The following is a 57,056-nucleotide window of genomic DNA, read 5'->3' on the forward strand; positions in this document are numbered from 1 at the left end:
CACCATGTGGGTACCAACCCCGGGACCAGCCACTTCGCCGGCTCGTAACGAGCTTCGCAGTGGTGTCTGTTCCTCCCGGTCGGGCTGACGTCCAGAACATTACGTCGACATGAACGCCCACGGCAAATCTGCCTCCCGTGACGGCGGTCACGGGGACCCCGGAGCGCTACGGCGTCAGCTTGTGCGCGTCCCAGGCCGCCTGCGCAACGAGGTCGGCGGCCGCACCCGGGTCGCGGAACGCGAGCTCGAGGGTGTGCCGGTCCGACCACCTCCCGGCCGCCTGCGCGCAACCGCGAGCCGCCGACCGGAGCACCTGCGTGCCGGACGCGGCGAGCACGCGCCCGTCGGGTCCCACCCACCACGACACCTCGACGCCATCGGCGAGCAGCCGCTCGTGCTCCGTCCACGACGCGGGCAGGCCGGCCACTGCCGACCGCAGGTCGACAGGGAGGTCGTGCACCCGCCCCTGCGCGGGCTCGGCCACGAGGACGGCGTCGGCGGCGTGCACCACGTCAAGATCGAGGACCTCGGCCACCGCGTCGGCGGCCTCCTCGCTCGGTGTAGGGACCACCGCACGCACCTGTGCCCAGGCCGGCTCGGCTGTCACCTGCACGGACGTGCCGGTGCCGACGTCGACCACCGTGGCGCTCCCCCCGTGCAGCGCGACCACCCGGGCGGGCAGCGGATCGACGTCCAGTCCTGCGAGACACGCGCTGCTCAGCCCTGCCCACACGGCCCGGGCCACCGGGATCGGGACCGTCGTGCCCACGCTCGGGAGTCCGGCGAGGAACGTCTCCCAGACCCCAGCATCGGGGACGCCCAGGACGGACTGCAGCTCCGCCGCGGTCGCCACGCCGCCCACCGCGCCGATGACCTGCGGGTCTGTCAGGTGCTCCACCTCCCGCGGAGCGCGGCGAAGAGCGACGTCGAGCCCGGCGCCAGCGCCTGCTGGCGCGAGGAAGGGTGCGCCCAGGACATCCCGCAAGTACCAGGCGGCGTAGCCGACAGCTCCCGGGCCGCCCCCTGGAGCCCCCGCCCGCTCCGCGGCCGTCCCGGGAGACTGCGACGACGGAGCTCTCACGGGTGCGAGGAGCGCCCGGCGTCCGGCCACGTCCGTCGCCAGCAGGTCGACGACCGCGCCCCACGAGTCGTCCAGCACGACGTCGAGGTCCTCGACCACCCCCAGCTCCCCGACGTGCTGTCCGTCGCCCAGCAGAGCTGTGAGGTACGCGTCGTACTCGGGCCAGCCCGGCAGGCCCCACGAGCGACCCTCGGAGGTGTCGGGTTCGCTCCCCGTGACGTGCTCGATGGTGCGCACGACAAGACGGTGGCGCACACCGAGGGCTCGGAGCACCACGGGATGCGGCTGGTCCCACCCGTCGGGGAGGCCGACCGCCGCGAGATCCAGGTGGTCCGCAGCCCAGGAGCCCGGTGCTGCCAGCTCGGCCGCCCGCTCCCACGTGCCGTCCTCGCTGGGAAGGGGGAGCTCCGAGAGCCACGCCGGGTACCGGCCCGTCGGCGCCGCACGCTCGTCGTCGGCCGGGCCGTCCTCCCCGCCGGCTCCGGCGACCTCCGCGACGAGGGCGAGGACCGCACCGACCGCCTCGGGCCACCCCTCTGCCGCCACCACCTCCGCGCCCACCAGGTCGTCCGAGACGCCGAGCACCCGGGCCTCGACGCCGGGAAGAGCGAGCACGGCCGGGTCGTCCGCCCCGATCGCACCCAGTGAGAGCAGGAGGGGGTGGGCTCCTTCCGGGTGGACCACCCGCACCCCCAGAGCCTCGAAGGTGCCCGCGGCGCCACGACCGACGACAAGGCCGCGGGGACCTCGCGTCACGCCACCCCCGGCGAGCGGGACGAGCACCCCCGCGAGCGCCTCGCGCACCGTGGGGTCCTGCGCGTACTCCGCCAGGGCTGCGTAGACACCGGCCCACTGGGCTGGCGCCAGCCCGGCCGGGAGCGAGTCGACGACGTCGCCCAGGCTGCGGACCTCGACGCCGAGCACCCGGGCAGCAGCACGATGCCGGCGCGGGACACCCACCACGCCGAGTCCTGTCGGCGCGAGCGCGTCGACGAGTGCACCGCTGGCCTCGACGTCGAGCATCACGCACTCGTCCGCGCGTCGGCCGCCGACCACCGGGGCATCCCGCAGCGCACGCAGGGCAGCGTCCCGGACCGCCGCGTCAATCCTCCCCGCAGGCAGGCCCGTGGGGACGAGGCTCAACGGTTCGGGCACCATCCGAGCGAGATCTGCGAGCGCCCCACCGGCGGCCTCCGCGACGAGGTCCGCTACCGGGCCGGGGGCGACCCGTCGTCGCGAGGGGTCGAGCGGGAACGAGGCGACGAGCAGGGCGCCGAGGGTGAGCGGCTCGTCGGTGGGGGTGGGCGCGTGCAGCACGTCCACCGGACGGTCGGGCTCGTGCCCAGGCAGCCCGGCAACGGCAGGGGACGCGTCCCCCGTGCGGGGCACGGCCCAGGTGACCGACCAGAGCGACGACCCCCGTTCCTCGACCGGCCGCGTCGCGAGCAGACCGGCAGGGACATGGCCCGACCGGGTGACCGACCACCAGCGGTCGGCGACCCCCCGCACCGTGCGTCCAGCTCCCTCCGGCCCCTCGACGCGGATCTCCTCGAGACCAGGCAGTGCGAGCAGGAGCGCGTCCCCGACGGCGTCGAGCTGTGCGCGGATGCTGTCAGCCGCCTCGGCATCCCGCAGGACGAGCCGCACCGACGTCGTGAAACCTGGGGGTACGGGGAGCGGCTCGACGGCGTACGGCAGGCGCAGCGCCGGGAGCCAGTCGCCGCGCGCCTCGACCTCCGCGGTGAGCTCCGCGGAGGTCGCACGCCCCGCAAGGTCGCGGCGCGTGCCGTCGACGGAGAAACGGACGGCAGCCGGTCCCGACGTGACCGTGACGTCGTCCGAGACCGATCGCACCGCGGCGAAGCCCACACCGAACCGGCCCACGAGCCCGGCCCGCTCGTCCGCCCGCTTGGCCGACGCCCGCATCGCTGCGAGCGACGCGACGCCCTCAGCGTCGAGCGCGGCACCGGTGTTCGACGCCGTCAGGGTGAGCCTGTCGCCCACACCGGCGAGGTGGAGGACCAACCGGCCCCGCACCCCGGACCGGGTCGCGGCGTCCGCGGCGTTCTGCGCGAGCTCGACGACGACGCGATCGCGGTAGTACCCGCGGGCGTGGTCCTCCTCGGTGTTCGCGTCCTCCCGGAAGCGCGCCGGCGACGCCGCCCACGCGGCGAGGACCGCCGCCCGCAGGGCCGCCGTCCCCCAGGGATCAACGTCACTGACGTCGGCGCCGCCCGCGGCGGAGCTCACTGCTCGGGTGCCGGCTCCGGCTCGTGCCCGGCGGGAAGCACGTCGGCCTCGGGCGGCGCCGGGGCGGCGTCCGTGGAGGTCTCCGGGCTCGCCGGAGGCTCCTGCGCCGAGGCTTCTGGGCCCGCCGAGACGTCCTGCGTCGAGCCGTCTGGAGTCGTCCGGGTCACCGCGACGACCTCGAGCTCCATCTCGTCGATCGCCGGGTCCGGCGCCGGCCAGTCCGTCGGGTGTGCCGCGACGTCGGTCTCCGAGTGGGCACCGCAGCCGTGGTCGAGCGAGACGACCTTGCCGTCATCCTCCGACCACGCGTTGGCACACACACCGAACACCTGGCCGAGAGCGCCTTGCAGCGGCACGAGGAAGCCGCACGAACCGCAGCCTGCAGCCGAGTGGATCGCGCCAGGTGCCGTCGGCCCCCGGAGACCGTCGTACCACCGCTGCGCTGCCTCGTCCCGGCCCTCGGGCGAGAGGACACGGGCACGAGCGAGCGCGAGCTCCTCGATCGCGACGCTGTCGACCTCCGGGTCCCCCGTCGGCGTGTAGCCCGGGACCAGCCGTGGGTCGTCGGCGCGGAACGGCAGGACGTCACCCGGCCCGATGTCGCCCGGACGCAACCGCTCGGACCAGGGCAACCACTCGGGCGCGAGGATCGCGTCGTCCCCGGGAAGGAGCTCGACCTCGCACACGGTCACGAGCTTGCTGCGCGGCGCGCGTGCGACCGTGACCGTCCAGTGCCAGCCCCGGTAGCCGCGCATGGTGCACGCGAACCGGTGCGACGCGAGGCGGTCCCCGTCCGTCGAGGCACCGAGGTGGTCCCCGACGTCACCGGCCTGCTCGGCGACCTCCTGTGCTGCGGAGCGGGCAACCTCGACAGCAGCGATGAGCACCGCGTCGGGCTTCGGGCGCGAGACCCGCTGCCGCGGCGCGGGAGATGTGGCTGTTGCTGCTGGTGGCATTGGTCCTCAGGCCTCGATGTCGTCCGCGATCGCGCGCAGCACCGTGGCCACCTTGGCCGCTGCGGCTTTCTCCGGGTAGCGCCCGCGGCGCAGGGAGTTGCCCACGCCGTCGAGCAGCTTGATGACGTCCTCGACGATCACCGCCATGTCGTCGGCAGACTTGCGCTGCGCCTTGACGACGGACGGGAGCGGGTCGAGGAACTTCACGGACAGCGCCTGGGGGCCCTTGCGGCCGTCGGCAACGCCGTACTCGACGCGAGCTCCGGGCTTCGGGGCGGCCGATCCCTCGGGCAGCGACGAGGCGTGCAGGAACACCTGCTCGCCGTCTTCGCTGGCGATGAAACCGAAACCGCGTTCGGCATCGAAGAACTTGACCTTGCCGGTGGGCACCTGGAACCTCGTGGAGCTCGTCGGGATGTGACCGCTCAGGATACCGGGCGCGGACGCGCAAGAGCATCCGGCGGCACGGTAGCGATACCCACCCAGTATCCGCGTTCTGCCTCCCAGCACCTAACGCTGCTCCTCGAGGGTGAACTTCACCTCCGGGCGCGGCAGGTTACGGCGGTCTCACCCCTGGTCCAGCCGCTGGGACGCGGAGCCCGACGTAAAATCGGGCGGATGGCCACGTTCAGCGACTCGATGCGCGCTCGCAGCGACGAGCAGCTCGTCGCCCTGCTCCGGCACCGCCCCGACCTCGCGTCCCCCTCGCCGGCCACGCTCCTGTCGCTCGCTGCCCGCGCCACGAGCCGAGCGAGCCTGCAGCGCGCGACGGGCACCCTCGACGCAGCCCACCTCCAGGTCCTCGAGGCGGTCACCGTCCTCGACGGGCTCGAGGACACGATCACCGAGGATCGCGTCGTGACCGCGGTCGTCGGTCCCGTGGACGATGCGACGGTCGGGCCGTCCGACCAGGCTGACCGCGACGCCGTCTCGTCGATCCTCGCCACGCTCGAGGAGATGGCGCTCGTCTGGGCGCCGGCCCCCGGGGTCCTGCGCTCCGCCCCCGGCCTCGACGAGATGCAGGACCCCCACCCGGCAGGGCTCGGACCGCTCGGGCGGACCCACGACCCGGATCCGGACCTGGGCCTCCTCGACGAGGCGCCACCCGGCGCCCGCAACATCCTCGCCGCCCTCACGTGGGGTCCGCCCGTGGGACGGATGACCGCCGTGGCGGGCGGTCCCGCTGCAGCGGCCACGAAGTGGCTCGTCAGCCACGGGTTCGTCAAGCAGGCCGACTCCCAGCACGTCGTGCTGCCGCGACGCGTCGCGATGGCGCTGCGCGGTGGCCGGACGCACCAGGGACTGCTCCACCCCCCCGAGCCGGGCCCGGAGACCCCGCGCACGTCCCGCACACCGGAGACCGTCGCAGCGGAGTCGTCCCGGGCGGCACAGGAGACGGTGCGGCGCGTCGCCGAGCTCGTCAACGCCTGGCAGGCGGCACCGCCCACGGCGCTGAAGTCGGGGGGCCTGCCCGTCCGTGAGCTGCGCCGGTTGGCAGCCCAGCTCGAGGCGACGGAACCCGACGCGGCCCTCGTCGCCGAGCTTGCTCTCATGACCGGGATCGTCGCCGAGGACGGCGACGATCCCACAGCCTTCGCTCCCACCGTGCACGCCGACGACTGGCTCGAGGCCGATCTCCCCGCCCGGTGGGCCGCACTCGTGGCCGCCTGGTTCGCCAGCGCGCGTGCGCCCTGGCTCGTCGGCGTCCGCGACGAGCGCGGGCTGCTGCACAGCGCCCTCGAGCCAGAGCTCCACCGCGCCTGGGTGCCCCGGCTGCGCGGGGAGATCCTGGACGTCCTGGCCACCGCTCCCCTCACCTCCATGGACGCGCGCGAGGTGCTCGCCGTGCTCCGGTGGCGCAGCCCACGGTCCGTCCCGCCCGTCGAGGCCGTCGCGGCACTGCTGAACGAGGCGCAGACCCTGGGGATCGTCGGAGCCGGTGCGCTCGCACCGCCCGGCGTCGTGCTCACGCGGGTCCCGCGGCAGACCGTCCCTGACGACGCCGCGGTGCTCGAGCTCGCCGAGACGCTCGGCGCCATGCTGCCACCGGCCGTCGACGAGATGCTCCTCCAGGGCGACCTCACGGGCATCGTGCCCGGGCGCCCGTCGCCCGCGCTGGAGGCCCTCCTCGGCGACTGCGCAGAGGTCGAGTCGCGCGGCTCGGCGCTCACCGTGCGCTTCACGGACCGGTCCGTGACCCGCGCGCTCGACACCGGACGCACGGGGTCCGAGCTCCTCGCCGAGCTCACCGCGCACTCCCGCACGCCCGTGCCGCAGCCGCTCGAGTACCTCGTGCGAGACACGGCACGCCGGCACGGGCAAGTGCGGATCGGAGCCGCGGCGAGCTATGTCCGCGTCGAGGATCCCAGCATGCTCGCCGGGATGGTCGACGACCCAGCACTGCGCCCGCTCGGACTGTTCGCCCTCGCACCGACCGTGCTCGCCTCCTCCGCCCCGATCGGCCAGCTGCTCGCCGCGCTCCGTGAACGGGGCACGGCGCCTGCGACAGAGGGCCCGGACGGGCAGGTCGTTCTCGCGGACCGGCGCACACCGCGGATCCGCGCCGCCGGGGGCAGACGCCGTCGTGGTCCCGGACCACGCCCCGCGCTGCCGTCCACCGCCCGCCACAGCACGCACGCCCCGAACGACAGCCCCGACCCGACGGCGCGCCTCGTCGCGCTCGTCGGGCTGCTGCGCGCTCAGACCCCGCCCGCGCAGGAGGTCGCCCCCCAGGTCGCGGACATCGACGACGCGTCGCCCTCCCGGGCGTCCGGGAGCGGGCGACGGACGGCCGCCGACTACCGGCACCGCGACAGCACCCGTCCCTCCACGGCAGCCGGTGGAACAAGTGAACCCGCCGTGGCGTTGGGCACCCTGCGGGAGGCGGTCGCCGACGGCCGTGAGGTGTGGCTCGACATGACCGGCCCGCACGGGGAGCACCAACGCCGCCGGGTCCGACCCACGCGGCTCGACGCCGGGCGGCTGCGTGCCCTCGACGTCGCCCGGGAGTCCGAGCTGACCGTCGCCGTCCACCGCATCATCAGCGTCGAGTACATCACCCCATGAACCCAGCACCGGGCGCAGCGAGCCGCGGGTCCGGCCCGCTCCACCCACCACCTACCGGGGAGCACAGCACCGCATGACAGACGGACCGTTGATCGTCCAGAGCGACAAGTCCCTCCTGCTCGAGGTCGGGCACCCGCGGGCCGACGCCGCACGACGCGCGATCGCGCCGTTCGCCGAGCTCGAGCGCGCGCCGGAGCACATGCACACGTACCGCCTCACCCCGCTGGGCCTGTGGAACGCCCGCGCCGCCGGGCACGACGCCGAGCAGGTCGTCGGCGTGCTGCTCGACTACAGCCGGTACGCCGTCCCGCACGCGCTGCTCGTCGACGTCGCCGAGACGATGTCCCGGTACGGGCGGCTCCAGCTCGCGCAGCACCCCGTGCACGGACTCGTGCTGCAGGCCACCGACCGGGCGGTGCTCGCCGAGGTGATGAAGTCCCGCCGCACGGCCGGGCTCCTCGGAGAGCGGATCGACGACGACACCGTCGTCGTGCACCCCTCGGAGCGGGGGCACCTCAAGCAGGTGCTGCTCAAGCTCGGCTGGCCCGCGGAGGACCTCGCGGGTTACGTCGACGGCGAGAAGCACCCGATCTCCCTCTCGCCCACCGACCCCGCCAAGGGCGACCAGACCTGGGAGATGCGGCCCTACCAGCAGCATGCGATCGACGGGTTCTGGCACGGCGGCAGCGGCGTCGTCGTGCTGCCCTGCGGTGCGGGCAAGACCATCGTCGGTGCCGGCGCCATGGCGCGCTCCGGCACGACGACGCTCATCCTCGTCACCAACACGGTGAGCGCGCGCCAGTGGCGCGACGAGCTGCTGCGCCGCACGACGCTCACCGACGACGAGATCGGCGAGTACTCGGGCGCACGCAAGGAGGTGCGCCCCGTGACGATCGCGACGTACCAGGTGCTCACGACGAAGAGGAAGGGTGTCTACACGCACCTCGAGCTGCTCGACGCCCGCGACTGGGGCCTCGTCGTGTACGACGAGGTGCACCTGCTGCCCGCGCCGATCTTCCGCATGACGGCGGACCTCCAGGCGCGCCGACGCCTGGGCCTGACCGCCACGCTCGTCCGCGAGGACGGCCGGGAGGACGAGGTCTTCTCCCTCATCGGTCCCAAGCGCTACGACGCGCCGTGGAAGGACATCGAGGCGCAGGGCTACATCGCGCCCGCGGACTGCGTCGAGGTGCGCCTGACCCTCCCCGAGCGCGACCGCATGCTCTATGCGACGGCGGAGCCCGAGGACAAGTACCGGCTCGCCGCGTGCGCGCCCGGCAAGAACGACATCGTCGCGCAGCTCGTCGCACGGCACGAGGGCGACCCGACGCTCGTCATCGGGCAGTACCTCGACCAGCTCGAGGAGCTCGGCGAGCACCTGGGCGCGCCGGTCATCACCGGCGCGACGTCGGTCAAGGAGCGCCAGCGCCTGTTCGACGCCTTCCGCACGGGCGAGATCACGAAGCTCGTCGTGAGCAAGGTCGCAAACTTCTCGATCGACCTCCCGGAGGCCTCGGTCGCCATCCAGGTGTCCGGGTCGTTCGGGTCCCGTCAGGAGGAGGCACAGCGGCTCGGGCGGGTCATGCGGCCGAAGGCCGACGGGCGCACCGCGCACTTCTACGCCGTCGTCGCCCGCGACACCGTCGACCAGGAGTTCGCCGCGCACCGTCAACGGTTCCTCGCCGAGCAGGGGTACGCCTACCGGATCATCGACGCCGAGGACCTCGACCAGGCGGCGCAGGAGCTGACCGACTGACGGACCGGATGCCGCGACGCCGGCGCCCGCGGAGGCCGGACCGACGGCGGGCGATACCTCCCGTACCGCACGGTCGTCCAGCGCGGACGAGAGTCGGCGCGTTGCGCCCCCACGCCCCGTGGTCGAAGATCGCAGGGTGGACTCCCGCCCGTACGTCTCGCCGTCGTCGCAGATCAGACGCACCGCTGGGGCGGTGGTGTGCACGCTCGCCCTCCTGCTCGCCGCGGTCTTCCTCCCGTCGACGGCCGCGTACGCGACCGATCCGTTCAACCTCCCGGACGACATCACCGACGAGGCCGGGGTGCTGAGCGACACTGCCGAGATCCAGGCCCACCTCGACCGACTGCGCGACGAGACGGACATGCAGCTCTTCGTCGTGTTCGTCGACGAGTTCACCGGCGCCGACCGGGAGGCGTGGACGGCCCAGACGGCCGAGCTCTCCGGGATGGGCAACGAGGACGCCATCCTCGCCGTCGCCGTCGACCAGAACCAGTACACGCTCGACGTCTCGCCGGACGCACCGGTCAGCGACGAGGTCTACGCATCCGCCGCAGCCGCCACCGAGGACGCGCTGCGCGCCGGGGACTGGGACGGAGCGGCGATCGCCGCAGCGGACGGCCTGCGCGGGGTGACCGCCGGATCCAGCGGGAGCGGGGACGAGGAGGGCACGAGCATCCTCACCGTGCTGCTCGTCGCCGGGCTCGTCGTCATCCTCCTCGTCCTGTTCGTCGCCTGGCGTTCGAGCCGCAGGCGCGGCACGGCCGCGCCGGGCGGCGCCCCCACGGTGCCGACGGCCGAGCTCAACCAGCGCGCGAGCAGCGCTCTCGTCGCCATCGACGACGAGCTCCGCACCGCCGAGCAGGAGCTCGGGTTCGCGCAGGCGCAGTTCGGCAACGAGGCCACGGACGCGTTCGCCGCGACGCTCGCGGAGTCCAAGACCCGCGTCATGCGCGCGTTCATGCTGCGCCAGCAGCTCGACGACACCACGCCCGAGGCCGAGCCGCAGGCACGGCAGATGATGGCCGAGATCATCGACCTGTGCGAGCAGGTGTCCGACGCGCTCGCGGCGGACTCGAAGCAGTTCGACGACCTGCGCAACCTCCAGGCGGGCGTGCCGCAGGCGCTGGCCGAGACCGCGGAGCGCGTCACGGCCCTGCGGTCGCGCATCGAACCGGCGCGCGCCGCACTGAGGACGCTCGCGATCACCTACCCGCAGACCGCGCTCGCGTCGATCGCCGCGAACCCCGACCAGGCAGCGCAGCTGCTCGACGCCGCCGACGACGCGCTCGCCGCCGGACGCGGCAAGGTCGACGAGGGAGACCGGGCAGCCGCCGTCGCGCACTCGCGCGCCGCGACCCAGGCCCTCGCGCAGGCCACGACGCTTCTCGACGCCGTGCGCAGCGCGGGCGACGACCTCGCCCGCGCAGGAGCGACGCTCGACGCCGCCCTCGCATCGATCGAGGCGGACCTCGCCGATGCGGGCCGGCTCGCACCACAGGACCCTGCGGTGAGCGCGGCCGCCACGACCGCGCGTCGCGTCGTCACCGATGCCCGCAGCGCGCGCGACGGCGGAGACCCTCTTGCTGCGATCCGCTCCCTCGCCGACGCGGAGGCCGCCCTCGACGCGGCGCTCGCGCCGTCGCGGCAGGTCGCCGAGCAGCAGGCGCGTGCCGCTGCTCTCCTGCGGCAGTCGCTCGGCCAGGTCGAGTCGCACATCCGCGCCGTCGAGGACTTCGTCGCCACCCGCAAGGGCGCGGTCGGACCGGAGGCACGGACCCGGTTGTCCGAGGCCGGCCGGCTCGCACAGGACGCGCGGGCGACCGAAGGGACGGACCCCGTCGGCGCGCTCGACCTCACGCGCCGGGCCGAGCAGATGGTCGGCTCGGCGCAGCAGCTCGCCCAGGCCGACGTCGAACGCTGGGAGAACCAGCGACGCGGCGGATACGGCGGCGGCCCCGGTTCCGGCGGGTCGTCCGTCGGCGGGATGGTGCTCGGCGGGATACTCATCGACTCCATCCTTCGCAGCGGCGGCGGGTTCGGTGGCGGCGGCTTCAGCGGAGGTGGATTCGGCGGCGGCGGCGGCCGCCGGTCGGGCAGCCGCGGCGGCGGCTTCGGCGGCGGAGGTCGCAGCGGGGGCGGGGGCGGCCGCCGGTCCGGGAGCCGCGGAGGACGGTTCTAGCACCACCACGCGCTGCAGCCGGTTCACATCAGTCATCAACAGAAGGGCACGACTCATGGCACAGAAGCAGTCGATCATCGGACGCGTCGCACAGCTCGCCAAGGCGAACATCAACGCGCTGCTCGACAACGCCGAGGACCCGCAGAAGATGCTGGACCAGCTGGTGCGGGACTACACCAACAACATCGCCGAGGCCGAGGAAGCCGTCGCGCTGACCATCGGCAACCTGCGGATGGCTGAGCAGGACTACAACGAGGACGTCGCTGCCGTGCAGGAGTGGGGCGGCAAGGCCGTGGCCGCGTCGCAGCGTGCCGACCAGTACCGGGCAGCGGGCAACATCAGCGACGCGAACAAGTTCGACAACCTCGCGAAGATCGCGCTCCAGCGCCAGATCGACGCCGAGGCCGAGGTCCGCCAGGCGGAACCGTTCATCACCTCGCAGCGCGAGACGGTCGACAAGCTCAAGACCGGCCTCATGCAGATGAAGGAGAAGCTCGCCCAGCTGAAGTCCCGTCGGGACACCCTCGTCGCGCGGTCGAAGACCGCTCAGGCGCAGCAGCAGGTGCAGGGCGCGCTGAACTCCATCAACGCGCTCGACCCGACGAGCGAGATCTCCCGCTTCGAGGAGAAGGTGCGCCGGGAGGAGGCCCGGGCGCTCGGACAGGCCGAGGTCGCCGCGTCGTCGCTCGACGCCCAGTTCGAAGAGCTCGAGGCGTCCGACGCCCAGATCGAGATCGAGGCGCGTCTCGCTGCGCTCAAGCAAGGCAGCACCGCTGCTGCCCCGCAGATCTCGGCGACGCCGGTGACACCCGCCTGACCACGGAGCGGCACCACCACCCCATGCCCGGGCAGGGTGCGTCCTCCTGGAGGTCGCACCCGCCCGTCGTGCCGGCAGGGTCCGGTCCACTACCCTCAGCGACGAAGGCGGACGCAGCGCTGCTCCGCCCGTGACGATCGTGACAGGGGACCGACGTGCAGACCGTTCGAGCGCTCGCGGCGGTGGCCGCCGCCACCGCCCTGCTCCTCGGAGCGGCTCCGCGCCCGCTGGAGCCGCCCGCACCGGTGTCCAGCACCATCACCGACCCCGCCGGTGCGCTCGGGACGCGGACCGGCGAGGTCCGGGACCGCCTCGCCGAGCTCGAGGACGCCACCGGAGCGAACCTCTACGTCGTGCTCGTCGAGAGCTTCGACGGCGTCGACGGCGAGACGTGGGCGATCCGCACGGCGGAGGAGTCCGACCTGCGCGACGAGGACATCCTGCTCGCCGTCGCCACCGACGACCGCCGCTACGGCGTGTCGGTAGCCGACGACGCCCCGTACTCCGACAGCCAGCTCGCAGCCGTGCGGACCGACAGGATCGAACCGAACCTGCGGGCCGACGACTGGGCAGGCGCGGCGCTCGCAGCCGCGGACGGTTACGAGGACATGATGACCGGATCGGTGTGGTCGAGCCCATGGCTGTGGCTCGCTGCGCTGGTGATCCTCGTCGTCGGTGGCGGTGCCCTCAGGTCCCGTCGCCGCCGGTCGGCGGACGAGCGTCGGCGGCAGGGGGCGCTCGGACCATCCGTCCCGTCCGCCCCACAGCAGCCGACGGAGTCCGACGAGGCGCTGCGTCAGCGGGCCGCGGCGATGCTCGTCGAGCTCGACGACGCGGTGCGGTCCTCCGCACAGGAGCTCGAGTTCGCGCGCGCCGAGTTCGGGCACCAGGCGACGGACCCCTTCGCCCGGACGCTCGAGTCGGCGCGCGCCCAGCTCGACCGCGCCTTCGAGCTGCGCAGCGGCACCACGGCTGTCGCCGGGCAGAGCAGCGACCGGGCGACGAACGCGTCGATCATCGAGCTGTGCGAGGACGTCGACGACCTGCTCGACGCACAGACCGCCGCCTTCACCGACCTGCGAGGGCTCCTGGACCGTGTCCACCTGCTCCTCCCCGAGCTCCTGGAGCGTGCGGAGGAGGTGCGGTCGCGCGTCGGGCCAGCGACCGACATCCTCACCCAGCTGCGCATCCTGCACCCGGCCCCTGCGCTGGAGACCACGGAGCAGAAGATCCCCCAGGCTCTCGCGCTGCTCGACACCGTGGCGCCGACCGTCGCCGTCGGGCAGAGCCTCGTCACCGGGGGCTCACGGCGAGGCGCGGTGGCCCGGTACCGCGTCGCGCAGGAGGCCATCGCCCATGCGTCCCGACTGCTGGACGAGGTGCACGAGGCCGGAGCTGACCTCGCGGCGTCGGCAGAACGCATCGCTGCCGCCCGCCGTTCGCTGGAGAGCGACCTCGCCGACGCCGCGCGGCTCGCGCCGCAGGACGCCGCGGTCACCGAGGCCGCGGACGCCGCCCGTGGCGCGATCGCCGCGTCCGCACTGTCGACCGCAGGTGATCCGCTCGCCACGCTGGACGACCTCGCTGCCCGCGAGGGCGCCCTCGACGAGGCGCTCGCCCCGTTCCGCGCCACGGATGTCGTGCGTCGACGCGCGGCGGAGCTGGCCTCCCAGGCGATCCACCGGGCGACCGAGGCCGTGGGCCGTCTCGACGCCGTGATCCAACGTCACCGGCTCTCGGTCTCCGAGGCACCGCGTGCCCGGCTCGCCGCAGCCCGCGGTGCGCTCACGCTCGCGAACGTCCTGCTGCCCACCGACCCCGAGCGGGCGCTCGGTGCCGCTCGCCAGGCGGAGCAGTCCGTCATCGACGGTCGCAACCTCGTCAACCAGCAGGTCAACCGGCCCGGGCCGGGCCCCGTCCCTGCTCCCCCGGAGCCGGAGACCGGCGGCTCGTTCTTCTCGTGGCTGCTCACCAGCGGCGGCGACGACGGGTCGAGCGGGGGCTGGGGCGGGACCTCGCGCTCGTCGAGCCGACGCTCGTCGTCCAGGAGACGCTCCTCGTCGAGCCGACGGTCGTCAGGTTCGAGGAGCCGTCGCAGCAGCACCCGCTCCTCCAGCCGCCGGGGACGGCGCGGTGGGGGCGGCCGGTTCTGAGCACGGATCGGCTCTACAGTTGACCCATGTCCGGCACCGATCTGCGCCCCGCGCGTCCCACGTACCTGCTCGTCGACGGCGAGAACATCGACGCAACCCTCGGCATGAACGTCCTGGGCCACCGGCCGAACCCGGAGGAGCGTCCCCGCTGGGACCGCATCGCCGAGTTCGCCCAGACCCTGTGGGGTCAGCAGGTCACGCCGCTGTTCTTCCTCAACGCGTCGTCGGGCCAGATGCCGATGCCGTTCGTCCAGGCGCTGCTCGCCATGGGGTACCGACCGATCCCCCTCGCCGGGGCCAGCCACGAGAAGGTCGTGGACATCGGTATCCAGCGGACCCTCGAGGCGATCGCCGACGTCGACGGGGACGTGCTCCTCGCGAGCCACGACGGCGACTTCCTGCCGCAGGTCGAGCAGCTGCTCGACGGCGACCGGAAGGTCGGCCTGCTGTGCTTCCGGGAGTTCGTCAACTCGCGGCTCGGGGAGCTGAGCTCCCGGGGACTGCAGTTCTACGACCTCGAGGAGCGCGTGGGAGCGTTCACGACCCCGTTGCCGCGCGTGCGCATCATCCCCATCGAGGACTTCAACCCGCTGCGCTACATCTGATCGCTGTCGCGGACCGGGCACCGCCCGCCGAGCTCACGCGCCCGGCACGCGGTGGCCGGTCCACAGCCGCCACCCGCGGGCGAAGCCGAAGAACACCAGGAAGAGCACCACAAGGATCGTCGCCTCGACGTCCTGGGCGAAGGACAGCATGTCCGGGCCGGACACGACCTCGACGTCCGTGGCCATCCACCGTCCCGCGAACGTCGTGCGCTCGCCAGGGGCCGTGCGCTCGGCGACAGCCACGGCACCGGACATGTAGCTCACCATCGCGAGCTGGTAGGCGTAGAGGACCACGGCGAACGCGGTCACGCCGCTCATCCAGTGCGGCAGCCGGCGGTCCTGCGCGTTCCGGTACCCGCCGCCGAGCGCGCTCGCCGGCCCGAGGTCGCGGATCGCCGCGGCCATCCCTCCCCGTGCGGACGCGTCGTCGAGCGAGCCGCGCAGGTCCGCGTAGATCGAGCGGCGGTCGCGTCGCCGGAGGTCCTGGACGAACCAGCTGAGGCGCAGGAGGTACACCTCCCTGCGGAGCCGGTCGCTGAGGGAGGTGCTCGTCGCGGTGGTCATGTCGGCTCCTGGTCTGTCGTCATGGGTAGCGGCGTGCGGGACGGACCGGCAGCACCACCACGGTCCGGCTGGGCGGTGCCCACGGTGCCCTCGACGACGTCGACGAGGGCGTGCCACGCAGAGACCGCCCGGGCGAGGTCCGCGCGTCCGGTGTCGCTCGGGAGGTAGTACTTGCGGGCAGGGCCCGACGGCGACGGCTCCAGCCGCGAGACGACTGCGCCCTCCCGCTCGAGGCGGGCCAGCACCGGATACACCGTGCCGGTGACGATGTCCGTCAGTCCTCGGTCCTGGAGGCGGAGGACGAGCTCGTAGCCATAGGACTCCCGCTCCTCGAGCAGCGCGAGGACGAGCATCGGAAGGACACCCTTGAGCAGCTGGGGATCGCGCCGGGGCGCGCCCTCGCCCAGGGGCGCGCCCGGCGGGTCGACGGAAGGACGTGGTCGTCGAGGCATGGACTGAGCCTATACCTGCTATTCGGCCATACACAATAGCGGTGCGCTCGGGCCCGCCGGCGCGCCGCTCGCGTCCCGCCGCTGCACAGGCGGCTCCCAGACACGCGTCGCACACTGGGACCATGACGCAACCCGAAGCCCGCCTGGTGGTGGTCGACGACGAGCCGAACATCCGGGAGCTGCTCGCGACGTCCCTGCGGTTCGCCGGTTTCGAGGTGTTCGCGGCAGAGGACGGGCTGTCTGCGCTCACACTCATCCAGGACACCGAGCCCGACCTCGTCGTGCTCGACGTCATGCTCCCGGACATGGACGGCTTCACCGTGACGCGGCGCATGAGGGAGAAGGGCCAGCACGTCCCGATCCTGTTCCTCACCGCGCGGGACGACACCCAGGACAAGATCACCGGTCTCACCGTCGGCGGTGACGACTACGTGACCAAACCCTTCAGCCTCGAGGAAGTGGTCGCCCGCATCCGCGCGGTGCTCCGGCGCACCCACCCTGTCGAGCTCGACGACTCCGTCCTGCGCTTCGCGGACCTCGAGCTCGACGAGGACTCGCACGAGGTGCGGCGCGCCGGACGCACCATCGACCTCTCCCCCACAGAGTTCAAGCTCCTGCGCTACCTCATGCTCAACCCCGGACGCGTGCTGTCCAAGGCACAGATCCTCGACCACGTGTGGCAGTACGACTGGGGCGGCGACGCGAACATCGTCGAGTCCTACATCTCCTACCTGCGCCGCAAGATCGACAACGTGCCGCTGCCCGACGGGACACAGCCCGACCCCCTCATCGCCACGAAGCGCGGCGTGGGGTACCTGCTGCGGCTGCCGTCGAAGAAACCTGCATGACGGCACCCCCCGTCCCCCCGCCCCCCGCACCGCCAGAGCCGGCGCTCCCCGACCCCTCGTCCGACGAGACCGGAGCAGCACCGCCAGAGCCGGCACTCCCCGACTCCTGGACCGACGAGACCGGGGGGACGCACGTCGGCCCCATCAGGGCGTTCTGGGCGCGCTCGCCACTGCGCATCAGGCTGGTCGCGATCGTCACGTTCGTCCTGCTCGCGGGCCTCGGGAGCTCCGTCGTGCTGACGAACATGCTCCTGTCGCAGTTCCTCGTCCAGGAGGTCGACGACCAGCTCAACAGCACCGCGGTGCAGTTCGCCGACCAGGCGCTGGGGGCGACGCAGGACGACGATCCCTCGGCGCAGACCCTGCCGAGCGACTACTACATCGTGCTGTTCCGCGACGATGACGGCGTTCCCGAGCTGCACTTCCAGAAGCCCACCGCACGCCAGTACGGGATCCCCAAGCTCACCGCGTACACGTTCACCAAGGAGACCCTCCCCTCGGAACCCTTCACGGTGGGTGCCGTGGACCTCTACGGCACGGGAATCGCCCAACGGTCCGAGTGGCGCGTGCTCGCGCTCATCGGCCACAACCGCTCGGAACCGATCGGCATCGTGTACGTCGCGCTGCCCCTCCACGGTGTCCACGAGACGACAGCACAGATCCAACGACTCCTCATCGTCAGCGCTCTCGTCATCACCGCGATCGGCGCGGTCGTCGGGTATGTCGCGGTCCGTCGCTCGCTCCGCTCGCTGGGCGTCATCGAGCGCACCGCGGCCGCCATCGCCGACGGGGACCTCAGCCGCCGCATCCCCCAGGCACCCCTGACGACCGAGGTCGGCAGCCTCGCCCACTCCCTCAACGCCATGCTCTCCCAGATCGAGCAGGCGTTCGCCTCACGGGAGGCGTCCGAGATCCGGATGCGCCGGTTCGTCTCGGACGCGAGCCACGAGCTGCGCACGCCGCTCGCAGCGATCCGCGGCTACGGCGAGCTGTACCGGATGGGTGCGCTCACGACGCCCGAGGCGATCTCGGACACGATGCGCCGCATCGAGGAGTCCGCTACCCGGATGGGCTCGCTCGTCGAGGACCTGCTGCACCTCGCGCGCCTCGACGAGGGCCGGGTCATCGAGCGCGAGCCGGTCGACCTCACGGTCCTCGCGGCGGATGCCATGAGCGACCTGCACGCGCTCGACCCCACACGCACCGTCCGGCTGGTCCCGCTCGCGGAAGACGGGTCCACGGGCGCGGTCGTCGTCGTCGGTGACGACGACCGGATACGCCAGGTCCTCGCCAACCTCGTCGGTAACGCCGCGCGGCACACGCCCCCGGGCTCACCGGTCGAGGTCGCCCTCGGGTACGAGGACGACGACGGCGTGCGCTTCGGCGTCGTCGAGGTGCGCGACCATGGACCGGGGATCCCGCCGGAGCACGCTGAACGCGTCTTCGAACGGTTCTTCCGCGTGGACTCCTCACGCAACAGGACCTCCGGGGGGTCAGGCCTCGGGCTCGCGATCGTCGCCGCGATCACCGGGACCCTCGGCGGGCGGGCGTCGATCCGGGAGACCCCGGGGGGCGGTCTCACCGTCCGGGTAGCGTTGCCCGCAGCGTAGCCAGCCATCCGCGGACGGACGCTCCTGACATCCCGTCCATCGTCGGCGTACAGTCCCCCGTACGCGCGACCGCGAGTCGAGCAGAGGCTCGCAGCCGCCACCCCGATTCGTCGAAGGACCCCTTCCCATGCCCGATAGTGCGGACGCCCCCCAGTGGCTCCTGTCCTCCTGGATCCGCAGCTGCGAAGCGGTCGGCGCGACGGCTGACCCCAGCACGCTCCGCGCAGCCGGCAACGCCCTCCTCGACCGGTGGAGCGAGCCAGGACGCGTGTACCACTCGGTGCGCCACCTCGCGGACGTGCTCAGCCGGGTCGACGAGCTCGCGGAGGAGACGCACCAGCCCGACGTCGTCCGGCTCGCTGCCTGGTACCACGGGGCGATCTTCAGTGCTGCGTCAGCAGCGGCCTACGCCACGCAGGGTGGCGAGGACGAGGTGGCCAGCGCCGCGCTCGCCCGCGTCGACCTGACCGCCCTGGGCGTCCCGGGACGTACGGCCGAGCGCGTCGGGCAGCTCGTCACAGCTCTGGCCCGGCACAAGGCCTTGCCGCACGACTCCGACTGTGCGGTGCTGTGCGACGCAGACATGGCCATCCTCGCCACCGAGCCCCAGCGTTACAAGGCGTACCTCACGGACGTGCGCAAGGAGTACGCGCACATCCCGGTGCGGCACTACCTCGAGGCTCGGCACCGGATCCTCACCAAGCTCCTCGCCCGGCCCTCTCTGTACACGAGCCCCATGGCCGCCCCCTGGGAGGAACCAGCGCGGCAGAACCTCACGGCAGAAGCTGCTCGGCTTCAACGCGAGCTCCGGACGCTCGATGACAGCCCCCCGGCGGACGAACGCGTCGAGATCTGACGCACAGGCACCGCACAGCGCTCTGCGTCCACATCTGCCACCCTCGGCGACGCTCTCCCTCGACGAGATCCGTAGCGTCCTGCCCCTACCGCCGCGTCCCCGCGGAGGTGCCGGATCCAGAGGAGTCAGCCATGAGCAAGTTCGGTGTCGATGTCACCCAGGTCAGCAGCGCGAGCGCGACGGTGAGCGTGTCCGTGACGTCGATCAGGACCGAGGTGGCCGCGATGATGCGCCACCTGCAGGACCTGCAGAACACGTGGACGGGATCGGCGGCGCTCGCGTTCTCCGGCGTGGTCGGTCAGTGGCAGGTGACCCAGGTGCAGGTCGAGTCCGGCCTCGACGCCATCACCGCGGCGCTGGCCCGCACGGCCACGACCTATGACGACGCCGAGACGAGCGCGTCGGCGAACTTCACTCTCTGACCGGGAGCGGTGCACGCTCGGAGCGGACGCGGTGCGCCGTGGCCCAGCGCGCGCGAACAGGCGCCCGGGACCGGGTCAGCCGAGGTCGTTGCCGGCGAGCACCGCCGGCGCCCACTCGCCCCCGCACACGGTGCACCGCACGCTCTCGCGGGTGCTGCCCAGCGGGATGATCGGGATCCAGAACACGTGGATCCATGTGCGCGACTCGATGAGCTCGTACCCGCGCACCTCGAGGCAGAAGGGGCACCGGAACGCACCGGTCCCACGGACAGAACGACGCAGGCGGGTGCCGAAGAAGAGAAACACGGCTCCACAGTGGCATGTCGAGCCAGCTGTGGCATGTCGAGCCAGGTGTGGCATGTAGAGACGGTCGGCGCACGCCGGTGGAGAGCCCGTGCGCCGACCGTCCTGAGAGCGCCCTGCGGCGCGGCGGGTCAGACAGCGGCGAGGTAGCGGGCCCATCCGCCGTGACCGGTGATGTCCGCACCGGACTCCGCGGCATCGTGGCTGCACCCGAACCCGACGACCCACCGACCGTCGTCGAGCTCGACACGTCCCAGCATCATCGGGTGCGGGAGGCCGCCGAGGAGCGTGCCCAGCGCCCCCTCGGACAGGTGCCACAGCTCACCCGCGATCCCCGAGCCCTCACCGGAGCCCACCCGGACGAGGCCGGGTTTTGCGGGAGTGGTCCCGAGGTCGACGAGCCGGTACGCAGCGGACGTGTGCACGTCGGAGACGAACCGGGCGCCGAGCTCCTCGAGCTGGCCGTTGAGCGGCTGCCCACGCAGGTGTGCACCGAAGACTGCGAGATCCACGCCTCCCTCGACGAGGACCGGCGCGACCGCCCCGGGCCCGCCGGCCAGCCGCGCGGCGAGGTCGATCGCGAGCTGGTCGTCGAACGCCCGGGACACCAGCGTCACCCCGAACGGAAGCCCGTCTGCCTCACCCGCCGGGACTGCGAGCGCAGCGAGGTCGAGGAGGTTGACGAAGTTCGTGTACGTGCCCATCCGCCGGTTGATGCCCACGGGGTCGGCGGCCACCTCCGCGAGCGTCGGGTGCTCGGTGGTCGTCGGCAGCAGGAGGAGGTCCGCACCCTCGAGGATGCGGGCTGCAGCGGCCTGCGCCCGCTCGAGCCGCTCGACGTCCGCCACGTAGGCGTGCGCCGGGATGTCCTTGCCGCCCCGGATGATCGCTCCGACGACCGGGTCGACGTCGTCCGTCCCCGTCTCGAGGAAGGCACCGACCGCGGCGTACCGCTCGGCGACCAGCGCGCCGTCGTACAGCAGGGTCGCGGCCTCGAGCAGCGGGGAGACGTCGGCGACGACGACCCGGGCACCCGCCGCCCGGACGGATGCGACCGCAGCGGCGAACGCCACCCGCCACGTCGGCGAGAGCGGGGCGAGGTCCTCGTCGCGCGGGACGACGACGACCGGGTCCCGGCGCAGTCCGACGCGGACGTCGGCGGGCCACGTCCGCCGGCCGTCCGCCGCCATGAGCCGCGTCGCGCGGACACCGAGGTCCAGGTCCTGCGTCATCGTCGTGAGCACGTCGTAGCTCCGGCACGCGGGGACGACACCGGCCGTCGGGACGAGACCGACCGTCGTCTTGATCCCGACGATGCCGTGGAACGCGGCGGGCACCCTACCGGAACCGGCCGTGTCCGTGCCGATGCCGATGTCGGCGATGCCGAGGGCGACGGCGACCGCCGAGCCGGAGCTCGATCCACCGGAGACCCGGTCCGGGTGGGTCGCATGGCGCACCGCACCGTAGGGGCTGCGTGTCCCGACGAGGCCGGTGGCGAACTGGTCGAGGTTCGTCTTGCCGAGGACGACGGCCCCGGCGTCGACGAGCGCGCGGACGGCGGGCGCCGTCTCCTGGGGGGTCGACGCGAACGAGGGGCAGGCCGCCGTCGTGGGGAGCCCGGCGACGTCGACGTTGTCCTTGACCGCGAGAGTGAGCCCGGCGAGCGGCAGGTGCTCGCCGGCCGCGACCCGCTCGTCGACCTCGTGCGCCGCGCGGATCGCGTCCGCCTCCGGCACGAGGGTGACCCACACCTCCGGACGGTCCACCTCCGCGATCCGCGCGTACGCGGACCGGACCCGCTCGACGGCCCTCACGCGTCGACCTCGACGATCGCGAGCGGCATCCCCGGGCGCACGGGTTGCCCGCTCCCGACGAGCACGCTGACGACCCGGCCCGTCACCGGTGCGTCGACCGCGAGCTCGAGCTTCATCGCTTCCAAGCAGACCAAGGTATCTCCTGTCGTCACGCGGTCACCGACCGCTACCTGCACGCGCCATACGCTGCCCACCATCGGAGCCTCCACCGCGACGCACCCCTCCGGCACGTCGACCGCGAGCGCCCCGGCGTCGTCCGACGCCCACGATGCGCCCTGCTCGGCCGCGGCGAACTCTCCGGCCGCCTCCCAGGCGTCCCGTTCCGCCGCGAAGGCCACGGCCTGCCGCTGCGTGAACGCCTCGATGTCCGCGGCATTCTCCTCGAGGAGCAGGAGGTGCTCCGCGAGGGAGAACTGCCCCTCCTCCACCTCCACCTCGAGGCGACCGGCCGCGAACGCGGACCGTTGCTCGAGGAGCTCCTCCGCGCTCACGGGGTGCCACACGATCCGGTCGAAGAACCGCAGGAGCCAGGGCTTGCCCGGCTCGAACACCCCGCGCTGGCGGTGCCCGCTCCAGATCGGCACGGTGCGTCCGACGAGCTGGTACCCACCGGGGGACTCCATCCCGTAGACGCACAGGTACGAGCCACCAAGACCGACGGTGTCGGACGCCGTCCACGTGCGGGCCGGGTTGTACTTCGTGGTGCGCAGGCGATGGCGGGGGTCCAGGGGGACGGCGAGCGGCGCGCCGAGGTAGACGTCACCCAGACCGAGGACGAGGTACTCGGCCTCGAACAGCGTGCGGTAGACGTCGGCGACGTCGTCGAGCCCGTTCGCCCGGCGGATGAACTCGGTGTTCGACGGCAACCAGGGCGCCTCCTCACGGACACCGGCCATGTACCGGGACACCGCCTCCGCGATGCTCGGGTCCTCGAAGGACATCGGCAGGTGGATGCGGCGGCTCGGCACGACGAGGTCCGCCGTCGCGGGCAGCTCCTCCTCGATCCCGGTGAGGACCTCGACGAGGGTCGCGACCGACAGGACGTCCGGCTCGACGTGCACGTGCAGGCTGCGGACGCCCGGCGTGATGTCCACGACGCCGTCGAGCCCGCGCTCCCGCAGGGCCTCGGAGAGCGCGTGCACACGCATCCGCATGCCGAGGTCGAGCGTCATGGGGCCGTACTCGACGAGGACGTTGTCGTCCCCACCGCGCAGGTACGCGACCTCAGGGCGGTCCGGTCCGGCGGGGACGCGGGCGAGCACACCGTCGTCGCCGTCCGGCCCCACCGTCAGCGTGGCGGGCATTCCGGGAGCGGCGCGGAGCTCGACGCTCTTGCGCAGCCGGTCCGCGCTCTCCGTCGGCACGGGGACGAGCCGCACCGTGTCGCCCGGGCGCAGCTGACCGAGCTTCCACCGGTTGCCCACGACGACCGTGACGGGGCAGGCGAAGCCGCCGAGGCTGGGGCCGTCGGGCCCGAGGAGGATCGGGGTGTCGCCGCTGACGTTGAGTGCACCGACCGAGTAGGGGTTGTCGTGCAGGTTGGACGGGTGCAGCCCGGCCTCGCCGCCATCGGGCCGCGCCCACTGCGGCGCTGGGCCGGAGAGCCGGATACCCGTACGGTTGGCGTGCGACTGCACCTCCCACACCGACCCGTAGAACATCTCCATGTCCTGCACGGTGAAGTATGACGGCGCGGGCTGCGGGCCCTCCTGGACAGCGAGCTCCCAGTCGTGGACCATCGTCGGGCGGTGCGCGGTGGGGACCGGGGCGGGCTCGTCCGTGCGGTCGGTCACGTCCCCGGGGACGAGCACGTCGCCCACCGCCAGCGCCCGGCCGGTATAGCCACCGAAACCCCCGAGCGAGAAGGTCGACGCCGAGCCGAGGTACTCGGGGACGTCGAGACCTCCGCGCACGAGCACGTAGCTGCGCAGGCCCGTGCCTGCAGGGGTCGCGACGTCGAGCACGCCACCGGCGGGGACGGTGACCGGCTCCCACTGGGGAACGGGCGCACCGTCGACGGTCACGGTCGTCTCTGCGCCCGTGACGCACACGACCGTCTCCTGGGAGAAGAGCAGGCGCGGTCCCTCGAGCGTGCACTCGAGGCCGGGCGTCCCCTCGGCGTTCCCGACGGCGATGTTGCCGAGCCGGAACGACAGGTCGTCCATGGGGCCGGACGGGGCGATGCCCACCTCCCACAGGCCGAGCCGACCCGGCCAGTCCTGGACCGTCGTCATGACACCCCCGCGCAGGACGTCGATGCGCGGTTCCTCGACGACGACGTCCGCGAGGAGCGAGGTGCTCACCTCACCGGCGACCACCCGGGGGTCGGCGACCGCGGCCCGCAGCAGCGCGAGGTTCGTCTGCACCCCCGCGATCCGTGTCGCTGCGAGGGCATCGCCGGCTGCGGAGAGGGCTCCGGCACGGGTGTCCGCGTGCACGATGACCTTCGCGAGCATGGGATCGTAGTGGGAGGTGACCTCCTGGCCGGCCTCCGCCCAGCCGTCCACGCGCACCCCTTCGGGGAAGGCGACGTGCGTGAGCAGGCCGGCGCTCGGCTGGTAGCCCTTGTGCGGGTCCTCGGCGTAGAGGCGCGCCTCGACGGCGTGCCCGCGGATCTGCGGGCCGGTCTCGGGAACGTCGTCGAGGAACGACGCATCACCCTGGGCGAGGCGGAGCATCCACTCGACGAGGTCGACGCCGGTCACCTCCTCCGTCACCGGGTGCTCCACCTGGAGGCGGGTGTTGACCTCGAGGAAGGAGACCTGGTCACGGTCGACGTCGTAGACGTACTCGACGGTCCCGGCCGACCGGTAGCCGACGGACGCGGTGAGGGCGCGGGCCGACGCCTGCATCTCCGCCCGGACGCGGTCGCTGAGGCCGGGGGCCGGTGCCTCCTCGACGACCTTCTGGTTGCGGCGCTGGAGCGAGCAGTCACGGTCGCCCAGGCTCACCACCCGGCCCTCCCCGTCGCCGAAGACCTGGACCTCGAGGTGGCGGGCCCGGGTGATGAACTGCTCGAGGAACACCCCGGCGCTGCCGAAGCTCGCCGTCGCGAGTCGCTGGACGCGGTCGTACGCGACGAGGAGCTCGGCCTCGTCGGCGCACGCCTGCATACCGATACCACCACCGCCCGCGACGGCCTTGACCATGACGGGGTACCCGACCTCGCGTGCCGCGGCGCGCGCTGCGGAAAGGTCCTCGAGCAGCCCGCTGCCCGGGACGAGCGGCACGCCGGCGGCCTGCGCCGCGACACGAGCACGGTGCTTGTCACCGAACACACCCAGGTGGGACGGCCGGGGGCCGACGAACGCGAGACCGGCGGCCTCGACGGCGGCCGCGAACGACTCGTTCTCGGAGAGGAACCCGTAGCCGGGGTGGATCGCGCCCGCACCCGAGGAGAGCGCAGCCCCGAGGACGAGGTCGGCACGCAGGTAGCTCTCCCCGGCGGGGGCAGGACCCAGACGCACCGCGGCGTCAGCGAGGGCGACATGGGGGGCCCCAGCGTCGGCGTCGGAGTACACGGCCACCGTCCGCAGCCCGAGTCGCTTCGCGGTCCGGATGATGCGGCATGCGATCTCGCCACGGTTGGCGACGAGCAGGGAATCGAACACAGCAGCTCCACGGTGGTCGGGCGACGGAAGCGGCAGGTCAGGGCCGCGTATACAGGTCTGTATCCGTGCTCGTCACCGTAAGGAGGCGGTATTTCCGTGGCCCTACTGCTCTGTGAACGGGGCGTTACGCACTCGTCGACCAGCCGGGGTAAGACGCGGGTGATATTCCGTCACGTAGTGGACTCTCGTGAGACCACGACCTAGGTTCGGTGCCACGCGGCGAACCGGCACAACGTCGTGCCGTGAACCAAGGAGACACGTATGAGAAAACTACTGACTGCCGTCACACTGCTCGCGGCCATGCTCCTTCCGACGAGCGCGGCGCTCGCCGCCCCGGAAGACGAGATCCTCATCCTGACGAACACGGCGCGTGCACAGCACGGGCTCTCCCCGGTGCAGGAGCACAGCGGTCTGGCCACGGTGGCAGAGTCCTGGTCGACCACCATGGCGCGGGAGAACAAGCTGTACCACAACCCGAGCGTCGGGTCCCAGATCCCCGGCGGGTGGCTCTCGTGGGGCGAGAACGTCGCGTACGCGGGGGGATTCTCGAACAACACCGAGACCATCTTCAACGGCTGGATGAACTCGGCCGGCCACCGGGCCAACATCCTCAACCCGAACTTCAACGCTCTCGGCGTCGGCGCGGTCGTCGATGCCTCGGGGCGGACGTGGGCCACCCAGAACTTCGGGCGGTACCCCGCAGGGTCCATCCCCCCAGCACCGCACACGCAGGTCGGCCTGCAGGACTTCACCGAGGACGGCGCAGCCGACGTGCTCGCGCGCACCGGCGACGGCACCCTGTGGCTGTATCCGGGGAACGGCCGTGGCTGGTTCGGCTCCTGGCGATCAGCGGGCACCGGCTGGAACATGTTCGACCTGCTTCTCACCCCCGGCGACTTCACCGGCGACAACCTTGCCGACGTGATCGGTCGGACGCCTGCCGGTGACCTCTTCCTGTACCGGGGCAACGGCGCGGGTGGCTTCGCCCCCGGTGTGCACATCAACTCGGGGTGGAACGTGTTCGACTCCATCCTGTCCCCGGGCGACTTCAACGGCGACGGCGCCTCTGACCTCATCGCGAGGCGCCCCGACGGAACCCTCTGGCTCTATCCCGGCACCGGGACCGGCGCGATCGCCGCCGCAACGCGGATCGGCACGGGCTTCAACATCTTCGACGGCGTCCTCTCCACGGGTGACTACAACGGGGATCGCGCCTCGGACATCGTCGGCCGCAGGACGGACGGCACGCTGTGGCTCTACCCGGGCAACGGTCGGGGGGGCTTCCTGGCTCCCTCACTCATCGGCACGGGCTGGAACATGCACTCCACGGTGCTGTCCGTCGGGGACTTCAACGGTGACGGTGCCTCCGACATCATCGGACGCCAGCACAACGGAACGTTGTGGTTCTACCCGGGGAACGGCGTCGGGGGGTCCGCTGCCCCCGTCCGCATCGGCGACGGCTGGAACATGTTCACGACGATCTTCTGACGTCGGGTCCGCCGGCGCCGGCCCACAGAGAGGTGGGCTCGGCGCCGGCGGACTTTTCAGTCCGCGAGCGCCATCCGGGCCATGGACCGCGAGGCGCGGTCCATGACGACCTCGAGGGACTCCCCGACGTGCCGGTGCAGGGCGCCGAGCGCCTCGGGGAGGTCGCCCCGCAGGATCTTCTCCGCGATGTCGATGTGCTCGGTGATCGTCGCGTCGATCCGGCCGGGCTCGACGAAGTCGTGCATCCGCACGGCTCGGATGCGTTGGTTGACCGTGACGAGGGCGTCCGTGAGCCTCGGGTTGCCTGACGCGGTCGAGAGCACCATGTGGAAGCCCTCGTCGAGCTCGACGAACGCCGGGTCCGGGTCCGGTGGGGTGTCCCGCATCTCGTACCAGCGCTCGAGCTCGGGGCGCAGCACCGCGTCGTCGTGCACGATGCTCTGGTTCTCGATGGCCCGGGCGACCCCCCTGAGCTCGAGGGTGACGCGCAGCTCGTACATGTCCCGCAGGTCACGCAGGCTGGGCACGACGACGGCGTAGCCGTAGTCGGAGCGCTCGACGAGCCCGTCCGCGAGGAGCCGGGAGAGGGCCTCGCGGACGGGCGTGCGGGAGACCTCGAAGGCACGGGACAGCTTGGGCTCGGTGAGCCGCTCGCGCGCGGACAGCTGGCCGTTGAGGATCTGGTCGCGGAGCTGCTCGTAGACGATGTCGCGCAGCGGCCGCGCGGTCGCGGGCTCCGCGGTCGCGGGCTGCATCGTGGCGTTCTGCATCATGTCCATCAGATCGCCATCGCCGCGCGCACGTGGTCCTCGGCGTCGGTCCCGCCCCCGCCGGAGTCGACGACACGGCCGGACTCCATGACGTAGTACTGGTCCGCGGCGCCGAGGGCGAACCCGACGTGCTGCTCGACGAGCAGGACGGAGAGCCGTCCGGCGTCCGTGAGGGTGACGATCGCGTCCTCGATCTCGGTGACCACGGACGGCTGGATGCCTTCGGTGGGCTCGTCGAGGACGAGCACCTTCGGGCCGGTGACGAGCGCTCGGGCGATGGCGAGCTGCTGGCGCTGCCCGCCGGACAGCAGACCTGCGCGGCGTCCGAGGAACTGCTGCAACGCGGGAAAGAGGTCGAGGGCGTCCCGCATGAGCGCCGGTCCCCCCTTGTGGGTGTCGGCGACGAGCTGGAGGTTCTCCCGCGCGGTGAGGTCACCGAACACCTGCTGCCCCTGGGGCACGAACGCGAGGCCCATGCGCACACGCTCGTGCGTGGGGCGCTTCGTGATGTCGACCCCGTCGAACAGCACGGCACCGGAGCGCGGCCGGAGCAGGCCGAGCGCAGCGCGCAGGAGCGTCGTCTTGCCCGCACCGTTGTGGCCGAGGACTGCGGCGACACCCGCCGCGGGGACCGCGACCGTGACGTCGTGCAGCACGAGGGAGCGGCCGTAGCCGACCTGGACGTCGCGGATCTCAAGCATCGGTGGCCTCCGTCGGGGTGGGGGTGGTTGCGCGCGGGCGGGTGCGGCGTGCGCCGCGGGTGGCGCCAGCGGACCCGAGGTAGACCTCCTGGACCCGGGGGTCGGCCTGCACCTGCGCGTACGTCCCCTCGGAGAGGACCGTCCCCATGTGCAGCACGGAGACGGAGGTGGCGAAGTTCCGGAGGAACTCCATGTCGTGCTCGACGACGACCACGGTCCGCTGCTCGCCGATCCGCTGGAGCAGCTGCCCGGTCTGCTCACGTTCGCTGTGGCTCATGCCGGCGACGGGCTCGTCGAGCAGCAGCAGCCGGGCGTCCTGCACGAGGAGCATGCCGATCTCGAGCCACTGCTTCTGCCCGTGGGCGAGGACGCCGGCCTGGACGTCACGCAGCCGTGCGAGGCCGATGGTCTCCATGGCTCGTTCGACCTCCTCGGGGACGCCGCGGCGCCGACGCACGAGGTCGCGGAACCCGCGCCCGGAGCCGGCCGCGATGTCGAGGTTCTGCAGGACGGTGAGCTCCTCGAAGACGCTGGCGGTCTGGAAGGTCCGCCCGACGCCGGCCCGCACGACCTTGTGCACCGGGCGGCCGAGCAGCTCGGCGCCGCCGAACTTCACCGACCCTGTCGCCTTGTTGAGACCGGTGATGGCGTCGACGATCGTCGTCTTGCCGGCGCCGTTGGGTCCGATGAGGAACCGGAGGTCTCCCTGGACGACGGTGAGGTCGACGCCGTCGACGGCGACGAAGCCGTCGAACTCGACGCGCAACCCACGCACCTCGAGGTAGTCGTGGCGGAACCGGGCTGCGCCGCTGCCGAGGACGGCCTCGGCAGCGGCCAGGTCGAGTGCGGGCGTCTCGGGGTCGACGGTGGATGCCCGGTCCGGCGCCGTCGATGAGGAGGTCGGGGCCGTGGTGGTGGGGTCGTCGCTCATGCTGAGGCTCCCTCGTGGACGGGCGTGGATGCCGTGGCATCGGCGGACGGCTCGGCGTCGTCGCGGGTGCGACGCAGGCGGACCTTGTGCGCGAGCGAGGCGAGCCCGCCGGGCAGGAACGCGACGACGACGATGAACAGGGCTCCCTGGACGTAGATCCAGCCGGACGGCATGGACTCCGACAGGCTCGTCTGCGCCCACGAGACCGCGATCGCACCGAGCACCGGTCCGAGCAGGGTGGCGCGCCCGCCGATCGCGACACCGATGAGGAACCCGATGGACGGGACGACGCCGACGTCCGCCGGCGAGATGATGCCGACGATCGGCACGAACAGGGCGCCGCCGATCGCTGCGGTCGCGGCGGCCACGACGTAGGCGACGACCTTGATGCGGGCGGGGTCGTAGCCGAGGAACCGCACGCGGTTCTCCTGGTCGCGGACCGCCACGAGGAGCTCGCCGAAGCGCGACACCATGAGCTGGCGGACGACCGCGACCATGACGAGCAGGACCCCTGCGGCGATGAAGAAGACCATCCGCTTGTTCACGGGGTCGGCGAGGTCGTACCCGAAGAAGGAGCGGAACCCGTTGAGGCCGTTGGTGCCACCGGTGACCTGCTGCTGGCCGATGAGGAGGATCGCGAAGGCGGCCGCGAGCGCCTGGGAGAGGATCGCGAAGTACGCGCCGCGGACCCGCCGGGTGAAGACCGCGAAGCCGAGGATCGCCGCGAGGGTGCACGGCACGACGACGACGAGCACGAGGGCGACGACCGGCGAGCGCATCGGCTCCCACCAGCCGGGGACCTCGCCCGTGCCGTAGAGCATCATGAAGTCGGGCACCCCGCCCGGCCCGGCGTCGGCGAGCTTGAGGTGCATGGCCATGATGTACGCGCCGAGACCGAAGAACACGCCCTGGCCGAGCGTGAGCATGCCACCGCGGCCCCAGGCGAGGCCGATGCCGACGGCGACCATCGCGAAGCACAGGAACTTGGCGAGCAGGTTGAGGCGGAAGTCGGACAGCACGGCGGGGGCGACGGCGAAGAGCAGGACGGCGGCGAGCGCGAAGCCGGCGAGCGCTCGAGTGCGGCCCGGGCGGGTCAGCCTGTCGATGATGCTGCTCATGCGAGCCCCCTCTGGCGGACGGAGACCAGGCCCTGCGGGCGGGCCTGGAGGAAGGCGATGATCGCGACGAACACGAGCACCTTCGCGATGCTCGCGGTGGTGGAGTACTCGATGGTCGCCTGGAGGATCCCGAGCGTGAACGCGGCGATGACGGCGCCCTTGATCTGCCCGATCCCGCCGACGACGACGACGAGGAACGCGTCGACGATGTAGTTGGTGCCGAGCGTCGGACCGATGGAGCCCAGGAGCGTCACGGCGACGCCTGCGACGGCTGCGAGGCCGGAGCCGATGAAGAACGTCAGGCGGTCGGTGGTCTTCGTGGAGATGCCGCTCGTCTCGGCGAGATCGCGGTTCTGCACGACGGCGCGGATGCGGCGCCCGAGCGGCGTGAGCCTGAGCACGAGGGCGAGAGCGACGACGCACACGACGGCGAGCGCGATGATGAACAGGCGGGTCTTGGGGACGGTGAGCCCGAGGATCTCGACGGCGCCGCGCAGCCACTCCGGGGCGCGGACGTCGACGTTCGGGGCGCCGAAGATGTTGCGGGCGGCCTGCTGCAGGACGAGCGCGACTCCCCATGTGACGAGGAGGGTGTCCAACGGCCTGCGGTACATCCGATGGATGAGGGTGACCTCGAGGAGCAGCCCGAGCAGGCCCCCCACGCAGAAGCCGACGACGAGGGAGACGAGCAGGGAGACGCCGGCGTCGGAGACGATCCCCTGGATGACGTACGCGGTGTACGCGCCGGCCATCATGAACTCGCCGTGCGCCATGTTGATGACGCCCATCTGTCCGAACGTGAGAGCGAGCCCGAGGGCGGCGAGCAGCAGGACCGAACCGAGACTCAGTCCTGCGAAGAGCTGGGAGAAGACAACATCCATCGGGCGCCTCCGGGCGACGTGGAAGGGGCCCGGGGAAGCTCGCGCGGCGCGCGGCCTCCCCGGGCGACGGGAGGGCTAGGACAGGTCGGACGCCCAGTCGTATCCCTCGAGGAACGGGTCGGGCTCGATGGGCTCCCCGGAGCTCCACTCGACGTGGATGAGGCCGTCGGCGCCGATCTTGCCGATCATCGCGGTCTTCGCGATGTGGTGGTTGTCGCCGTTGATGGTCACGGTGCCCTCCGGAGCGTCGAAGGACACCCCGTCAGCGGCGGCCTGGATGTCGGCGACGTCGAAGGACTCGGCCTTCTCGACCATGTTCTTCCACAGGTACAGGGAGGTGTAGGCCGCTTCCATCGGGTCAGAGGTCACGCGGTCCGCGCCGTACTCGGCCTGGAAGGCTGCGACGAACGCTGCGTTCTCGGGGCTCTCGACGGTCTGGTAGTAGTTCCATGCGGTGAGCTGGCCCTCGACGTTGTCGACGCCGATGCCGCCGACCTCCTCCTCCGCGATGGACACGGAGACCACCGGCAGGGTCTCGGCGGCGAGACCGACGTTCTTGTACTCCTTGAAGAACGCGACGTTGGAGTCACCGTTGAGGGTGTTGAAGACGGCGTCCGCGCCGGAGGACTTGAGCTTGTTGACGATCGTCGAGAAGTCCGTGTGGCCCATCGGCGCGTACTCCTCGCCGACGATCTCGATGCCGTTGGCCTCCGCGTACGCGTTGATGATCTTGTTGGCCGTCTGCGGGAAGACGTAGTCGCTGCCGACGAGGAAGACCTTCGTCTTGCCCTGCTCCTTGAGGTAGTCCATGCCGGGGACGATCTGCTGGTTCGTCGTGGCGCCCGTGTAGAAGATGTTCTCCGACGCCTCGAGGCCCTCGTACTGCACGGGGTAGAACAGCAGGGAGTCGCGGGACTCGAACACCGGGAGCATGGCCTTGCGGCTCGAGGACGTCCACCCGCCGAAGACCGCGGCGACGCAGTCGCTCGTGATGAGCTTCTCCGCCTTCTCCGCGAAGACCGTGGGCTCGGAGGCCCCGTCCTCGGCGACGATCTCGAGCTGCTTGCCCAGCACCCCGCCGGCCGCGTTGATCTCCTTGGCCGCGAGGTCGAGGGAGTCGCGGACCGTCTGCTCGGAGATGGCCATGGTGCCCGACAGCGAGTTGAGGAAGCCGATCTTCACCGAGTCGCCGTCCGTGGCGACGCAGGACTCGGTGGGGGCCGCACTGGACGTCGAGTCGGCCTTGGCGCCGCACGCAGACAGGCCGAGCGTGAGAGCGAGGATCGCAGCGGGAGCTGCGACGAGGCGTCGCGTTGAGGTCATCGAGGTTCCTTTCGGGCAGCGCTGGAGTGCGCTGGAGGCGGTTCCGGGATGAGCACCGGCCAGGTGCCGATTCCTCGGTCCCGACGCGTATACAGCCCTGTGCTCAGTGCTGTACACGCTAGGGACGGCGCATTTCCGCGGTTCGCCGGGAATGTAAACACCTCGTGTCCGGGTGTTTCGGGCGTTGTCCGCGAGGTCACGGCTCGGACACGGCCCGCTGTATCAGGCCGCGCGGGGGTCTGCTCACGCGAACGGCGGTGCTGCCGATAGGACCAGGAGGAACACCCACCGGGCGGCACGAGGAGGACGCGCATGGATGCGATGAGCTCGATCGGCGCACGCGTCGCCGACATCCGCACGACACTCGCGACGCTCTCGTCCCGCCAACCGCCGACGACCATGCCGGCTGTCTCGTCGACCGGTTCGCACGGGGGTGCGGCCGCCCTCGGACCGCTCACGCCCGCAGCCTCCCCCGGGGCAGCGAGCACGGCGTCCTTCGCAGCCGCGCTCTCCGCACAGGTCACGACACAGGTCGGGGCGGCCCACGGGACCCCGGCGGTGCAGCCGTCGACGACGATCGCCGGCCTGACGACCGAGCAGGTCGAGAACGCCCGAGCCGTCGTCGCCGCGGGGCAGGCCATGGGCCTGTCACAGCGCGACCAGACGATCGGCGTCATGACCGCTCTGGGAGAGTCGTCGCTCCGTGTCCTCGACCACGGTGACACCGTCGGGCCGGACAGCCGCGGACTGTTCCAGCAACGCGACAACGGAGCGTGGGGCACGCTCGCCGACCGCATGGACCCCACCCGCAGCGCGACGAGCTTCTTCACCCAGCTCGCGCGCGTCCCCGGGCGGGACTCGATGGAGCCGACGGCCGTCGCGCACACCGTGCAGCGCAACGCCGACCCCCAGCACTACACCCGGTACTGGCAGCAGGCGGTGGGCATCGTCGAGCAGCTCACCGCGACCTCACCGACCACCTCGCCGGGTCCTCAGCCGCGCTGGTAGACGCGCACCTCCCACGGCGCGAGGACCGTGCCTGCCGGCGCAGGATAGTTCGCGACGACGACCGGCTCGTCGAGCCAGTCCGCCAGGAGCGGGACGTCGAGCTCTTCCCCCGAGACGTTGCCGACGACGAGGAGCTGCTCGTCGTCGAGCGTCCGGGTGAACGCGTACAGCCGGGGGTGGTCCTCCTCGAGCGCCTCGTAGCGGCCGAGCGCGACGAGGTCGCTCGAGTGCCGGAGGGCGATGAGGCGCTGGTAGTGCGCGAACACGCTGCGCTCCGCCGCCCGGTCGGCAGTGGCGTTCACCTCGCGGTAGTTGTCGTTCACGGGGATCCACGGCTCGCCCGTCGTGAATCCCGCATGTTCGGAGTCGTCCCACTGGACCGGTGTCCGCGCGTTGTCCCTGCTCATCCGGCGCAGTCCGGCGAGCACGTCCTCCGGCGAGCGCCGCGCGAGCTCCGTGACCGTCTCGCGGTAGTAGTTGATCGACTCGAGGTCGCGGAAGTCGTCGATGTCGGCGAACGGCACGTTCGTCATGCCGATCTCCTCGCCCTGGTAGACGTACGGCGTACCGCGCTGCATGTGCAGGAGCGTCGCCCACAGGGTCGCGGACTCGTACCGGTACGCGCCGTCGTCGCCGTACCGGGACACCGGCCGCGGCTGGTCGTGGTTGCTCAGGTACAGGCTGTTCCAGCCGACGTCCGCGAGCCCCTCCTGCCACCGGCTCATCGAGCGCTTGAAGGCGACGAGGTCGAACGGCACGGGGTCGAACTTGTCGGCCCCCTGGTCGAGGGCGACGTGCTCGAACTGGAACACCATGTCCAGCTCCCGACGCGCGGGATCGGTGAACAGGCGCGCCTCCTCGACGGTGACGCCGGGCATCTCCCCCACCGTGAGGTACTCACCATCACGGTCGGCGAACACCGCGTCGTGCATCTCCTGCATGAACTCGTGCAGGCGCGGACCCATGACGAACCCGGAGCCCTCGACGTGCTCGTCGCCGTCGATCATCTCGAGACGCTTGGAGATGAGGTTGATGACGTCCATGCGGAACCCGTCGACCCCGCGGTCGAGCCAGCGGTTCATCATCGCGTACACGGCCTGACGGACCTCCGGGTTCTCCCAGTTGAGGTCAGGCTGCTGCGGCGCGAAGAGGTGGAGGTAGTACTGCCCCGTGAGGGGGTCGAGGGTCCAGGCCGGGCCGCTGAACGCCGAGCGCCACGCGTTCGGCTCCGTGGGCAGGGCCGAGTGCTCGACCTCCCGCGGCGAGCGCCACCAGTACCAGTCCCGCTTGGGGTTGTGCCGCGAGGACCTCGACTCGACGAACCACGGGTGCTCGTCGCTCGTGTGGTTGACGACGAGGTCCATGACGATCTTCATGCCGCGCTCGTGCGCCTCGGCGACGAGGGCGTCGAACTCCTCGGGGGTGCCGAACCTCGGGTCGATGCCGTCGTAGTCGCTGATGTCGTACCCGTTGTCGTGCTGCGGCGACGGGTAGATCGGCGAGAGCCACAGGACGTCGACCCCCAGCTCGGCGAGGTGGTCGAGCTTCGACCGGATCCCGCCGAGGTCGCCGAAGCCGTCACCGTTCGAGTCCGCGAAGCTCCTCGGGTAGATCTGGTAGACGACGGCGCGGGTCCACCATGCCGGCTCACTGGGGACCGGTCCCCGGGGCTCCGCGCGGGATTCTGTGCTCTCGGGGGTGTGGGCAGGGTCGAGGTCGGGGGCGAGGCTGCTCATCGCTCCACCTTAGACACAGCCCACGCTCCGGCACCCGACGGGATCGGCTCTCGTCGCCGCGTGGCGACCACTCCGCCCGTGGACGCAGCGAGGGCCGGCCGCCCCGGGATCGCTCCCGGGCCGACCGGCCCTCGTGCACTGCGGTACTGCGTCCGACCTAGCGGTCGGTGACGGGCTGGATCAGAAGTCCATGCCGCCCATGCCGCCGTCGCCACCGGGCATCGCCGGCTGCTTCTCCGGCTTGTCCGCGACGACTGCCTCGGTCGTGAGGAAGAGCGCCGCGATCGAGGCCGCGTTCTGCAGTGCGGAACGGGTGACCTTGACCGGGTCGTTCACGCCGGCTGCGAGGAGGTCCTCGTAGACGCCGGTCGCGGCGTTCAGGCCGTGGCCGGACGGGAGGTTGCGGACCTTCTCGGCCACGACCCCACCCTCGAGACCAGCGTTGATCGCGATCTGCTTGAGCGGCGCGTCGATGGCCAGGCGCACGATGCTCGCACCGGTCGCCTCGTCACCCTCGAGCTCCGTGATGGCGGACGTCTCGAAGGCGAGCTTGCCGGCCTGGATGAGCGCGACGCCACCACCGGCGACGATGCCCTCCTCGACGGCTGCCTTCGCGTTGCGCACGGCGTCCTCGATGCGGTGCTTGCGCTCCTTGAGCTCGACCTCCGTGGCGGCACCGGCCTTGATGACCGCGACACCACCGGCGAGCTTCGCGAGGCGCTCCTGGAGCTTCTCGCGGTCGTAGTCGGAGTCCGACTTCTCGATCTCGGAACGGATCTGCTTGACGCGACCAGCGATCTGGTCGACGTCGCCGGCGCCCTCGACGATGGTCGTCTCGTCCTTGGTGACGACGACCTTGCGGGACTGGCCGAGCAGGTCGAGCGTCGCCGTGTCGAGCTTGAGGCCGACGGTCTCGGAGATGACCTGGGCGCCCGTGAGGATCGCGATGTCCTGGAGGATCGCCTTGCGGCGGTCGCCGAAGCCCGGAGCCTTGACGGCGACGGACTTGAACGTGCCGCGGATCTTGTTGAGCACGAGGGTCGCAAGAGCCTCGCCCTCGACGTCCTCAGCGATGATGAGCAGCGAACGCCCGGACTTCATCACCTGGTCGAGCAGGGGCAGGAGGTCCTTGACGTTCGAGATCTTGCCCTCGACGAGCAGGATGTACGGGTCCTCGAGGACCGCTTCCTGGCGCTCGGGGTCGGTCTCGAAGTAGCGGGCGAGGAAGCCCTTGTCGAAGCGCATACCCTCGGTGAGCTCGAGCTCGAGCCCGAAGGTGTTCGACTCCTCGACGGTGATGACACCTTCCTTGCCGACCTTGTCGAGCGCCTCGGCGATGAGCTCGCCGATCGCGGGGTCGCCAGCGGAGATCGCAGCGGTGGCGGCGATCTCTTCCTTGGTCTCGATGTCCTTGGCCGCGGTGAGCAGCTCCGCGATGACGGCCTCGACGGCCTTCTCGATGCCGCGCTTGAGGGCGATCGGGTTGGACCCGGCGGCGACGTTGCGCAGCCCTTCACGCACGAGTGCCTGGGCGAGGACCGTGGCGGTCGTCGTACCGTCACCGGCGACGTCGTCGGTCTTCTTGGCGACCTCCTTGACGAGCTCGGCGCCGATCTTCTCGAACGGCTCCTCGAGCTCGATCTCCTTGGCGATGCTCACACCATCGTTCGTGATGGTGGGCGCGCCCCACTTCTTGTCGAGGACGACGTTGCGGCCCTTCGGGCCGAGCGTGACCTTCACGGTGTCAGCGAGGATGTTGAGTCCACGCTCCATACCGCGACGGGCCTCCTCGTTGAAGGCGATAATTTTTGCCATTGGGGTGTGATCCTCCACTGGTGGCGTGTGGGTGGTCGGCAGGTGCCCGCGACGGACGGCGCGATCCCGGGACGTTCATGTCACGACGCGGGTTCGAACCTCACCGATCGACCGGTAGTTCTGTCACTCTCCTAGTGAGAGTGCTAACGCCATTATTGGCACTCGGGCATGGAGAGTGCAAGACGGGTCGTCCGGACCCGCGTCGCTGCGGGACTCGCAGCACGCCCGATCCGCAGGACGGCCGGGAGCGGCCCGCTACAGTGCTCGGGTGAATCCCGCCACCCATGACGACGACGCCCGCACAGCGACAGCGCCCGCCGTGACGGCGCCGCACGACCGGACGCTCGGGCGCGGCTCGCTCGCGTGGCGCCTCGCAGCCGCCCTCGCCGCCCTCGCCGTCCTCGTGTCCTCGCAGTTCCTCAAGAGCAACGACTTCTTCCCGCTCGGCTCCCTCTCCCAGTACGCACAGGGCAGCGACCCGAACAAGCCGGTGCGGTCGACGAACATGCGCGCGACCACCACCGAGGGCACCGAGATCGGCGTCCCCCTCAACGCCACGGGCGTCGGCGTCGGCCGTGCGGAGATCGAGGGCCAGATCCAGCGGATCCTCGACGACCCGTCGCTCCTCGAGGGGATCGCCCGCGCCTACAGCGGCCTGCACCCGGACGCCCCCGCACTCGTGGAGATCGAGATGTTCCGTACCTCGTCAGAGCTCAAGGACGGCAGGCCGACCGGCGTCTCCACCGAAGAGGTCCTCACCACCTGGACCGTCGAGGGCACGTACGGGGCGGACGCGTGAACGCCGTCGTGCGCTGGTGGTTCCCAGCCGTCCCCCTCGCCCGGGTGGCAGTGTTCCGGGCGATCATCTACCTCTTCGTCATCTGGTCGATCTTCAGCCTCTCCAACGACGTCATCGGCCACGGGTACGCGCCCGAGTTCTACCAGCCCACGTTCATCGGGCGCCTCCTGCCGTTCCCCGAGCCGTCGGTCACCACCGCGTACGTGCTGCAGGCCATCATCGTCGTCGGCTGTCTCGTGGCTGCCACGGGACGCCTGCCGCGCATCGCGGGATGGACCGTCGCGGTCGCCTACCTCGCGTGGATGGTCAACTCCCAGGGGTTCGCGTACGTCTCCCACGACCACATGGCACTCATCCTCGCCACGCTCGTCCTGCCCACCGTCGGTGCCGCCCGGTTCACCGGCACGGGCACCTCGCAGGCGGCAGGCTGGGCGCTGCGCTGCGTGCAGATCGCCACCGTCGCGACCTACGTCGGCTCGGCCCTGGCGAAGGTCATCTACAACTCGAGCCTCGTCGGGTGGGCGAACAGCTCGATCTTCACGTGGGCGATCATGCGGCGGGGCTCGGACCTCGTGCGCTGGACGCTGGACGTCCCCGCGGTGCTGCACGTCGCGCAGTGGGGCGTGTTCCTCATCGAGGTCTTCTCGCCCGTGATCTTCTGGCTGCGCGGTCGCTGGCAGTACATCGCGATCTTCCTGTTCTTCCTCTTCCACCTGGCCACGTACCTCGCGATCGGCATCCACTTCCTGCCCACCGTCGTGTGCTGGTTCGCGTTCTTCCCGCTCGAACGGTTGGTCGCCCCCACGATCGCCGCCTACCGCGGTGCGTGGGCGCGGGTCCACGGCGTGCTGTTCCCGCTCCACCAGTCGTGACGCGCTCGCCCCGTCCTCGTCCCCGATCGGGGCGCGAGCGCACGCGGTCCCTGCGCCGCCACGGGATCGTCGTCCTCTCCGTCGTCGCCCTCGTGGGGGTCTCGACGTGGTCGGCGCAGGTCAGCGGGTGGGGCCCGTTCACCCCGCCCTTCCGGCACGTCGACCTCGACTCCACGGGCGTGGCCGTCGCCCCGGACGGCACGCGGAGCCTCGTCGAGCCCGGCAGCGGCCTCGTCTACCTCGACGACAGCCGCGTCGCCGTCACCGACCCGGCTGCGGCGACGCAGGCTGAGCTGGACGCTGCGGCCGCCGCCCGTGACTGGCTGGCCGCCGGCACCGTTCCCGGTGCCGGTACGGAGCTCGAGGACCTCGCGACGGACGCCCTCCTCGACATCCACGCCCTCATGCTCGACGACGGGGCGGTCGTCGCAGCCTGGAGCGGGCCCTGGCGGTACGCGTGGCCGCGCGACAACGCGTTCGTCGCGGTGGCACTGTCGGCGACCGGCCACGAGGACGATGCGATCGAGGTCCTTACCTTCCTGCAGTCCGTGCAGGCCCCCGACGGCTCCTTCCACGCCCGCTACCTGCCGGACGGGTCCGGCCCGCCGGACGACAGGGGGCTGCAGACCGACGCGACCGGGTGGGCCCTGTGGGCGGTGGGAGCCGTGCTCTCGCACGTCTCCGACCCGGTGGAGCGTGCCGCACACCTCGCGACCCTCCGACCGCTCGTCGACCGCAGCACCGCCCGCGCGCTCGAGCTCACCGAGCAGGGCACCGTCCTGCCGCCCCCCTCTCCCGACTACTGGGAGGTGCGGGAGCGGCGGACGACGCTCGGCACGGTCGCTCCCCTCCTCATGGGCCTCGAGGAGTCGGCGGAGCTGTACGAGGACCTCGGCGAGACAGCGCTGGCGACGGAGGTGAGCGACGCGAAGGACGCGCTGCGCGCCGTCGTGCAGGAGGAGTTCGGTCCCGGCTACGGCCGATACCCCGGTGGCGGCGACGCGGACACCGCCGTGGCCTTCCTCGGCGAGCCGTTCATCGAGCCCGTCCCGGGCGCGCTCGACGCCTGGGGCGCGGCCGTGCCGCGCCTCGCCCAGCCCGCAGGGGGCCTCACGCCGGGCGAGGGCTGGCCGGACGACGGGATCTCGTGGACCCCGACGACGACCGTGTTCGCGCTCTCCGCAGCCGCCCGCGGGACATCAGACGGCGACCGGATGGCGCGCGACTGGCTCGACTGGGTGGACGCGCACCGGACACCGACGGGCTCGATCCCGGAGAAGGTGCTGCACGACGGGTCCCCGGCGCAGGTCGCGCCCCTCGCGTGGAGCAGCGCGAACGTCCTGCTGACGCTCGTCTACCTCGGGGACTGAGCGTCGGGCGCGACGCTCGGCGCACGACGGATGCCGAACCGCTCACGCAGCACGTGCTTCGCGGCGAACCACCCGCTGAGCCCGTGGACGCCCGGTCCCGGCGGGGTCGACTGGGAGCAGAGGTACGCGCCGTCGACACCGGTGCGGTACGGGTTGAGCCGGGCCGTCGGCCGAGCGAGCATCTGCCGCATGTTCACGAGCCCCGAGGCGATGTCCCCGCCGATGTAGCTCGCGTTGTGCTCCGCCATCTTCTCGGCCGTGACGCTCCGTGAGGCGACGACGACATCGCGGAACCCCGGCGCGAACCGCTCGATCTGGGCGGTGATCGCCTCGGTCGGGTCGACCGTGGAGCCCGCTGGCACGTGCGCGTAGGTCCACAGCGGCCGCAGTACGCCGACGGTCCGCCCGGGGTCGACGACGGACGGGTCGCTCAGCAGGGTCATGGGGTGCTCGGCGTGCTGGCCGGCTGCCACCGCCGCCTCGGCACGGGCCATGTCGGCGCGGCTGCCGCCCACGTGCACGGTGCCCGCCAGTCCGACCTCGGGGTTGGCCCATGGGACCGGGCCGTCCAGCACGAAGTCGACCTTCGCGGCGGCGTTGCCGTAGCGGAAGCGGCGCAGCGCGCGCTCGGCGCGGGCGGGAAGCATGTCACCGAGGATCTCGGCGACGGCGCGGGGCGTGGTGTCGAAGAGGTACGCGCGTGCGGATGGGAGGTCCCGGGCGGTGCGTACCGTCGCGCCCGTGCGCACCTCGCCTCCGTGGGCCTCGAGGTCGGCGACGAGCGCCGCCGTGATCGCCCCCGACCCGCCGCGCGGGATGGGCCAGCCGAACGAGTGCGCGAGCGACCCGAGGAGGACCGCGGTGCCAGCACCGGCGAGGGACGGCAGCGGAGTGATCGCGTGCGCTGCGACGCCAGTGAGGAGTGCTGGCGCGACCTCGTCGACGAAACGCCGGTTCCACAGGCCGGTGCCCTGCTCAAGGACGGCCAGCCCGAACCGCAGCGCGCCGCGGATGTCGCGCAGCGCCTCGGGGGGCACGCTGCGCTTGTCTCCCAGGGCCACCCCGAGGACGGCGTCGGGAGACGCGGCGAGCGGTCCCATGAGGCGGCGCCACGCATCGGCGTCGGGTCCGAGCGCCTCCGCGGTGCGGTCGAGGTCGCGGTAGGCGACACCGGCCCGTCCCCCGTCGAGCGGCTGGGCGTAGGCGGCCTCCGGCTGCAGGAGTTCGACACCGCGAGCCGCGAGGTCGAACTCCCGGAAGAAGGGGGAGGCCACACCCATCGGGTGCACGGCCGAGCAGATGTCGTGGACGATCCCGTCCGCGAGGTCGAGGCTCGACGTCCGGGCACCTCCACCGGGCGACGACTGAGCCTCGAGCACGACGACGCGCAGGCCCGCCCGGGCGAGGGTCACCGCCGCCGCGAGGCCGTTCGGCCCCGACCCCACGACCACGACGTCCTCGCGCACGGTCACCTCCCGTAGTCGCCGGCGAGCACCACCGAGACAGGACCGACGAGGGTCCCCACCTCGACGACGTCGTCGATCCCCAGCACCCGCGCGACCTCCCGCGCCTCGGCGACATACTCCGGACCCTGGTAGTAGACGACGGGTGCATCGAGCGGGTTGCCGGTGTAGTCGGCGGGCGTCACGTCCGACCAGTCGAGCTCCTCGAGCTCCTCGGCGGCGCCGGCAGCGAGGCCGGAGCGTCCGGTGCCGTTGAGGACGCGGACGGCGACCTCGGTGTCGAGGTCATCGGGTTCCTCGCTGGGGGTCGGCGGCTCCAGCGGCGTGTCCTCGTCGGTCGGTTCCGCCGGGTCGGTGGCCTCGGTGTCGTCGGGGGCCGCGGGGGCCGCGGGGGCCGCCGGCTCGCTCTCGACGGGCTGTTCCGCGGGCTCGTCGGCCGGTGCGCTGGCTCCGGGGACGGGGCTCACGCCCTTCGTGTCGAGGTAGACGACGACTCCCACGGCCAGCACGGAGCACGTGACAAGTACCGCCAGGAACGGCCGGATACGGTCCCAGGCGGACACGGGCGCACGGTGCGCGCCGCTCGGTCCGTCCTCACGCGCGAGGGCGTCGAACTCGTCCGGGGGGTACGTGCTGCTCCTCTTGCTCACGATGAAAGGTTAGCCGCTGCTCCGCCCTGAACCGGCTGCGGTCAGGCGCGGGCGCGCCTCTGAGTCCGCTCACGCTGACGTGTGGCTCGCATCCGGCGAAGGCGCTTGACGAGCATCGGCTCGGCATCGAGGGCAGCAGAGGTGTCGATGAGCGCATTGAGGATCTGGTAGTACTGAGTCGCCGAGAGGTCGAACAGCTCTCGGACTGCCTGCTCCTTGGCGCCCGCGTACTTCCACCACTGCTTCTCGAAGGCGAGGATGGCCGCGTCACGCTCGGAGAGCCCGTCCGCGACCGCCGCGTCCTGCGGGACAGCCGCGTCGTCGGCGTGGGGCTCGGAGGGCATCTCGTCGCTCGCAGCCGGGACTACCTCGATCATGGCGCTCCTCGTCAGGGACTCTCGTGCGGCACCGATCTTACGCCCCGAACAACACCGGTGTCATTTGTCTGCCAGGCTCGTCCGCATGTCCCTCCTCGACGACGTCGCCCCCGACTGGGCCGCAGCACTCGCCCCCGTAGCGTCGGTCATCGACGAGCTCGACGCCCGCCTCCTCGCCCCGCCGCAGGAGCCCATAGGGGGCTCGGACCACGGTGCGGTGCTGCCTGCGCGCGCCGACGTCATGCGGGCGTTCCGCGAGCCGCTCGCGCAGGTCCGGGTCCTCGTCGTCGGCCAGGACCCGTACCCCACCCCGGGTCATGCCATGGGGTTGTCCTTCTCGGTCCAGCCGGGCGTGCCGGTCCCGCGGTCGCTCGCGAACATCTTCACCGAGCTCCAGGCCGACGTCGGGGTGCCACGGCCCGCCGACGGCGACCTCTCCCCCTGGGCGCGCCGCGGGGTGCTGCTGTGCAACCGGGTGCTCACCGTGCGGGCGGGCGCCGCGGGGTCGCACCGACGCCAGGGGTGGGAGACCGTCACCGACCGCGCGATCGAAGCGCTCGTGGCTCGGGGCGGCCCGCTCGTCGCGGTGCTCTGGGGCCGTGATGCCGCGACGCTCGCCACGGCGCTGCACGGTGTCCCGATCGTCACCAGTGCCCACCCCAGCCCGCTGTCCGCCCGCCGAGGGTTCTTCGGGTCACGACCCTTCTCCCGCGTCAACGAGCTCCTCGTCGCCCAGGGCGCGGACCCGATCGACTGGTCGCTCCCGCCCGCCTGAGCGTGCGCTCGCCCGGGGTGTCCCCGTCCCACGCCCGGCGAGGGTGAGAATGGACGGATGGACGACGAGACCTCCCCCGCCCAGGACGCCCCGGCCGACACCACGCTCGCGCCGCCCGGGCCCTGGCGCAGCTACGTCGCGATCGGTGACTCGTTCACCGAAGGGCTGTGGGACCCCCAGCCGGTGGACGACTCCCGGTGCCGGGGCTGGGCCGACCGCCTCGCGATGACCCTCTCGCACCGGCGGATCGGGGCGGGCCAGGAGCCGCTGCAGTACGCGAACCTTGCCATCCGGGGGCGGCTGCTGCGACCGATCATCGCCGAGCAGCTCCCGGTCGCACTCGACATGCAGCCCGACCTCGTGAGCCTCGTCGGTGGCGGGAACGACATCCTGCGACCCGCGATCGACATCGAGCGGCTCGTCGCAGACCTCGAGGACGCCGTCGCACGCATCCGGGCCACGGGAGCGGACGTGCTCCTCGCGACCGGGTTCGACACGGGCGACAGCCCTCTCGTGAGCATGACCCGCGGACGCGTAGGCATCTTCAACGCCCACATCTGGGCGATGGCCCGGCGGCAGGACGCACACGTCCTCGACCTGTGGGGGATGCGCGCGCTCCACGACGCGCGGATGTGGGCAGCCGACCGTATCCACCTGACGACCGAGGGGCACCGCCGGGTCACTCAGGCCGCGCTCGTCGGTCTCGGGCAGCCGACCGAGGACGAGAGATGGGACGACCCCCTCACGCCCCTGCCACCGGTCCCGCGCATCGAGTGGGCCCGGGACAACGCGATCTGGTTGCGCCAGCACGTCGCGCCGTGGGCTGCCCGACGCCTGCGCCGGGTGTCGTCCGGGGACTCCCTGAGCCCCAAGTACCCGCAGCTCGCGCCCTACGCCTGAGCGCGGCGAGAAAAACTTCTCGTCCGACCCATCCGGTCGGCGCACCGCTCCGAACCTCCCGTGACAGAGCACGCACGTCACACGTCTGGAGCACATCATGCGCACGTCACTTCCCCTCATCCGTCCCACTGCTGCCTTCGCCGCGGTCCTCGCTCTGAGCTTCGGCCTGGCGGCGTGCAGCAGCGACCCGGACGACTCCGTGGCCCCGACCACGACCCAGAGCGAGACGCCCATGGACGAGGACATGGAGATGGACATGGGGGGCGACGAGATGTCCGCCGTCATGCCGGTGAGCACGGGCGACCCGTTCGCGGACGCTCGGACCGCAGCGCAGCACATGCCGCAGACCGCAGCGACGCTCGCTGGTGGATTCGTCACGGCGCTCGACCTCCCGGGCCAGGTGGACTCCCCCGCGGCGGACCTCCGTGCCGGGCTCACCTCGCTGCTGCAGGAGCACGTCTACCTCGCCGGGATGGCCGTGGGCACCGCGTACGCCACCGCGCCCGACTCCCCCGAGTTCGCCGCTGCGGCCGCGACGCTCGACATGAACTCCGTCGCCCTCTCCGAGGCGGTCGGTGCCCTCTCGACACCGGAGCAGGAAGCGGCGTTCCTCGAGCTGTGGCGCTCGCACGTCGGCTTCTTCGTCGACTACGCCGTCGCCATGAAGACCGGTGACACCGCGGCTGCACAGGCCGCGACGACCAGCCTGCTCGGGTACACCACGGATGCCGGTGCCTTCTTCGAAGAGGTGAGCGCTGGCGCGCTCCCGGCGGCGGACGTCGCCTCGACGCTCGAGATGCACATCACCACCCTGAGCACGGCGATCGACCAGATGGCAGCGGGCAGCCCGGACGCGTACGCGTCGCTGCAGGCGGCGGCAGACCACGTGGCGCAGGGCGCCGGCGTCATCGCCACCGGCCTCGACACCGCAGCGGACCTCGAGGGCGACCCGAACGACGAGGCGTCAGCCCTGCGCTCGGCGCTCACGGCCAACCTGCAGGAGCACGTGTACCTCGCGGGCATCGCGGTGTTCACGGCGTACACGACCGACGGCGGGACGACCTCCCCGGCCTTCACCGCCGCCGCCGGCGTCCTCGACGGGAACTCCGTCGCACTGTCCGAGGCCATCGGGTCGCTCGCCGGCGCGGACCAGGGCACGGCGTTCCTCGAGCTGTGGCGCGAGCACATCGGCTACTTCGTCGACTACGCGGGTGCGGTCGCAGCGAACGACACGACGGCTGCCGAGACGGCGCTCATGGAGCTCGACGAGTACCGGCCCACCGCGGGCGAGTTCTTCGACGAGATCTCGAACGGCGAGCTGCCGGCCGACGCGATCGCCGAGGGCCTCGGGATGCACGTCCAGACGTTGGCCGGAGCGATCGACTCGCTCAACATGGCGCTCGTGCAGCAGGGCTGATCCGCCGCACGGCGGCCCGTGCGCACGACGGCCAGGCCGCCGTGCGCACGACCACCCCCGCCCCTCGGCCACCCGGCCGTGGGGCGGGGTGCGGCCGGTCCTGCGAGGATGACAGGGTGACGGTGCCGGAGCATGCCCCCCAGAGCGCCGCGGGCGGTGCCGTCAGGCGTCCGGAACGTCTCGCCGCGCTCATGACGCGGGTCGGGACGGGAGACCAGCCGGCATTCGCGGCGCTGTACGACGAGGTCTCCCCGCTCGTGCACGGCATCGGGGTCCGGGTGCTGCGCGATCCCGGTCTCGCAGCAGAGCTCACCCAGGACGTCATGCTCGAGGTGTGGCGCACGGCCGGGTCCTTCGATCCCGTGCGCGGGAGCGCGACGGCCTGGATCGCCACGATGGCCCATCGCCGGGCTGTCGACCGCGTCCGTTCGGTGCAGGCTCAACGCAACCGCGACGACCTCGTGGCCGTCCGCGACTACGACCGCCCGTACGACCACGTCGCGGAGTCGGTCGAGCACGCGATGGAACGTGACCGGGTGGCGGGGTGCCTGGATTCGCTCACCGACCTCCAGCGGGAGGCCGTCGTCAGCGCCTACTACACCGGTCGCACGTACCGTGAGGTCGCGCACGACAGCGGAGCGCCCCTCCCGACCGTGAAGTCCCGCATCCGCGACGGACTCGAACGCCTGCGACTGTGCCTGGGGGTGGCCTGATGGACGAGCAGACCGCACGCGATCTCCTCGGCGCCTGGGCGCTGGACGCCCTCGACGACGTCGAGCGGGCCGGCGTCGAGCGGGCACTGCGCGCCGACCCCGGTCTCGCGGCGCAGGCGCGCGCCCTGCAGGAGACCGTCGCCGTGCTCGCGGCGAGCGGCGCGGTCGCGGCCCCCGCCCATGTGCGTGAGGACGTGCTCGCGCGCGTCAGCCAGACACCGCAGGCCACCGCTGTGCCCGGCCAGACCACCCGGGGCGCGGCCGCGAGCGCGACACCGGAGCCGAGCTCGACCGACCGTGCCCCCCGGCGACGACGCACCGCGCCCCGCTGGTGGGCGACCGCGGCCGCGATCGCGATCGCCGCCGCGGTGCCCGGCGGGCTCGCGCTCCAGCAGGCGGACCGCGCCCAGCGGGCGGAGCAGCAGGTCGAGGCGATCGCGGACGCGCTCGCCCGGCCGGGTGCCACCCTCGTGAGCTCGGAGGTCGAGGGAGGGGGGCAGGCCGTCGCCGTCGTCACGGACGACGCTGCCGTCTTCGCAGCGAGCGACCTCCCCACGCTCGACGACCGTGACTACCAGCTGTGGGTCATCGAGGACGACGCTCCCACCTCGCGCGGCGTGCTCAGGCTCGACGACGGTGCGACGACCGTCCAGGTACCCGACGTCCCCGCCGGGAGCCTGCTCGCGGTGACGGTCGAGCCCGAGGGCGGCTCGACCGTCCCGTCGGGAGCGCCGATCGTCGCGCTCGCGACCACCTGACCGCCGGGGCGGTCCGCGGCGTCGCAGGACCTACTGGTACGTCACGAGGTCCGGGACCGGGGAGACGCCGTGGACGGTCTGCTCCGGCGTGAGCATCGGCAGGTCCTCGTCGTAGAAGTTCTTCCACCCCCAGGCCACCCCTGCGGGCGCGCCCTCGCGCAGGGTGTTCCACGTGGACTGCTTCGCGCCCTGACCACCCTGCCCGTCGGCGTGGATGACGACGGCGAGCTCGGGTCGGTCGGTGGTGATCGACGCGCGGTCGGCGAGCATCCGCAGCTGGAACTGGTGCAGGACGAGCATCTTGGGGGGCAGGGAGCCGGCGTTGGTGAGGTCGGCGAGCCACTGCACCACCTCGTTGACCTCCGCTGCGCTCACGGACCCGATCTGCCCGAGCGGCACCTGGTCGGGCGTCAGACGCCACTCCGGGTCCAGGGCCAGGCCGACGTTGGGGAGCTTGAGGAGCTCCTCGTAGAGCTTGGCCTGGCTGAGGAAGTCGGAGCGCCCTGGTTGCAGGTCGATGACGACGTAGAGGCCCGCCGCCGCGGCTTCGTCGATCCACGGCCGGATCGACTCGACCGGCTGCTCGTTGGAGTAGTTGCCGTCGGGGCCTGCCCCGGCGGCGGCCACGGTCGTGATGATCTCGAACATCGGGACGACCGTCTTGTCGCTCAGACCGGCGTAGGGGGCGGCGACGTCCTTGGCGCGCTGCACCGCCTGTGCCGCAGGCTGCTCGCCGAGCACACCGAGCGCCCCGGTGGCCGGGGAGCCGTAGATCGCGACGAACTGGTGCGTCGGGAACATGCGCTGACCGCCCCCCGGCAGCTGGAAACCACCACGGGCTGCGCGCACCTTCCAGTCGAGCGCACCCTGGGCGGCGAGCCCGGCGCCGATGGCGAGCGTCTTCGGCGCGGTCGTGGCATGCAGGGCCTCGATGACGCTCGCGTGGGCCTGCGGGTCGGGGTCCGCGGCAGGTACGAGCAGGACCCCGAGGCCTGCGGAACGCGCCGTGGCTACTGCGGCGAGCTGTTCCGGCCCGTCCACGGCGAGGACGACGACGTCCGTGAGGGCGACCGCGGGCACCGTCGTCGGCAGCTCACCGCCGGCGACCGCGGTGCCCGCTGGTGGCGCATAGGCCGCGACCGAGGACGTGAACGCCGCGGGGTCGCCGCCGGTTGCGGCGAGGGTGAGGCCCGTGAGGGCGGAGAGCGCATCGGGTGTCGCCTCGACCCGCACGGTGGTGCGCCCCGCGCTGTCGTCGTCCTCGCCGACGAGCGGCGCCACGGACCCGACGACCACCGTGGTCGCGACGCCGAGCCGGTCGAGCTCGGCAGCGAGCGCCGCCTGGTCGGGGTCGATCGGCAGATCCGCCGCGGCGTCGGTCGGCGCGTCTGCGGGCGCGTCTTCTGCGGGCACGTCGTCTGCCGGGTCGGTCACTGCGTCAGGGCTCGCGTCCGTGGGTGCCGCAGGAGGGGCGAGCAGGAGCGGCACGCCCAGTCCGATCGCAGCGCGGGCGGCGAGCTCCTGCGCGGCCATGTCGCCGCTCGGCGCGACGACCGCGACCGGGGTCGTCGCGAAGAGCGTCTGGCTCGTGCTCAGCGCTGCCTCGGCGTCGGACGGGCCGGCGACGACCGTCAGACCGTCCGCAGGACTCGTCGTCACGAGGTCGACCAGTGGTGACCCTTCTGTCGCCTCGCTCCCCGCCGCGGTCGTCGGCTCGGCGGTCGCGCCGGTCTCGGGCGAGCACGCGGCGACGGTGAGTGCGGAGAGCAGGGCGAGGGCAACGGGTACGGCAGTGCGCTTGAATCGAGTCACCGGACAACGCTAGACCACCCGGCCCCGGGCTCATGCTCGTGCCGGGTCCGGCCGATACGGGGGTATGCCTGGACCACCCACCGACCTCCCCCGCGCGCCGAGCGGCCGGGTCCCCGAGTGGGTCCGCGACGAGCACGCCGGGCGTCCGGCACCGTCCACGACGTGGCGAGCCGCGCCGTCCGGACGGCGTCGGCGGCGGCGGCGACCTTCGCTCGGGGTCCTCCTCGTCGCCGTCATCGGCGTCGGTCTCGTCCTGGAGGTCGCGGAGCACGGCCCGGACCGCCTCGTCGCTCTCGCCGACCAGCTCCCCGATCTCGCGTCCACCTCCGGATGGTCCCCGGGGGGCGCTGCGTGGGCACAGATCGTCGCGCCAGAGGACCGGGACGCACCTGTGCCCGGCGTCGAGGAGGCGGAGGACCGCCTCGATCCGGCTCCCGTCCTCCTCGTGCGCAGCGCCAGCCATGCGTTCGCGCAGACGCAGCCCGGTGCTGCCGCGACCGACGCGCCGGTCACGTGGTCGCCGTGCCGTCCGGTGCACTACGTCGTCAACCCGGCTGGTGCACCTGCCGGCTTCGCCGACGAGGTCGCCACAGCCATGGGGCAGCTGGCAGCGGCGACGGGCCTGAGGGTCGTCGCGGACGGGACCACCACCGAGGTCCCCACGGCGGAACGGGCCGCCTTCCAGCCCGACCGGTACGGCGACCGGTGGGCGCCGGTGCTCTTCGCCTTCAGCGACGAGTCGGTCCTGCCCGACCTCGCTGGCGACGTCGTCGGGATCGGGGGTTTCTCGGCGTACGGCCCGAGCGGACAGGTCCACGCGGTGTCCGGTTCGGTCGTGCTCGACACCGCGAGCCTGGACGTGCCGCCCGTCGGGTCCGTCCCGGGCTACGTCCCGGTGCTGCTGCACGAGGTCGGGCACCTCGCGGGGCTCGACCACGTCGACGACGCGACACAGCTCATGTACCCGACCACCGGGATCGTCACGTCGTTCCAGGCCGGCGACCTCACGGGGCTCGCCGCCCTCGGGACCGGGACCTGCGCTCCGGACCTCTAGTCCACGGACATGACTTTTCGAGCGCGATCACTCCGGGAGCTTCTCAGGACTCGAAGCGCAATCCAGACGTTCACCACGATGAACACCAGGAGAAGGCCGAGAATCGTTTCTCTTGTGCCGAAGGACGTCGCCAGGACCGGGGACAGGAGCGACGACACCAGCGCCGGGAAGAGCCACGCGGCAAGAATGAGGGACTGAACGCGGCTCGTCATCTCGACGCTGAACCGCCGATACATCTCTTGGCTCAACCACACACGCGCGATCGTGCTCTGAACCCCCGTGACGAGTGCAAGGGGATAGAGCAGAGGAGACTCGGGACTGAACGCAAGCACGAGCATGACGGGCGCGTCAGCCAGAGCGAGGAGAACGACGGCCGTCAACCGGTCGCGGGGCTTGATGCGTCCGGAGACGATCCCTCCGAGGACGCCTCCCACTGCGATCGCCGCTCCGACCATTCCCCACGCCAGCGACGCTGTGTCGCCCGTGACCTCGTACAGCACAGCGGGAGCGAGCACCAAGAACGGCTGGATCATCAGGAGCCAGCACACCACGATGTTGCACAGGGCCCACGAGAACTGCCGATCCTCGGCCACCGCACGAATTCCCGACGAGAACTTCTCGAGGAAGGTCTCGCGGACCGTCGGCGGCTCGCCATTCTCAGCACGGGCACGAACGAACCGCAGTGAGACGGCGAACACGACGAAGGTCGCGGTGTTGATGAAGAAGCAGGCCGCCGGGGAGCCGAGGAACACGAACAGCCCGCTCGCGCCCTGGGCTGCGATCAGGATCGCCGAGCGGGTGATCCCGAAGAACGCTACCGCGGCATCCCGCTCCCCTCCGTCGTCGTAGATCTCGACAAGCAGCCTTCCGGCTGCGGGCGCCCCGGAGACGCTGACGCACCCCGCGAGGATCTGGATCGCGACCAGAGCGATCACAGCAGGACCAGCCGGGACGACCAGCAGGCAGACCCCCGAAGCAAGGTTCAGCAGCGCAGCGGTCATGGTGGTCCACAGGACGACCGACCTGGCGTCGAACCTGTCGCCGGCGACGCCGCCGACGATGACGAAGATCAGCTGCGGCAGCCGCGCGGAGGCCAGCGCGATCCCGAATGCCGCGACAGAGCCCGTGAGCTCCAGGATGGCGAATCCCAGGGCCAGGGGGATGAGCGCGTCGCCGAACGATGAGAAGAGGCTACCGATGAGGTAGTAGTTGCCCGGCCTCCTCGTGAGCAGGGCTGCTGTGCTGACCTGCGGTGGAGGCTCGGTCTCGGTCACGGCTCCCGCTCGTACGCGTGTCGGCGACACTCCTTGACGATACGGACACGGGTGTGGTCGACGCGATCGTTGCGGTCCTCAGCATGGAACCGCTCGGCGTAGGAGCCCAGCACATCCACACGTGCCGCACGGAGCGCGAGCGCCCGGAGGTAGTCCTGCACCGGGGGGCGCAGCGTGACCCAGTCACTGACGATCCGGTCCTTCGGTCCAGACAGCGGCACGACCTCGAGCGTCGCGTCGAGGGGCAGAGCTGGCAGGTTCGCGACGCTCCTCCCCGCCAGCCGGACCTGGATCGAGCCGACGAGCTCAGACCGTGGAGTCGAGTGGGTCATCTTCGTAGCACCATCATCGACGTGCTTCCCTCCCCGAACCTCACTGTCCACGCGTCACAGTATCGGCAGGGAGAGCCCAGGCCAGCGACCTCACGGGCCTCGCGGCGCTCGGAGCAGGCACGTGTGCGCCGGACCTCTAGAGCCGCCTGTCGGGTTCGAACCGACGACCTTTCGCTTACAAGGCGAATGCTCTACCAGCTGAGCTAAGGCGGCGTGCACGTCGCAAGGCGTGCGGCGAAGAGCCTACCCGCAGTTCTCACCCCGTGCGGGCTCCGGCTGCCCCTTCCCGTCCGATTGCGAGGCGGCGAACAGGCACATATGGTCGCAAGATGGACACAAAGTGGGGGGCGCTGGGGCTCGTCGCCCTGGGCGGTGCTGTAGGCGCCGGCACCCGTGAGCTCGCGGTCCTCGTCGTCCCGAACGCGGACGGGGTCCCGGTCGTCATCGTCCTCGTCAACCTGCTCGGAGCGTTCGCCCTGGGGTACCTCTACGAGGCCCTCACCCGGCTCGGCCCGGGGAGCCCGAAGGCCGCGAGGCTCAAGCTCTTGCTCGGCACCGGGTTCTGCGGTGGTTTCACGACGTACAGCTCCCTGGCCACCGATTCTGCCGTCCTCTTCTCGGACGACCGCTGGGGGGTGGGGGCGCTCTACGCCCTGGGCACACTCGTCGTGGGAGCCTGCTGCACGTTCGTCGGCATCGTCGCGGCGTCACGGGTCAACGAGCGTCGCGGTGCGACCGGAGGGACCAGCCGATGACCCCGCTCGTCTTTCTCCTGCTCGCCCTCGCCGGCGGCGTCGGCGCCGGGCTGCGGTACCTCGTCGACGGTTTCCTCCGCGCGCGGATCACCACGGGTTTCCAGTGGGCCACGTTCATCATCAACGTCTCCGGCTCGATCGTGCTCGGGTTCCTCACCGGCCTGACGGACGGTGACCTCCTCTCCGCGCACGCCTCCGTCATCCTCGGGACAGGACTGCTCGGCGGGTACACGACCTTCAGCACCGCGAGCTACGAGACCGTCCAGCTCGTCAAGAAGCACCAGTACGGGTTCGCGCTCCTCTCCAGCGTCGGGATGCTCGTGGCCTGCATCGCGGTCGCCGGGCTCGGCCTCTGGATCGGGAAGCAGGTCTAGGGGTCGTCGGGTCGTGACGGTCACCGGACGAGCCCTCGAGTCGCTCGTCCTCGCCGGGCATGCCCCCGCCGGAGCGGGGTCCACGAGCGCCGGGCGCGCCCCCGCCGGAGCGGGCTCCGCGAGCACCGTCACGGTGGGCGGCCTCGTCCTGGCCGCTGCCCGGCGCCACCAGGCCACTGAGCGACGAGCGGGACCGGAGTCCCCGCTCGCTCGCACCAGCAGCAGGCCCGGCCAGGGCGTGTGCCGTGGCCGGGCCTGCATCGTGCCCGCATCCGCCGCCCGCGGCCCACCCGCACCGCCCGCCCGGCCACGCGCTGGCGCGCGCTGGCGCGCTAGGCCCGCTGGAGGCGTGGCACGAAGTGGACGACGACGAGGAGCACCCACGTCGTGAGGATGTACGGCCACGTGTAGACCGGGCCCGGGAGGTGGTGCATCCAGACGGTGACGAGCGCTGTGAGGGCTGCGCCGATCACCGCCAAGACCCACGGCTCCCACGTCCCCTTGAGGAACACGGCCGCGAGCGCGATGGCGGTGAGGACTCCCGAGTACCCCTCGAGCCCGCTGCTCACACCGGTGAGCTCCTCGCCGAGCGCCAGGGCGCACAGGCTCCCCACGACGCTGCCGAGCAGCGCAGCGACACCAACCTTCCAGCTGGCGATGAACAGCCCGATGAGGATGAGGGCGCCGGTCCAGACGCTGTTGACGAGGACGACCTCCGAGATGTTCGTGAGGATCGACTTGAGGAAGGCGTTGGTGGCGTCCTCCTTGACCACGACCGACGGCGACGCGACGTGCAGCGAGGTCGTCACGGCGTACATGATCCCGGCGACGATGACGAACGGTGCGGTCGTCGACGGCAGGTTGAACGGCTTGAGGGCTGGGCGAGCGAACAACCACATCACGGCGAGCGACACCGGGGCGGTCAGCGCGGCCGCGACCGCGGCGATCGGGTAGGCCGCCCACTGTCCGCCGAGCGCCGCGAACACGGCAGCGCCGACGAGCGCGCCGCAGAATCCCTGGAGGCCCGCCTGGATGTCCTTGGGAGCGACGCCCAGGAGGAACCCTGTGACCGTCGAGCAGATGGTGCCGATGAGGACGAGGAGCGCCATCCTCCAGTCGGCGACGACGAACCCCAGGAGGATCGCGAGGCCCGTCCAGGCGACGGGCTGGAAGAAGATCTGCGCGATCCCGTCACCCAGTGCGGGGACCCAGCGGACTGTTGCGTCCAGCTCCCCCCGTCGTGATGGTCGTGTCCCTGTCATGGCACATCCCTCCCGTTCCCCGTGATGGACGCGGCGAGCTCGTGCCCGCCCCGCTGCGTGGCTGTGGTCAGTTCCGGCGGATCCGAGGGGCGACCTGTCCGGTGAGCAGGGCATGGGCTGCGCTCCACGCGGCGGCGCTGACGCCGGCGACGGCGATCGGGTCGTCGCCGACGATCCGGAGCGACATGCCGCAGTCGTACGGCAGCACGCTCGCACCGAGGAGCACGTCCTCCCCCGCCACGTCGCGGACCGCCCCGTAGACGTGGTCCGCAACCTCCTTCGCAGGTCGCAGCGGCGTGATGACATACAGCGTGCTCAGGACGTCCCGTCCGGCGAGCACACCCAGACCGTCCGCGCCGTCACGGTGCAGGCGGACCCGGTCGAGGACGACGAGATCACCGCGGGACCGGCGCACCTCGAAATCGGACGCGAAGATCTCGTACCGGTGACGTTCGCCGTGCGCGAGGCGCCCCGAGTACACCGCGTCCGACGCGATGAGCGTCGCGGACTCGTCGACCCAGGCGCGCGTGTGCTGGTACGTCCGGGAGTCCGCGAACGGGATCGCCGGGTCGGGCAGGTACTCGACGTACGCGCCGGCCCCGAGGGTCAGGTTGACGGTCACCGCCGCGTAGTCCTGCTCCATGCGGTAGTACTTCGCATGGGTCTGAGTGCTCACGTGCGCACTGGAGCGCGGCCCGAACTCCAGGTCCGTGCGCAGGCGGTCGCCCTGGAGGACGCCGCCGCCGGTGGACATGAGCGACGTGAACGGCATGTCCGGCCGCAGCGGGTCGTAGTACAGGGGCCGCATGATCTGCAGCGGCGACTTCTGGTAGTGGTGGACGAGCTGCGTCTGGTCGTCGCACAGCTCGAACCCCAGCTCGATCACGCCGACCTTCCCCGGACTCCCGACCGGCAGGGAGTCCATGGTCTGGGCGAACCTGGCGACCTCCGGCGGGACGCGGGCCGGCTCGTAGTGGGCGGGCTGCAGACGGTACCCCCCGTACGCGCGCTGCGGTGCCGGCCCGTCTGCCGCGGCTGGTGGCTCTGTCCTGGCGTCCGCGCCCGTCTGCTCCCCCGACCCCTTCTCCGCGCCCTCGTCGACGACCTCCCCGGCCGTGTTCTCGGCGCGGCCCAGAGCGACGGCACTCATCAGACGAGCTCGGACTGCGACGTCCGCCAGTGCGACATGATCGCGTCGTGCAGCTCCTCGAGCCCCTCGCCCGAGAGCGAGTTGGTGAGCACCACGGGCTTGTCGTCCCGCACGCGGTGGGCGTCGCTCTCCATGACGTCGAGGTTCGTGCGCACGTACTGCGCGATGTCGATCTTGTTGATGACGAGGATGTCCGACTCCGTGATCCCCGGGCCCCGCTTGCGCGGCATCTTCTCGCCCTCGGAGGTGTCGAGCACGAAGACGAACACGTCGGCGAGCGACGGGGAGAACGTCAGCGTGAGGTTGTCGCCACCCGACTCGTAGATGAGGGTGTCGATGTCGGGGAACCGCTCGAGCATCTCGGCGCCGGCAGCGAGGTTCATCGTCGGGTCGTCGCGCACCGCGGTGTGCGGGCACGCGCCGGTCTCGACCCCCACGACCTTCTCCGGGTCGAGGATCCCCGCCAGCTCCCGGCGGACGTGGTGGGCGTCCTCCTGCGTGTAGATGTCGTTGGTGATGACCCCGGGGGTACGGCCCTCCCGGATGAGGATCGGCACCAGCGCCTCCGTCAGGGCTGTCTTCCCGGACCCGACCGGGCCGCCGATGCCGATTCGCAGTACGTCGTTGCTCATGGTCTACCTTTCGTCGTTTCGCGCTCGTTCGTGTCCAGCGGTGCCCGGTGGGGCGGAGCCGCTCAGCTGGCGAAGAGTCGGGCCTCGGCACGTTCATGCCGGGCGGACATGATGTCCGCCACGGGCACGCACCCACCCATGTCCTCGAGGTCCCGCGTGACAGCACTGTCGGTGACGTCCTGGATGACCGGCGCCACACCGTTGAGCACCACCTGGGCGTGGCGGTGGTCGGTGAGCCTCAGGCGCAGCGCGGCGCCCACGAAGCTGGCGGAGAAGGCGAACAGGTCGCTGGCCACCGCTCGGTGCACCTCGACCCCGGCCGTCGCGAACGCGACTGCGCTCGCGACGGCCTGGCACCCCGGGGTCACCCTCTCCCGCACCTGACGGGCGTACTCGGCAAGCCCGTCACCGCCGAGCACCTCGAGCGCGAGATCGCACACCTGGTGCCCGCTGCGCACGGACGCCTTGCGCATCTCGGTGCTGAGCTTCGAGGCGAACAGCCGCCGGTCGATCTCCTGCACGGCGGACCAGTCGCCGACGCTCGCCGCGTCGTGCGCCCTCGCCAGCGCCGTCGCGTCCCCCGGTCCCACCGAGTGCGTCAGCAGGTCGGTCAGGAGCCCCTGGACGTCGGACTGTGTCACCCAGTGCGCCTGGCTGTAGCCCTCCAGCCCGTGCGACATCGTGTAGAACCCGCTGGGGAACGCCGAGTCGGCGAGCTGCAGGCTGACGAGCAGCTGCCGGACGTCGCCGGGGCCGGACGCTCCTGCCACGGACCCCTCCTGCATGGCCGCCTCAGACCAGGAAGAAGAGCTGGGTCAGCGGCAAGGTCTGCGCCGGCTCGATCGACGCCCGCTCGCCGTCGTAGTGGACGACATAGGTCTCCGGGTCGACCTCGATGACCGGCGCGTAGTCGTTGCGGACCATGTGCTGCTTCCCGATCGCCCGGCACCGCTTGACGGGCAGCACCTGGCTCTGGAGTCCCAGCTGCTCCGGGACCCCCTTGTCGATCCCGGCCTGGGACATGAAGGTCACCCGCGTCGACTGCTGCGCCTTGCCGAACGATCCGAACATCGGGCGATACATGACGGGTTGCGGCGTGGGCAGCGAGGCGTTCGGCTCGCCCATGACTCCCCAGTTGATGAGACCACCCTTGATGATGCAGCGCGGCTTCACGGCGAACGACTCGACGGGCCAGACCACGAG

Annotated in this window: 50 protein-coding genes and 1 tRNA gene (1 of these 51 running past the window's edge); 23 read left to right on the plus strand and 28 right to left on the minus strand. The window is 71.8% G+C overall.

Annotated features, from left to right (window positions below; all coding sequences use genetic code 11):
- Positions 1 to 166: 166 nt before the first annotated feature.
- From AC54T1_RS14165 to AC54T1_RS14175, 3 genes are read right to left on the minus strand one after another with little or no spacing between them, the layout of a single operon-like run.
- Positions 167 to 3,331 (minus strand): sacsin N-terminal ATP-binding-like domain-containing protein, encoded by a 3,165-nt coding sequence (locus tag AC54T1_RS14165; RefSeq protein WP_496912327.1) that lies wholly within the window; start codon positions 3,329 to 3,331, stop codon positions 167 to 169.
- Positions 3,328 to 4,287, minus strand: a complete 960-nt coding sequence (locus AC54T1_RS14170; protein WP_496912328.1) for a DUF3027 domain-containing protein — start codon at positions 4,285 to 4,287, stop codon at positions 3,328 to 3,330. The genes AC54T1_RS14165 and AC54T1_RS14170 overlap by 4 nt, the downstream gene beginning before the upstream one ends.
- 6 nt (positions 4,288 to 4,293) lie before the next feature.
- Positions 4,294 to 4,677, minus strand: coding sequence for a cold-shock protein (locus tag AC54T1_RS14175; RefSeq protein ID WP_496912329.1), 384 nt, complete (start codon positions 4,675 to 4,677; stop codon positions 4,294 to 4,296).
- Between the two features lie 228 nt (positions 4,678 to 4,905).
- Between AC54T1_RS14175 and AC54T1_RS14180 the strand changes: the two genes are divergently transcribed.
- The 6 genes from AC54T1_RS14180 (at position 4,906) to AC54T1_RS14205 (ending at position 14,863) form a co-directional block, all read left to right on the plus strand.
- Positions 4,906 to 7,353 (plus strand): helicase-associated domain-containing protein, encoded by a 2,448-nt coding sequence (locus AC54T1_RS14180; RefSeq protein ID WP_496912330.1) that lies wholly within the window; start codon positions 4,906 to 4,908, stop codon positions 7,351 to 7,353.
- Positions 7,354 to 7,426: 73 nt separating this feature from the next.
- Positions 7,427 to 9,109: a DNA repair helicase XPB gene (locus AC54T1_RS14185; protein ID WP_496912331.1), complete on the plus strand. Its 1,683-nt coding sequence runs from the start codon at positions 7,427 to 7,429 to the stop codon at positions 9,107 to 9,109.
- A 136-nt stretch (positions 9,110 to 9,245) separates the two neighbouring features.
- A complete protein-coding gene (locus AC54T1_RS14190; protein WP_496912332.1) occupies positions 9,246 to 11,288 on the plus strand; it encodes a TPM domain-containing protein in 2,043 nt (680 codons plus the stop codon).
- A 55-nt stretch (positions 11,289 to 11,343) separates the two neighbouring features.
- Complete coding sequence (locus AC54T1_RS14195) at positions 11,344 to 12,105, plus strand: PspA/IM30 family protein (protein WP_496912333.1); 762 nt, start codon at positions 11,344 to 11,346, stop codon at positions 12,103 to 12,105.
- 155 nt (positions 12,106 to 12,260) lie between these two features.
- Positions 12,261 to 14,258, plus strand: coding sequence for a TPM domain-containing protein (locus tag AC54T1_RS14200; protein ID WP_496912334.1), 1,998 nt, complete (start codon positions 12,261 to 12,263; stop codon positions 14,256 to 14,258).
- 26 nt (positions 14,259 to 14,284) lie between these two features.
- A complete protein-coding gene (locus AC54T1_RS14205; protein ID WP_484346101.1) occupies positions 14,285 to 14,863 on the plus strand; it encodes an NYN domain-containing protein in 579 nt (192 codons plus the stop codon).
- Positions 14,864 to 14,896: 33 nt separating this feature from the next.
- Here AC54T1_RS14205 and AC54T1_RS14210 read toward each other — a convergent pair whose 3' ends face one another.
- Together AC54T1_RS14210 and AC54T1_RS14215 are read right to left on the minus strand one after the other, a co-directional pair.
- Positions 14,897 to 15,427 carry a hypothetical protein gene (locus AC54T1_RS14210; RefSeq protein ID WP_496912335.1) on the minus strand — a complete coding sequence of 177 codons (531 nt, stop codon included), beginning with the start codon at positions 15,425 to 15,427 and terminating at the stop codon, positions 14,897 to 14,899.
- Positions 15,424 to 15,879: a PadR family transcriptional regulator gene (locus AC54T1_RS14215; RefSeq protein ID WP_484346099.1), complete on the minus strand. Its 456-nt coding sequence runs from the start codon at positions 15,877 to 15,879 to the stop codon at positions 15,424 to 15,426. The genes AC54T1_RS14210 and AC54T1_RS14215 overlap by 4 nt, the downstream gene beginning before the upstream one ends.
- A gap of 122 nt (positions 15,880 to 16,001) precedes the next feature.
- On the opposite strand from AC54T1_RS14215, the gene AC54T1_RS14220 reads away from it, so the two are divergent.
- The 4 genes from AC54T1_RS14220 (at position 16,002) to AC54T1_RS14235 (ending at position 19,615) form a co-directional block, all read left to right on the plus strand.
- Positions 16,002 to 16,727, plus strand: coding sequence for a response regulator transcription factor (locus AC54T1_RS14220; RefSeq protein WP_484346098.1), 726 nt, complete (start codon positions 16,002 to 16,004; stop codon positions 16,725 to 16,727).
- Positions 16,724 to 18,337 carry a sensor histidine kinase gene (locus AC54T1_RS14225; protein ID WP_496912336.1) on the plus strand — a complete coding sequence of 538 codons (1,614 nt, stop codon included), beginning with the start codon at positions 16,724 to 16,726 and terminating at the stop codon, positions 18,335 to 18,337. The genes AC54T1_RS14220 and AC54T1_RS14225 overlap by 4 nt, the downstream gene beginning before the upstream one ends.
- A 127-nt stretch (positions 18,338 to 18,464) precedes the next feature.
- Positions 18,465 to 19,193 carry an HD domain-containing protein gene (locus AC54T1_RS14230; RefSeq protein ID WP_484346096.1) on the plus strand — a complete coding sequence of 243 codons (729 nt, stop codon included), beginning with the start codon at positions 18,465 to 18,467 and terminating at the stop codon, positions 19,191 to 19,193.
- A 131-nt stretch (positions 19,194 to 19,324) separates the two neighbouring features.
- Positions 19,325 to 19,615: a WXG100 family type VII secretion target gene (locus AC54T1_RS14235; RefSeq protein ID WP_484346095.1), complete on the plus strand. Its 291-nt coding sequence runs from the start codon at positions 19,325 to 19,327 to the stop codon at positions 19,613 to 19,615.
- A 75-nt stretch (positions 19,616 to 19,690) separates the two neighbouring features.
- Here the strand turns inward: AC54T1_RS14235 and AC54T1_RS14240 are convergent, their stop codons facing one another.
- The 3 genes from AC54T1_RS14240 to uca form a co-directional block, all read right to left on the minus strand.
- Positions 19,691 to 19,921 carry a zinc-ribbon domain-containing protein gene (locus AC54T1_RS14240; RefSeq protein WP_496912337.1) on the minus strand — a complete coding sequence of 77 codons (231 nt, stop codon included), beginning with the start codon at positions 19,919 to 19,921 and terminating at the stop codon, positions 19,691 to 19,693.
- A 128-nt stretch (positions 19,922 to 20,049) separates the two neighbouring features.
- Positions 20,050 to 21,732 carry an allophanate hydrolase gene (gene atzF / locus AC54T1_RS14245; protein WP_496912338.1) on the minus strand — a complete coding sequence of 561 codons (1,683 nt, stop codon included), beginning with the start codon at positions 21,730 to 21,732 and terminating at the stop codon, positions 20,050 to 20,052.
- Complete coding sequence (uca, locus tag AC54T1_RS14250; protein WP_496912339.1) at positions 21,729 to 25,343, minus strand: urea carboxylase; 3,615 nt, start codon at positions 25,341 to 25,343, stop codon at positions 21,729 to 21,731. The genes atzF and uca overlap by 4 nt, the downstream gene beginning before the upstream one ends.
- A 261-nt stretch (positions 25,344 to 25,604) precedes the next feature.
- Here uca and AC54T1_RS14255 point away from each other — a divergent pair, with 261 nt between their 5' ends.
- On the plus strand, positions 25,605 to 26,831 hold the full coding sequence (locus AC54T1_RS14255) for an FG-GAP-like repeat-containing protein (protein ID WP_496912340.1): 1,227 nt from the start codon (positions 25,605 to 25,607) through the stop codon (positions 26,829 to 26,831).
- A gap of 56 nt (positions 26,832 to 26,887) precedes the next feature.
- Here the strand turns inward: AC54T1_RS14255 and AC54T1_RS14260 are convergent, their stop codons facing one another.
- The 6 genes from AC54T1_RS14260 to urtA form a co-directional block, all read right to left on the minus strand.
- Positions 26,888 to 27,604, minus strand: a complete 717-nt coding sequence (locus AC54T1_RS14260) for a GntR family transcriptional regulator (RefSeq protein ID WP_496912341.1) — start codon at positions 27,602 to 27,604, stop codon at positions 26,888 to 26,890.
- 5 nt (positions 27,605 to 27,609) lie between these two features.
- Positions 27,610 to 28,302 carry an urea ABC transporter ATP-binding subunit UrtE gene (urtE, locus tag AC54T1_RS14265; RefSeq protein WP_496912342.1) on the minus strand — a complete coding sequence of 231 codons (693 nt, stop codon included), beginning with the start codon at positions 28,300 to 28,302 and terminating at the stop codon, positions 27,610 to 27,612.
- Complete coding sequence (gene urtD, locus AC54T1_RS14270) at positions 28,295 to 29,233, minus strand: urea ABC transporter ATP-binding protein UrtD (protein WP_484346058.1); 939 nt, start codon at positions 29,231 to 29,233, stop codon at positions 28,295 to 28,297. Before urtD ends, urtE begins: the two co-directional genes overlap by 8 nt.
- Positions 29,230 to 30,351 (minus strand): urea ABC transporter permease subunit UrtC, encoded by a 1,122-nt coding sequence (gene urtC, locus AC54T1_RS14275; protein WP_496912343.1) that lies wholly within the window; start codon positions 30,349 to 30,351, stop codon positions 29,230 to 29,232. Before urtC ends, urtD begins: the two co-directional genes overlap by 4 nt.
- Entirely contained in the window at positions 30,348 to 31,232 is an 885-nt protein-coding gene (gene urtB, locus AC54T1_RS14280; protein WP_484346060.1) for an urea ABC transporter permease subunit UrtB, read from the minus strand. Before urtB ends, urtC begins: the two co-directional genes overlap by 4 nt.
- A 75-nt stretch (positions 31,233 to 31,307) precedes the next feature.
- Positions 31,308 to 32,555, minus strand: coding sequence for an urea ABC transporter substrate-binding protein (urtA, locus tag AC54T1_RS14285; protein WP_484346061.1), 1,248 nt, complete (start codon positions 32,553 to 32,555; stop codon positions 31,308 to 31,310).
- Between the two features lie 312 nt (positions 32,556 to 32,867).
- Here urtA and AC54T1_RS14290 point away from each other — a divergent pair, with 312 nt between their 5' ends.
- Positions 32,868 to 33,563, plus strand: coding sequence for a hypothetical protein (locus tag AC54T1_RS14290; RefSeq protein ID WP_496912344.1), 696 nt, complete (start codon positions 32,868 to 32,870; stop codon positions 33,561 to 33,563).
- Here the strand turns inward: AC54T1_RS14290 and AC54T1_RS14295 are convergent.
- Entirely contained in the window at positions 33,548 to 35,299 is a 1,752-nt protein-coding gene (locus AC54T1_RS14295; protein ID WP_496912345.1) for a glycoside hydrolase family 13 protein, read from the minus strand. The genes AC54T1_RS14290 and AC54T1_RS14295 overlap by 16 nt on opposite strands.
- A gap of 180 nt (positions 35,300 to 35,479) precedes the next feature.
- Positions 35,480 to 37,114, minus strand: a complete 1,635-nt coding sequence (gene groL, locus AC54T1_RS14300; protein ID WP_484346064.1) for a chaperonin GroEL — start codon at positions 37,112 to 37,114, stop codon at positions 35,480 to 35,482.
- Positions 37,115 to 37,382: 268 nt separating this feature from the next.
- On the opposite strand from groL, the gene AC54T1_RS14305 reads away from it, so the two are divergent.
- Genes AC54T1_RS14305 through AC54T1_RS14315 form a run of 3 tightly spaced genes read left to right on the plus strand, consistent with a single transcriptional unit; the run spans position 37,383 to position 40,155 of the window.
- Complete coding sequence (locus AC54T1_RS14305) at positions 37,383 to 37,913, plus strand: hypothetical protein (RefSeq protein ID WP_484346065.1); 531 nt, start codon at positions 37,383 to 37,385, stop codon at positions 37,911 to 37,913.
- Positions 37,910 to 38,785, plus strand: coding sequence for an HTTM domain-containing protein (locus AC54T1_RS14310; protein WP_496912346.1), 876 nt, complete (start codon positions 37,910 to 37,912; stop codon positions 38,783 to 38,785). Before AC54T1_RS14305 ends, AC54T1_RS14310 begins: the two co-directional genes overlap by 4 nt.
- Positions 38,782 to 40,155 (plus strand): glycoside hydrolase family 15 protein, encoded by a 1,374-nt coding sequence (locus AC54T1_RS14315; protein ID WP_496912347.1) that lies wholly within the window; start codon positions 38,782 to 38,784, stop codon positions 40,153 to 40,155. Before AC54T1_RS14310 ends, AC54T1_RS14315 begins: the two co-directional genes overlap by 4 nt.
- Here the strand turns inward: AC54T1_RS14315 and AC54T1_RS14320 are convergent.
- The 3 genes from AC54T1_RS14320 to AC54T1_RS14330 are packed head-to-tail and all read right to left on the minus strand — an operon-like array spanning position 40,140 to position 42,612.
- Positions 40,140 to 41,627, minus strand: a complete 1,488-nt coding sequence (locus tag AC54T1_RS14320; RefSeq protein WP_496912348.1) for a phytoene desaturase family protein — start codon at positions 41,625 to 41,627, stop codon at positions 40,140 to 40,142. The two genes, AC54T1_RS14315 and AC54T1_RS14320, sit on opposite strands and share 16 nt — an antisense overlap.
- Positions 41,624 to 42,268, minus strand: coding sequence for a LytR C-terminal domain-containing protein (locus AC54T1_RS14325; RefSeq protein ID WP_496912349.1), 645 nt, complete (start codon positions 42,266 to 42,268; stop codon positions 41,624 to 41,626). The genes AC54T1_RS14320 and AC54T1_RS14325 overlap by 4 nt, the downstream gene beginning before the upstream one ends.
- A 41-nt stretch (positions 42,269 to 42,309) precedes the next feature.
- On the minus strand, positions 42,310 to 42,612 hold the full coding sequence (locus AC54T1_RS14330) for a DUF3263 domain-containing protein (protein ID WP_484346090.1): 303 nt from the start codon (positions 42,610 to 42,612) through the stop codon (positions 42,310 to 42,312).
- A 118-nt stretch (positions 42,613 to 42,730) separates the two neighbouring features.
- On the opposite strand from AC54T1_RS14330, the gene AC54T1_RS14335 reads away from it, so the two are divergent.
- The 5 genes from AC54T1_RS14335 (at position 42,731) to AC54T1_RS14355 (ending at position 47,208) form a co-directional block, all read left to right on the plus strand.
- Entirely contained in the window at positions 42,731 to 43,420 is a 690-nt protein-coding gene (locus AC54T1_RS14335) for a uracil-DNA glycosylase (protein WP_496912350.1), read from the plus strand.
- A 57-nt stretch (positions 43,421 to 43,477) separates the two neighbouring features.
- A complete protein-coding gene (locus AC54T1_RS14340) occupies positions 43,478 to 44,320 on the plus strand; it encodes an SGNH/GDSL hydrolase family protein (protein WP_496912351.1) in 843 nt (280 codons plus the stop codon).
- Between the two features lie 97 nt (positions 44,321 to 44,417).
- Positions 44,418 to 45,737: a hypothetical protein gene (locus AC54T1_RS14345; RefSeq protein WP_496912352.1), complete on the plus strand. Its 1,320-nt coding sequence runs from the start codon at positions 44,418 to 44,420 to the stop codon at positions 45,735 to 45,737.
- 116 nt (positions 45,738 to 45,853) lie between these two features.
- The gene (gene sigK / locus AC54T1_RS14350) at positions 45,854 to 46,450 is read left to right on the plus strand and encodes an ECF RNA polymerase sigma factor SigK (protein WP_496912353.1); all 597 of its coding nucleotides are present in this window, start codon (positions 45,854 to 45,856) and stop codon (positions 46,448 to 46,450) included.
- Positions 46,450 to 47,208, plus strand: coding sequence for an anti-sigma factor (locus AC54T1_RS14355; protein ID WP_496912354.1), 759 nt, complete (start codon positions 46,450 to 46,452; stop codon positions 47,206 to 47,208). Before sigK ends, AC54T1_RS14355 begins: the two co-directional genes overlap by 1 nt.
- A gap of 30 nt (positions 47,209 to 47,238) precedes the next feature.
- On the opposite strand, the gene AC54T1_RS14360 is transcribed toward AC54T1_RS14355, so the two are convergent.
- Positions 47,239 to 49,020 (minus strand): hypothetical protein, encoded by a 1,782-nt coding sequence (locus AC54T1_RS14360; RefSeq protein WP_496912355.1) that lies wholly within the window; start codon positions 49,018 to 49,020, stop codon positions 47,239 to 47,241.
- A 64-nt stretch (positions 49,021 to 49,084) separates the two neighbouring features.
- Here AC54T1_RS14360 and AC54T1_RS14365 point away from each other — a divergent pair, with 64 nt between their 5' ends.
- On the plus strand, positions 49,085 to 50,074 hold the full coding sequence (locus AC54T1_RS14365; protein WP_496912356.1) for a matrixin family metalloprotease: 990 nt from the start codon (positions 49,085 to 49,087) through the stop codon (positions 50,072 to 50,074).
- Here the strand turns inward: AC54T1_RS14365 and AC54T1_RS14370 are convergent.
- The 3 genes from AC54T1_RS14370 to AC54T1_RS14380 form a co-directional block, all read right to left on the minus strand.
- Entirely contained in the window at positions 50,071 to 51,348 is a 1,278-nt protein-coding gene (locus AC54T1_RS14370) for an MFS transporter (RefSeq protein WP_496912357.1), read from the minus strand. The two genes, AC54T1_RS14365 and AC54T1_RS14370, sit on opposite strands and share 4 nt — an antisense overlap.
- Positions 51,345 to 51,680 carry a hypothetical protein gene (locus AC54T1_RS14375; RefSeq protein ID WP_496912358.1) on the minus strand — a complete coding sequence of 112 codons (336 nt, stop codon included), beginning with the start codon at positions 51,678 to 51,680 and terminating at the stop codon, positions 51,345 to 51,347. Before AC54T1_RS14375 ends, AC54T1_RS14370 begins: the two co-directional genes overlap by 4 nt.
- Before the next feature lie 140 nt (positions 51,681 to 51,820).
- Positions 51,821 to 51,893: transfer RNA gene (locus tag AC54T1_RS14380), tRNA-Thr, on the minus strand.
- 116 nt (positions 51,894 to 52,009) lie between these two features.
- Here AC54T1_RS14380 and AC54T1_RS14385 point away from each other — a divergent pair.
- On the plus strand, positions 52,010 to 52,435 hold the full coding sequence (locus AC54T1_RS14385; RefSeq protein WP_496912359.1) for a fluoride efflux transporter FluC: 426 nt from the start codon (positions 52,010 to 52,012) through the stop codon (positions 52,433 to 52,435).
- Positions 52,432 to 52,809, plus strand: a complete 378-nt coding sequence (gene crcB / locus AC54T1_RS14390; RefSeq protein WP_484346080.1) for a fluoride efflux transporter CrcB — start codon at positions 52,432 to 52,434, stop codon at positions 52,807 to 52,809. Before AC54T1_RS14385 ends, crcB begins: the two co-directional genes overlap by 4 nt.
- 332 nt (positions 52,810 to 53,141) lie before the next feature.
- On the opposite strand, the gene AC54T1_RS14395 is transcribed toward crcB, so the two are convergent.
- The 5 genes from AC54T1_RS14395 to ureC form a co-directional block, all read right to left on the minus strand.
- The gene (locus AC54T1_RS14395; RefSeq protein WP_496912360.1) at positions 53,142 to 54,071 is read right to left on the minus strand and encodes an urea transporter; all 930 of its coding nucleotides are present in this window, start codon (positions 54,069 to 54,071) and stop codon (positions 53,142 to 53,144) included.
- Between the two features lie 67 nt (positions 54,072 to 54,138).
- Positions 54,139 to 55,221 (minus strand): urease accessory protein UreD, encoded by a 1,083-nt coding sequence (locus AC54T1_RS14400; RefSeq protein ID WP_496912361.1) that lies wholly within the window; start codon positions 55,219 to 55,221, stop codon positions 54,139 to 54,141.
- On the minus strand, positions 55,221 to 55,853 hold the full coding sequence (gene ureG / locus AC54T1_RS14405; protein WP_496912362.1) for an urease accessory protein UreG: 633 nt from the start codon (positions 55,851 to 55,853) through the stop codon (positions 55,221 to 55,223). Before ureG ends, AC54T1_RS14400 begins: the two co-directional genes overlap by 1 nt.
- 62 nt (positions 55,854 to 55,915) lie before the next feature.
- Positions 55,916 to 56,623 carry an urease accessory protein UreF gene (locus tag AC54T1_RS14410; RefSeq protein WP_484346084.1) on the minus strand — a complete coding sequence of 236 codons (708 nt, stop codon included), beginning with the start codon at positions 56,621 to 56,623 and terminating at the stop codon, positions 55,916 to 55,918.
- 22 nt (positions 56,624 to 56,645) lie between these two features.
- Positions 56,646 to 57,056: the 3' end of an urease subunit alpha gene (gene ureC, locus AC54T1_RS14415; RefSeq protein WP_496912363.1), read on the minus strand. Its footprint extends 1,314 nt past the window's final position; the window shows 411 of its 1,725 coding nt (coding positions 1,315–1,725); the start codon falls outside the window, past its right edge; it ends in the stop codon at positions 56,646 to 56,648.

The organism is Sanguibacter sp. Z41_6, from assembly GCF_059621145.1.

Bases quoted from the DNA above. Each gene is read 5' to 3' on its own strand.
- AC54T1_RS14295 (WP_496912345.1), bottom strand. From the start codon at position 35,299: ATGAGCAGCCTCGCCCCCGACCTCGACCCTGCCCACACCCCCGAGAGC.
- AC54T1_RS14225 (WP_496912336.1), top strand. From the start codon at position 16,724: ATGACGGCACCCCCCGTCCCCCCGCCCCCCGCACCGCCAGAGCCGGCG.
- urtA (WP_484346061.1), bottom strand. From the start codon at position 32,555: ATGACCTCAACGCGACGCCTCGTCGCAGCTCCCGCTGCGATCCTCGCT.
- AC54T1_RS14385 (WP_496912359.1), top strand. From the start codon at position 52,010: ATGGACACAAAGTGGGGGGCGCTGGGGCTCGTCGCCCTGGGCGGTGCT.
- ureG (WP_496912362.1), bottom strand. From the start codon at position 55,853: ATGAGCAACGACGTACTGCGAATCGGCATCGGCGGCCCGGTCGGGTCC.
- AC54T1_RS14255 (WP_496912340.1), top strand. From the start codon at position 25,605: ATGAGAAAACTACTGACTGCCGTCACACTGCTCGCGGCCATGCTCCTT.
- AC54T1_RS14340 (WP_496912351.1), top strand. From the start codon at position 43,478: ATGGACGACGAGACCTCCCCCGCCCAGGACGCCCCGGCCGACACCACG.
- AC54T1_RS14290 (WP_496912344.1), top strand. From the start codon at position 32,868: ATGGATGCGATGAGCTCGATCGGCGCACGCGTCGCCGACATCCGCACG.
- urtB (WP_484346060.1), bottom strand. From the start codon at position 31,232: ATGGATGTTGTCTTCTCCCAGCTCTTCGCAGGACTGAGTCTCGGTTCG.
- AC54T1_RS14400 (WP_496912361.1), bottom strand. From the start codon at position 55,221: ATGAGTGCCGTCGCTCTGGGCCGCGCCGAGAACACGGCCGGGGAGGTC.
- groL (WP_484346064.1), bottom strand. From the start codon at position 37,114: ATGGCAAAAATTATCGCCTTCAACGAGGAGGCCCGTCGCGGTATGGAG.
- AC54T1_RS14260 (WP_496912341.1), bottom strand. From the start codon at position 27,604: ATGATGCAGAACGCCACGATGCAGCCCGCGACCGCGGAGCCCGCGACC.
- crcB (WP_484346080.1), top strand. From the start codon at position 52,432: ATGACCCCGCTCGTCTTTCTCCTGCTCGCCCTCGCCGGCGGCGTCGGC.
- AC54T1_RS14185 (WP_496912331.1), top strand. From the start codon at position 7,427: ATGACAGACGGACCGTTGATCGTCCAGAGCGACAAGTCCCTCCTGCTC.
- AC54T1_RS14335 (WP_496912350.1), top strand. From the start codon at position 42,731: ATGTCCCTCCTCGACGACGTCGCCCCCGACTGGGCCGCAGCACTCGCC.
- AC54T1_RS14170 (WP_496912328.1), bottom strand. From the start codon at position 4,287: ATGCCACCAGCAGCAACAGCCACATCTCCCGCGCCGCGGCAGCGGGTC.
- AC54T1_RS14210 (WP_496912335.1), bottom strand. From the start codon at position 15,427: ATGACCACCGCGACGAGCACCTCCCTCAGCGACCGGCTCCGCAGGGAG.
- AC54T1_RS14375 (WP_496912358.1), bottom strand. From the start codon at position 51,680: ATGACCCACTCGACTCCACGGTCTGAGCTCGTCGGCTCGATCCAGGTC.
- AC54T1_RS14230 (WP_484346096.1), top strand. From the start codon at position 18,465: ATGCCCGATAGTGCGGACGCCCCCCAGTGGCTCCTGTCCTCCTGGATC.
- urtD (WP_484346058.1), bottom strand. From the start codon at position 29,233: ATGAGCGACGACCCCACCACCACGGCCCCGACCTCCTCATCGACGGCG.
- AC54T1_RS14355 (WP_496912354.1), top strand. From the start codon at position 46,450: ATGGACGAGCAGACCGCACGCGATCTCCTCGGCGCCTGGGCGCTGGAC.
- AC54T1_RS14220 (WP_484346098.1), top strand. From the start codon at position 16,002: ATGACGCAACCCGAAGCCCGCCTGGTGGTGGTCGACGACGAGCCGAAC.
- urtE (WP_496912342.1), bottom strand. From the start codon at position 28,302: ATGCTTGAGATCCGCGACGTCCAGGTCGGCTACGGCCGCTCCCTCGTG.
- AC54T1_RS14180 (WP_496912330.1), top strand. From the start codon at position 4,906: ATGGCCACGTTCAGCGACTCGATGCGCGCTCGCAGCGACGAGCAGCTC.
- AC54T1_RS14235 (WP_484346095.1), top strand. From the start codon at position 19,325: ATGAGCAAGTTCGGTGTCGATGTCACCCAGGTCAGCAGCGCGAGCGCG.
- AC54T1_RS14345 (WP_496912352.1), top strand. From the start codon at position 44,418: ATGCGCACGTCACTTCCCCTCATCCGTCCCACTGCTGCCTTCGCCGCG.
- AC54T1_RS14330 (WP_484346090.1), bottom strand. From the start codon at position 42,612: ATGCCCTCCGAGCCCCACGCCGACGACGCGGCTGTCCCGCAGGACGCG.
- AC54T1_RS14365 (WP_496912356.1), top strand. From the start codon at position 49,085: ATGCCTGGACCACCCACCGACCTCCCCCGCGCGCCGAGCGGCCGGGTC.
- AC54T1_RS14195 (WP_496912333.1), top strand. From the start codon at position 11,344: ATGGCACAGAAGCAGTCGATCATCGGACGCGTCGCACAGCTCGCCAAG.
- urtC (WP_496912343.1), bottom strand. From the start codon at position 30,351: ATGAGCAGCATCATCGACAGGCTGACCCGCCCGGGCCGCACTCGAGCG.
- AC54T1_RS14215 (WP_484346099.1), bottom strand. From the start codon at position 15,879: ATGCCTCGACGACCACGTCCTTCCGTCGACCCGCCGGGCGCGCCCCTG.
- AC54T1_RS14205 (WP_484346101.1), top strand. From the start codon at position 14,285: ATGTCCGGCACCGATCTGCGCCCCGCGCGTCCCACGTACCTGCTCGTC.
- AC54T1_RS14395 (WP_496912360.1), bottom strand. From the start codon at position 54,071: ATGACAGGGACACGACCATCACGACGGGGGGAGCTGGACGCAACAGTC.